This window comes from Paenibacillus sp. GYB004 (assembly GCF_036577605.1).
Classification (GTDB): Bacteria; Bacillota; Bacilli; order Paenibacillales; family NBRC-103111; genus Paenibacillus_AB; species Paenibacillus_AB oceani.
In genome coordinates this window covers 288,358-346,028 of record NZ_JARBDB010000008.1, presented here as the reverse complement: position 1 = coordinate 346,028, position 57,671 = coordinate 288,358, and the positions used below count along the sequence as shown (strand labels likewise).

Annotated in this window: 54 protein-coding genes and 2 pseudogenes (1 of these 56 running past the window's edge); 48 read left to right on the top strand and 8 right to left on the bottom strand. The window is 55.4% G+C overall.

Annotated elements, in window-relative coordinates; translation table 11 throughout:
* From PV433_RS05605 to PV433_RS05575, 7 genes are all read left to right on the top strand, one after another.
* Positions 1-186, top strand: the end of a protein-coding gene (locus PV433_RS05605; protein WP_332071181.1) for a TlyA family RNA methyltransferase. Its footprint begins 639 nt before the window's first position; 186 of the gene's 825 nt are visible here — the last part of the coding sequence; the start codon falls outside the window, past its left edge; the stop codon is at positions 184-186.
* Positions 187-330: 144 nt separating this feature from the next.
* Complete coding sequence (locus tag PV433_RS05600) at positions 331-789, top strand: hypothetical protein (RefSeq protein ID WP_332071180.1); 459 nt, start codon at positions 331-333, stop codon at positions 787-789.
* Positions 790-808: 19 nt separating this feature from the next.
* Entirely contained in the window at positions 809-1,258 is a 450-nt protein-coding gene (ahrC, locus tag PV433_RS05595) for a transcriptional regulator AhrC/ArgR (RefSeq protein WP_190925392.1), read from the top strand.
* A gap of 28 nt (positions 1,259-1,286) precedes the next feature.
* The gene (gene recN, locus PV433_RS05590; protein WP_332071179.1) at positions 1,287-3,005 is read left to right on the top strand and encodes a DNA repair protein RecN; all 1,719 of its coding nucleotides are present in this window, start codon (positions 1,287-1,289) and stop codon (positions 3,003-3,005) included.
* A gap of 144 nt (positions 3,006-3,149) precedes the next feature.
* Positions 3,150-4,451: a SpoIVB peptidase gene (gene spoIVB, locus PV433_RS05585; RefSeq protein WP_332071199.1), complete on the top strand. Its 1,302-nt coding sequence runs from the start codon at positions 3,150-3,152 to the stop codon at positions 4,449-4,451.
* Positions 4,452-4,647: 196 nt separating this feature from the next.
* Positions 4,648-5,442 carry a sporulation transcription factor Spo0A gene (gene spo0A, locus PV433_RS05580; protein WP_190925388.1) on the top strand — a complete coding sequence of 265 codons (795 nt, stop codon included), beginning with the start codon at positions 4,648-4,650 and terminating at the stop codon, positions 5,440-5,442.
* Between the two features lie 1,327 nt (positions 5,443-6,769).
* Positions 6,770-7,534 (top strand): reverse transcriptase domain-containing protein, encoded by a 765-nt coding sequence (locus PV433_RS05575; RefSeq protein ID WP_332071177.1) that lies wholly within the window; start codon positions 6,770-6,772, stop codon positions 7,532-7,534.
* 259 nt (positions 7,535-7,793) lie between these two features.
* Here PV433_RS05575 and PV433_RS05570 read toward each other — a convergent pair whose 3' ends face one another.
* Positions 7,794-8,699, bottom strand: a complete 906-nt coding sequence (locus PV433_RS05570) for a foldase protein PrsA (RefSeq protein ID WP_332071176.1) — start codon at positions 8,697-8,699, stop codon at positions 7,794-7,796.
* A gap of 275 nt (positions 8,700-8,974) precedes the next feature.
* Here PV433_RS05570 and PV433_RS05565 point away from each other — a divergent pair, with 275 nt between their 5' ends.
* From PV433_RS05565 to PV433_RS05550, 4 genes are all read left to right on the top strand, one after another.
* Complete coding sequence (locus tag PV433_RS05565) at positions 8,975-9,169, top strand: aspartyl-phosphate phosphatase Spo0E family protein (protein WP_190925384.1); 195 nt, start codon at positions 8,975-8,977, stop codon at positions 9,167-9,169.
* Between the two features lie 132 nt (positions 9,170-9,301).
* Positions 9,302-10,372: a putative cytokinetic ring protein SteA gene (steA, locus tag PV433_RS05560; RefSeq protein ID WP_332071175.1), complete on the top strand. Its 1,071-nt coding sequence runs from the start codon at positions 9,302-9,304 to the stop codon at positions 10,370-10,372.
* Positions 10,369-11,073, top strand: a complete 705-nt coding sequence (locus tag PV433_RS05555; protein WP_332071174.1) for a glycosyltransferase family 2 protein — start codon at positions 10,369-10,371, stop codon at positions 11,071-11,073. Before steA ends, PV433_RS05555 begins: the two co-directional genes overlap by 4 nt.
* A complete protein-coding gene (locus PV433_RS05550; protein ID WP_332071173.1) occupies positions 11,070-11,903 on the top strand; it encodes a hypothetical protein in 834 nt (277 codons plus the stop codon). The genes PV433_RS05555 and PV433_RS05550 overlap by 4 nt, the downstream gene beginning before the upstream one ends.
* Here the strand turns inward: PV433_RS05550 and PV433_RS05545 are convergent.
* The gene (locus PV433_RS05545) at positions 11,900-12,169 is read right to left on the bottom strand and encodes a DUF2627 domain-containing protein (RefSeq protein WP_190925377.1); all 270 of its coding nucleotides are present in this window, start codon (positions 12,167-12,169) and stop codon (positions 11,900-11,902) included. The genes PV433_RS05550 and PV433_RS05545 overlap by 4 nt on opposite strands.
* Before the next feature lie 308 nt (positions 12,170-12,477).
* Between PV433_RS05545 and lpdA the strand changes: the two genes are divergently transcribed.
* From lpdA to PV433_RS05525, 4 genes are all read left to right on the top strand, one after another.
* The gene (gene lpdA, locus PV433_RS05540) at positions 12,478-13,899 is read left to right on the top strand and encodes a dihydrolipoyl dehydrogenase (protein ID WP_332071172.1); all 1,422 of its coding nucleotides are present in this window, start codon (positions 12,478-12,480) and stop codon (positions 13,897-13,899) included.
* Positions 13,900-14,086: 187 nt separating this feature from the next.
* Positions 14,087-15,097: a thiamine pyrophosphate-dependent dehydrogenase E1 component subunit alpha gene (locus PV433_RS05535; protein WP_332071171.1), complete on the top strand. Its 1,011-nt coding sequence runs from the start codon at positions 14,087-14,089 to the stop codon at positions 15,095-15,097.
* A 3-nt stretch (positions 15,098-15,100) separates the two neighbouring features.
* Positions 15,101-16,084 carry an alpha-ketoacid dehydrogenase subunit beta gene (locus tag PV433_RS05530; RefSeq protein WP_332071170.1) on the top strand — a complete coding sequence of 328 codons (984 nt, stop codon included), beginning with the start codon at positions 15,101-15,103 and terminating at the stop codon, positions 16,082-16,084.
* 151 nt (positions 16,085-16,235) lie between these two features.
* Entirely contained in the window at positions 16,236-17,603 is a 1,368-nt protein-coding gene (locus tag PV433_RS05525; RefSeq protein WP_332071169.1) for a dihydrolipoamide acetyltransferase family protein, read from the top strand.
* A gap of 63 nt (positions 17,604-17,666) precedes the next feature.
* On the opposite strand, the gene prli42 is transcribed toward PV433_RS05525, so the two are convergent.
* Complete coding sequence (gene prli42, locus PV433_RS05520) at positions 17,667-17,765, bottom strand: stressosome-associated protein Prli42 (RefSeq protein WP_190925367.1); 99 nt, start codon at positions 17,763-17,765, stop codon at positions 17,667-17,669.
* Between the two features lie 91 nt (positions 17,766-17,856).
* Here prli42 and PV433_RS05515 point away from each other — a divergent pair, with 91 nt between their 5' ends.
* Entirely contained in the window at positions 17,857-19,005 is a 1,149-nt protein-coding gene (locus PV433_RS05515) for a M20/M25/M40 family metallo-hydrolase (protein WP_332071168.1), read from the top strand.
* Between the two features lie 77 nt (positions 19,006-19,082).
* On the opposite strand, the gene PV433_RS05510 is transcribed toward PV433_RS05515, so the two are convergent.
* Positions 19,083-20,243, bottom strand: coding sequence for a serine hydrolase domain-containing protein (locus PV433_RS05510; RefSeq protein WP_332071167.1), 1,161 nt, complete (start codon positions 20,241-20,243; stop codon positions 19,083-19,085).
* A 110-nt stretch (positions 20,244-20,353) separates the two neighbouring features.
* Here PV433_RS05510 and PV433_RS05505 point away from each other — a divergent pair, with 110 nt between their 5' ends.
* The gene (locus PV433_RS05505) at positions 20,354-21,007 is read left to right on the top strand and encodes an NUDIX hydrolase (protein ID WP_332071166.1); all 654 of its coding nucleotides are present in this window, start codon (positions 20,354-20,356) and stop codon (positions 21,005-21,007) included.
* 154 nt (positions 21,008-21,161) lie between these two features.
* Positions 21,162-22,334 carry a DUF3866 family protein gene (locus tag PV433_RS05500; RefSeq protein ID WP_332071165.1) on the top strand — a complete coding sequence of 391 codons (1,173 nt, stop codon included), beginning with the start codon at positions 21,162-21,164 and terminating at the stop codon, positions 22,332-22,334.
* Positions 22,335-22,371: 37 nt separating this feature from the next.
* Here PV433_RS05500 and mciZ read toward each other — a convergent pair.
* Positions 22,372-22,443: pseudogene (gene mciZ, locus PV433_RS34015) on the bottom strand (Z-ring formation inhibitor MciZ); the annotation flags it as partial.
* 121 nt (positions 22,444-22,564) lie between these two features.
* Here mciZ and PV433_RS05495 point away from each other — a divergent pair.
* From PV433_RS05495 to spoIIM, 3 genes are all read left to right on the top strand, one after another.
* Entirely contained in the window at positions 22,565-23,119 is a 555-nt protein-coding gene (locus tag PV433_RS05495; protein ID WP_332071164.1) for an NUDIX hydrolase, read from the top strand.
* Positions 23,116-24,309: an endonuclease Q family protein gene (locus PV433_RS05490; protein WP_332071163.1), complete on the top strand. Its 1,194-nt coding sequence runs from the start codon at positions 23,116-23,118 to the stop codon at positions 24,307-24,309. Before PV433_RS05495 ends, PV433_RS05490 begins: the two co-directional genes overlap by 4 nt.
* 67 nt (positions 24,310-24,376) lie before the next feature.
* Complete coding sequence (gene spoIIM / locus PV433_RS05485) at positions 24,377-25,018, top strand: stage II sporulation protein M (RefSeq protein WP_332071162.1); 642 nt, start codon at positions 24,377-24,379, stop codon at positions 25,016-25,018.
* Positions 25,019-25,052: 34 nt separating this feature from the next.
* Here spoIIM and PV433_RS05480 read toward each other — a convergent pair whose 3' ends face one another.
* Positions 25,053-26,045, bottom strand: a complete 993-nt coding sequence (locus tag PV433_RS05480; RefSeq protein ID WP_332071161.1) for a LacI family DNA-binding transcriptional regulator — start codon at positions 26,043-26,045, stop codon at positions 25,053-25,055.
* A 660-nt stretch (positions 26,046-26,705) separates the two neighbouring features.
* Here PV433_RS05480 and PV433_RS05475 point away from each other — a divergent pair.
* From PV433_RS05475 to fni, 19 genes are all read left to right on the top strand, one after another.
* On the top strand, positions 26,706-28,043 hold the full coding sequence (locus tag PV433_RS05475) for an extracellular solute-binding protein (RefSeq protein WP_332071160.1): 1,338 nt from the start codon (positions 26,706-26,708) through the stop codon (positions 28,041-28,043).
* 146 nt (positions 28,044-28,189) lie between these two features.
* Positions 28,190-28,657, top strand: a complete 468-nt coding sequence (gene fur / locus PV433_RS05470) for a ferric iron uptake transcriptional regulator (RefSeq protein WP_332071159.1) — start codon at positions 28,190-28,192, stop codon at positions 28,655-28,657.
* Positions 28,658-28,815: 158 nt separating this feature from the next.
* Positions 28,816-29,940: an alanine dehydrogenase gene (ald, locus tag PV433_RS05465; protein ID WP_332071158.1), complete on the top strand. Its 1,125-nt coding sequence runs from the start codon at positions 28,816-28,818 to the stop codon at positions 29,938-29,940.
* Between the two features lie 73 nt (positions 29,941-30,013).
* Positions 30,014-30,247 (top strand): DUF4227 family protein, encoded by a 234-nt coding sequence (locus PV433_RS05460; protein WP_332071157.1) that lies wholly within the window; start codon positions 30,014-30,016, stop codon positions 30,245-30,247.
* Positions 30,248-30,418: 171 nt separating this feature from the next.
* The gene (gene xerD, locus PV433_RS05455; protein WP_332071156.1) at positions 30,419-31,318 is read left to right on the top strand and encodes a site-specific tyrosine recombinase XerD; all 900 of its coding nucleotides are present in this window, start codon (positions 30,419-30,421) and stop codon (positions 31,316-31,318) included.
* 320 nt (positions 31,319-31,638) lie between these two features.
* Positions 31,639-34,158: a right-handed parallel beta-helix repeat-containing protein gene (locus PV433_RS05450; RefSeq protein WP_332071155.1), complete on the top strand. Its 2,520-nt coding sequence runs from the start codon at positions 31,639-31,641 to the stop codon at positions 34,156-34,158.
* A gap of 177 nt (positions 34,159-34,335) precedes the next feature.
* On the top strand, positions 34,336-35,511 hold the full coding sequence (locus PV433_RS05445; protein WP_332071154.1) for a phosphopentomutase: 1,176 nt from the start codon (positions 34,336-34,338) through the stop codon (positions 35,509-35,511).
* A gap of 12 nt (positions 35,512-35,523) precedes the next feature.
* Positions 35,524-36,351: a purine-nucleoside phosphorylase gene (locus PV433_RS05440; protein WP_332071153.1), complete on the top strand. Its 828-nt coding sequence runs from the start codon at positions 35,524-35,526 to the stop codon at positions 36,349-36,351.
* Between the two features lie 60 nt (positions 36,352-36,411).
* Positions 36,412-37,263, top strand: a complete 852-nt coding sequence (locus PV433_RS05435; protein ID WP_332071152.1) for a purine-nucleoside phosphorylase — start codon at positions 36,412-36,414, stop codon at positions 37,261-37,263.
* 26 nt (positions 37,264-37,289) lie between these two features.
* The gene (locus PV433_RS05430) at positions 37,290-38,591 is read left to right on the top strand and encodes a pyrimidine-nucleoside phosphorylase (protein WP_332071151.1); all 1,302 of its coding nucleotides are present in this window, start codon (positions 37,290-37,292) and stop codon (positions 38,589-38,591) included.
* A gap of 253 nt (positions 38,592-38,844) precedes the next feature.
* Complete coding sequence (locus PV433_RS05425; protein WP_332071150.1) at positions 38,845-39,774, top strand: MerR family transcriptional regulator; 930 nt, start codon at positions 38,845-38,847, stop codon at positions 39,772-39,774.
* Positions 39,775-39,962: 188 nt separating this feature from the next.
* Positions 39,963-41,507 (top strand): phytoene desaturase family protein, encoded by a 1,545-nt coding sequence (locus tag PV433_RS05420; RefSeq protein WP_332071149.1) that lies wholly within the window; start codon positions 39,963-39,965, stop codon positions 41,505-41,507.
* A 43-nt stretch (positions 41,508-41,550) separates the two neighbouring features.
* On the top strand, positions 41,551-43,023 hold the full coding sequence (locus tag PV433_RS05415) for a phytoene desaturase family protein (protein WP_332071148.1): 1,473 nt from the start codon (positions 41,551-41,553) through the stop codon (positions 43,021-43,023).
* Positions 43,011-43,877, top strand: a complete 867-nt coding sequence (locus PV433_RS05410) for a phytoene/squalene synthase family protein (protein WP_332071147.1) — start codon at positions 43,011-43,013, stop codon at positions 43,875-43,877. Before PV433_RS05415 ends, PV433_RS05410 begins: the two co-directional genes overlap by 13 nt.
* Positions 43,878-44,669 (top strand): carotenoid biosynthesis protein, encoded by a 792-nt coding sequence (locus PV433_RS05405; RefSeq protein ID WP_332071146.1) that lies wholly within the window; start codon positions 43,878-43,880, stop codon positions 44,667-44,669. It abuts the gene before it with no gap.
* Positions 44,593-45,414, top strand: a complete 822-nt coding sequence (locus tag PV433_RS05400) for a lysophospholipid acyltransferase family protein (protein WP_332071145.1) — start codon at positions 44,593-44,595, stop codon at positions 45,412-45,414. The genes PV433_RS05405 and PV433_RS05400 overlap by 77 nt, the downstream gene beginning before the upstream one ends.
* Entirely contained in the window at positions 45,387-46,565 is a 1,179-nt protein-coding gene (locus PV433_RS05395) for a glycosyltransferase (protein ID WP_332071144.1), read from the top strand. Before PV433_RS05400 ends, PV433_RS05395 begins: the two co-directional genes overlap by 28 nt.
* On the top strand, positions 46,562-48,046 hold the full coding sequence (locus PV433_RS05390; protein WP_332071143.1) for a phytoene desaturase family protein: 1,485 nt from the start codon (positions 46,562-46,564) through the stop codon (positions 48,044-48,046). Before PV433_RS05395 ends, PV433_RS05390 begins: the two co-directional genes overlap by 4 nt.
* Before the next feature lie 5 nt (positions 48,047-48,051).
* The gene (gene fni / locus PV433_RS05385; RefSeq protein WP_442951479.1) at positions 48,052-49,077 is read left to right on the top strand and encodes a type 2 isopentenyl-diphosphate Delta-isomerase; all 1,026 of its coding nucleotides are present in this window, start codon (positions 48,052-48,054) and stop codon (positions 49,075-49,077) included.
* 261 nt (positions 49,078-49,338) lie between these two features.
* On the opposite strand, the pseudogene PV433_RS05380 reads toward fni, so the two are convergent.
* Positions 49,339-49,827: pseudogene (locus tag PV433_RS05380) on the bottom strand (YcdB/YcdC domain-containing protein); the annotation flags it as partial.
* Between the two features lie 2 nt (positions 49,828-49,829).
* The gene (locus PV433_RS05375) at positions 49,830-50,042 is read right to left on the bottom strand and encodes a hypothetical protein (protein ID WP_332071142.1); all 213 of its coding nucleotides are present in this window, start codon (positions 50,040-50,042) and stop codon (positions 49,830-49,832) included.
* A gap of 237 nt (positions 50,043-50,279) precedes the next feature.
* Between PV433_RS05375 and PV433_RS05370 the strand changes: the two genes are divergently transcribed.
* From PV433_RS05370 to lysA, 8 genes are all read left to right on the top strand, one after another.
* Positions 50,280-51,476, top strand: coding sequence for a D-alanyl-D-alanine carboxypeptidase family protein (locus tag PV433_RS05370; protein WP_332071141.1), 1,197 nt, complete (start codon positions 50,280-50,282; stop codon positions 51,474-51,476).
* A 219-nt stretch (positions 51,477-51,695) separates the two neighbouring features.
* Complete coding sequence (spoIIAA, locus tag PV433_RS05365; RefSeq protein ID WP_332071140.1) at positions 51,696-52,049, top strand: anti-sigma F factor antagonist; 354 nt, start codon at positions 51,696-51,698, stop codon at positions 52,047-52,049.
* Positions 52,046-52,492, top strand: coding sequence for an anti-sigma F factor (gene spoIIAB / locus PV433_RS05360; protein ID WP_190925316.1), 447 nt, complete (start codon positions 52,046-52,048; stop codon positions 52,490-52,492). Before spoIIAA ends, spoIIAB begins: the two co-directional genes overlap by 4 nt.
* Positions 52,493-52,504: 12 nt before the next feature.
* A complete protein-coding gene (sigF, locus tag PV433_RS05355) occupies positions 52,505-53,260 on the top strand; it encodes an RNA polymerase sporulation sigma factor SigF (RefSeq protein ID WP_190925314.1) in 756 nt (251 codons plus the stop codon).
* A gap of 135 nt (positions 53,261-53,395) precedes the next feature.
* A complete protein-coding gene (locus PV433_RS05350; RefSeq protein ID WP_332071139.1) occupies positions 53,396-54,085 on the top strand; it encodes a stage V sporulation protein AA in 690 nt (229 codons plus the stop codon).
* On the top strand, positions 54,082-54,507 hold the full coding sequence (locus tag PV433_RS05345; RefSeq protein WP_332071138.1) for a stage V sporulation protein AB: 426 nt from the start codon (positions 54,082-54,084) through the stop codon (positions 54,505-54,507). The genes PV433_RS05350 and PV433_RS05345 overlap by 4 nt, the downstream gene beginning before the upstream one ends.
* 27 nt (positions 54,508-54,534) lie before the next feature.
* A complete protein-coding gene (locus PV433_RS05340; protein WP_332071137.1) occupies positions 54,535-56,112 on the top strand; it encodes a spore germination protein in 1,578 nt (525 codons plus the stop codon).
* A 156-nt stretch (positions 56,113-56,268) separates the two neighbouring features.
* Positions 56,269-57,603, top strand: a complete 1,335-nt coding sequence (gene lysA / locus PV433_RS05335) for a diaminopimelate decarboxylase (RefSeq protein WP_332071136.1) — start codon at positions 56,269-56,271, stop codon at positions 57,601-57,603.
* Positions 57,604-57,671: the final 68 nt, after the last annotated feature.

Sequence of the window (57,671 nt, the reverse complement as noted above, 5' to 3'; positions counted from 1 at the left end):
CAGTTTGCGCAGGAGATCGGGTTTGGTGTCAAAGGATTGACGTATTCCCCGATAACCGGCGGAGAAGGGAACATCGAATTTCTCGTCTTGTTGACGATGAACGCCGGTACGCCCGGCGTCATGTCCAAGGCGGCGCTGGAGTCGTCCATTCAGGAGACGGTGGAGACGGCGAACCGGTCGTTTTAAGCACATGCGAAAAACTCATCCGCGAGATGAGTTTTTTGTATATGAGAGAGGATTTTCCCGGTACGTGCTAGAATGTGTTCTCCATGGCCGGAAATCCGGACGAATGCGGAAGCTGGAGCTGCTCCAGGATGGAGGGGACGCTAGATGCGAACCGGTGACTCTTTCGTAATTCTGTTACTTATCGCCGTTCTTGTCATCTGGTTTTACGCGCGGGGACGCAAATGGTACGATAAGCCGAGAGCGGCGCTTGCGATTCCCCGGCAGGACGAGCTGTATTTGCCTTCCGAAGAAGTGGTGATGCTGCTGAATGCGAGGGGATATGAGATAGTGGCGGGCAAGCATAAACTTCCTGTTACGATGACAATGGACGACCAACTGCTGGAGAGCCGTATATTTGTCGATGCGTACGTAATGGACGATGAAGACCGGTTTTATGTCGTGAAGCTGGCCCGGGAGCGGATGCCTCTGGAGATGACAGGCAGCGCGATCCGGGAGAGGCTGCTGGTGTATAGCTTGCTGTACCCGGAAGCGGCCGGGGTGCTTTATGTCGATCCGGCGATCGGCTCGATCCGGAAAATTACGTTCGAAGTCGAACGGGACTAAATAGGAGGATTACATTTGCATGAAAGCCCAACGGCATTTCAAAATTAGGGAAATTATTACCGGCAAAGAAATTGAAACCCAGGACGACCTGGTGAAGGAAATGGGACTCGCCGGCTACCAAGTGACGCAAGCCACAGTTTCCCGGGATATTAAAGAAATGCAGCTGATCAAAGTACCGCTGGAGGACGGCCGCTACAAATATTCGATGCCTGCAGAGCAAAAAATCAATCCGCTGCCCAGGCTGAAGCGCGCCTTGCACGATCATTTCGTACATATCGACTACGCGGAAAATTTGGTCGTTATGAAATGTATGCCGGGTACGGCGAATACGCTCGGGGCGTTAATCGACAGTTTGGAATGGAGTGAAATCATGGGGACGATATGCGGTGACGATACGATATTGATCATATGCCGCACCAAAAGTCAGAGCGGGAAAGTGGTAAACCAGTTTAAAGGAATGCTCGGATAACCGATTTTTTCCGGCGGGAGGAAAGCGTATGCTTACAGTATTGACCATTCGCAACTTGGCTGTTATCGAACAAGTTACCGTTTCGTTCCGGAACGGTTTTTCGGTGTTAACCGGAGAGACGGGTGCGGGGAAATCGATCATCATCGATGCGCTCGGACTTATAGCGGGAGGGCGCGGCTCCGCAGAACTCGTTCGTTACGGATGCGAGAAGGCGGAGATTGAAGCGGGGTTCGAGTTGGCGCACGGACACCCGGTCTGGGACGTGCTGGCGCGGATCGGCATCGATGCCAACAGGGACGAACCGCTGATTATCCGCAGGGAAATATCGGCGCAAGGGAAAAGTTCGAGCCGGATCAACGGCCAGCTTGTCAATTTAACGATGCTGCGCGAAGCGGGCGAATGTCTCGTCAATATTCACGGCCAGCACGAGCATCAGTCGCTGATGAAGGCGGAGGCGCATATTCACTGGCTCGATATGTTCGATGCCGAAACGATCGTACCGGCTCGCACCCATTATGAGGAAGTGTATGACCGGTATACGGAACTCCGCAAAGAGCTTCGGCAACTGGAGGAATCGACGAAGCAGGCGCTGCAGATGGCCGATCTGTACCGGTTCCAGATCGAGGAAATCTCGGCGGCATCGTTAAAAATCGGCGAGGATGCATCGTTATCGGAAGAAAAGCGCAAACTAGCGAATGCGGAGAAGCTGTTTCAGAACGTGGCGGACTCATACGACGCTTTATACGGCTCCAAAGGGTTATCGGCGATTTCGAAAGCGATTCAACGCATATCCGATGTGTCGGCGGTGGATACGGCCAAGCTGAATCCGCTGCTGGAGCAAATGCAGTCGGCTTTTTATCAACTCGAAGATGCGGCCTTTCAGTTAAGGGATTACCGTGATGGGATTGAATTCAACCCGGCCCGGCTGGAGCATGTCGAGCAGCGGCTTGATATGATCGGAATGCTCCGCCGCAAGTACGGGGACAATGTAGCCGAGATTATCGAGCACGGCAAACGGATCTCACAGCAGCTGGAGCTGATCGAAAACAAGGACGAAGCGGTGAAACGGATAACGAGACAAACCGAGCAAGTCCAAGATCAGCTGCTCACGGCCGGCGACAAATTATCCAAGCTTCGGCAGCATGCGGCCAAGCGGTTAAGCCACAGCATCGAAGCCGAGTTGAAGGCGCTTCATATGGAACGGACCCGGTTCGAAGTACAGTTTCTGCGGAGCGGACATTCGGAGGATCTGGAATCGCCGAGCTTCACGCGTAACGGCCTGGACCAGGTCGAATTTCTAATTTCGGCCAATCCCGGAGAACCGCTGCGCCCTCTCGCGAAGATCGCATCCGGTGGGGAGATGTCGCGGATTATGCTGGCGATGAAATCGATCTTTGCGCGGGTAGACCGTATTCCTGTGCTTGTTTTCGATGAGGTCGATACCGGAGTCAGCGGACGGGCCGCTCAGGCGATCGCCGAGAAAATGTCTGAGCTGTCGCAATATTGCCAGGTGTTCTCGATTACACACTTGCCGCAAGTGGCCTGCATGGCGGATTCGCACTATTTAATACTCAAGACAATTCAGGCGGACCGGACCTTCACCTCGGTGGAGGACGTGCGCGATTCGGAACGGGTAAGGGAGCTGGCCCGTATGCTCGGCGGTGTGGAGGTAACGGAAAAAACGCTTGATCATGCCCGTGAAATGATTTCCCTGGCGAATGAAAAGAAAATGAACGCCAATGTGTGAAAATAGCCACAAAACGTGGCATCATTTGCAGTTATAAAACGATCGGGGCACGGTTACCTTATAGGTACGCAATCGGCGAATCGCCTAGTCAGGCAGCATGGAAAAGGGAGCGTGATCGATTTGGGTACCGGCAGAAAAAGACTGATGGGACTTATTCTCGTCTTCTTCGTTTGTTTGGGTTGCAGTTCCACTCCTTTTCAAAGCTTCGCTTCGTTCCCCGACGAATTAAGGATGTTTACCGGTCAGGGCAGACAGCTACACCTGTCGATGCCGGTCCACGCGCAGGTTACGGTTAATCCGGAAATTGTAAAAGTAAACGGAGTAGCCGAGCATTCGTTTCAAGTGGATTTAAACCGCCCAATCTCGCTTGAATCGGCGGGCAGCGGGCAAACCGATCTGCAGCTTCGCTTATTCGGGAAAATTCCGTTAAAAACCGTGAAAGTGAATGTGATGCCGGATCTGAAAGTCATTCCCGGCGGTCAAACGATTGGTGTGAAGATGAAGTCGGACGGCATCATGGTCGTCGGTCATCACCTTATCCAGGTGGCGGAGAATAAAAAAGTGTCCCCTGGCGAGGAAGCGAAAATTATGGTGGGCGATCTGATTCGGGAAATCGACGGGACGTACATCAACGATGTCTCCAAAGTGGCCGATATCGTCAAAAAGGCGGGTGAGCAAAAAAAGCCGCTCGCGCTGAAAATCCGCCGCAACAATCAAGAAATTATCACGAGCATTACACCGGCTTACGATATGCTTGATAAAACGTACCGCCTCGGGTTGTATATCCGGGATTCGGCGGCCGGCGTCGGCACATTGACCTTTTACGCACCGGATCAAGGCGTGTATGGCGCGCTGGGCCACGTCATTACCGATATGGACACGCAAACTCCGATTCCCGTCGGGGACGGTCATATCGTCCATTCCAACGTAACGTCCATCTCCAAAAGCCAAAACGGCGAACCCGGCGAGAAACGGGCCAATTTCTTCAACGAAAGCAAAGAGCTGGGCAATATCGAAAAAAATACGGCATTTGGCATTTTCGGTAAAATGTATAACGCTCCGGATCATGCTTTAGCGAAAGAAGCGATTCCGGTCGCCTTCGCGGAGGAAGTCAAGGAAGGGCCGGCTCATATCTACACCGTCATCTCCGGTCAGAAAGTGGAGAAGTTCGATATCGAGATCGTTCATGTATCCAAGCAGGAGTTCCCGGCGACGAAAGGCATGGTTATTAAAATAACCGACCCGCGTCTGCTGGAGAAAACCGGCGGGATTGTCCAGGGCATGAGCGGTAGTCCGATTATTCAGAACGGAAAAATGATCGGAGCCGTCACACACGTATTCGTGAACGACCCGACGTCGGGATACGGCTGCTTTATCGAGTGGATGCTGCAGGATGCAGGGGTTGTGATCGGTTCGAACGAACAAAAAAATCTTAAGGCCGGGTAAAAACCGCCTTAAGATTTTTCGCTTTTTGTCGAACGATCGCGTATCGGGAAGAAAAATATTATTATAGATGATTTGTTGAAAAAAAGAAAGAAAAAAATTTTTCGACAGAAGGAAAAACGATCGCCGTGTCGAAAATCTTTAGTAGTGGAGCAATCTACCAACACTTTCTGCGTTACAATCGAAGGAGGATATGAAGTTGCAAAAGATCGAATTGCTATTGGCCGACGACAACCGAGAATTCACAAATTTATTATCGGAATTCATCTCCGAGCAAGACGATATGGTGGTGGCGGGCGTCGCCTATAACGGCAACGAGGTGCTGTCTTACATCGAACAAAACAAGAAAGTGCCCGACGTCCTCATTTTGGATATTATTATGCCGCATCTGGACGGTCTCGGCGTGTTGGAGAAGCTTCGCGAGATGAACCTCAACCCGCAGCCAAAAATTATAATGCTTACTGCGTTCGGTCAAGAGAATATTACTCAAAAAGCGGTTCAATTGGGAGCTTCTTATTATATATTGAAGCCTTTCGATATGGAAATATTGACGAACCGGATTCGTCAGCTCGTCTCCAATTCGAGCCCGATGACGTCTTCCGTCGCATCCAAGCCCAATGTCGTGCCGATTACAAAAGGCAAAAACCTGGATGCCAATATTACGAGCATCATCCATGAGATCGGCGTACCCGCACATATTAAAGGTTATCAATATTTGCGCGAAGCGATCACGATGGTGTACAACAACATCGAAATCCTCGGTGCCATTACGAAAACGCTCTATCCGGCCATTGCCGAAAAATACAAAACGACCCCGAGCCGTGTTGAACGGGCGATCCGCCATGCGATCGAAGTCGCTTGGACGCGCGGCAATATCGACAGCATCAGCCACTTGTTCGGTTACACCATCAACATCAGCAAGTCGAAGCCGACGAATTCCGAGTTCATCGCGATGGTGGCGGACAAGCTGCGGATCGAGCATAAGGTTTCTTAATAAGTTCTGCTGCTGTACGGTTCATGCGCTGCCGGGAAATTAAGCCAGCATGCCAGTATAAATAAAGTCAGGGTCTTACCGGTAAACCAGCGCGAAATTATCGGCTTCCGACGGCCATCGTTCCGATAAGCTTCAGCGCGGCTCTCCACGAAATCAACTAAATACGCGAATTCACCCCCGGTTCTCTTCGATGGAATTGGCAGCTGGTGCATACTTTAAGTGTATACGAAATGGGGGAAAATTACAAACGTTTGTTCGCATATAAAACAATAAACATTCATTTTTGGATTAAACGCTCTTTGTCCTATGGGAAAGGGCGTTTTATTTTTTTATTTTAACTTCAACGAAGGTTTGACGTTGCTAAAGGCTAGAGCGTGGATAGCGAGAAGTCAAAAGCCCAAAAGCGAAAACCCCAACCCCAACCCCAACCCCCAAAAACCAATAGCTCATAGTTAAACACCGAAAACGATACCAAAACCCAAAACCTAAAGGTGAAAGCACATTTCCTTATCGATCAGTTGTTGCCGCAAGTCGTTTTTCGCTGACCTTTCAGCTTCCTCCTCAACCTATAGACAGGGGAAAAATGGAATAAGAGCGGTTTGTACCTTCTATTTTGTCCAAAACCCGCTTGAATGGAAAATTAAGAGCGGTTAGAAGCTGCTATTATCAGCCAGAAGGCTGCGAACCCACTAATTGGCTTAAAATAGGGGCTGCAAAAGAGGCTGTCGATTCATTGTGTAGAAGTGTTAGCAGACCGTTCCAAGTGAAAAGTTACCTTCTTCTGCTCAAACAGGTTGTCCGGAAATCCCTTGATTGAATAAGGATTGTAAGGTAGGGGATTCCAGACAAAACTCGCCAGAAGGTAATCTTTTCCCTTTCCACTTGGTTGTCCACAATGAATCGATAGCCTCACAAACCGCCTCTATTTCTCCCTGACATCGACAGATTCGGAAAATAGAGGGTGCTAGAGACTCTGCGCGCCTAGCCAAGCTAGGCACAACTAGCTGATGAAAGTTCAGTCGGGGTAGGGGCCAAGCCGCCCCGTAGCTAGCAGGCAGACGCAGGAGAGATCCGGCGGCTGAAGCCCTGCGAAAAAACTGCGCAAAGCGCAAGGAAGCGAATTCACAGGCCGTAATGGACCGACCGTGAATCCCACCGCATCGTAATAGCGAACCTTTCGAGGACAAGAGAGCGCCGAGCCCCGGGAGTCCGGGCGAAGGCCAAGGAACGTGTGAAGAACTTGGAGCTGCAGCACGGAAGAACTCTCCGGTGTAAAGGGATCGGCATGTGAAACGGCTATTTTGACAATATCCCCCATGAAAAGCTCATGGAACTGGTGGAACAGCGAATCAACGATCGACGTATGCTCAAAGTGATCCGGAAATGGCTGAAAGCTGGGGTCATGAAGGACGACAAGTTCTTCGAAACGGACATCGGAAGCCCGCAGGGCGGCGTAATCTCGCCATTTATAGGGAATATTTACCTCCACTATTTAGACATGATCTGGGAGAAACAGTTTACCGAGCTGGGGACACTGGTGCGATATGCGGATGATCTGGTGATTTTATGCCACAAGAAGGAACACGCGCTGAAAGCCATTGAGGTGCTGAAGGCGGTGTTTGGAAAACTCGAGCTAAAGATGAACGCCCAGAAAAGCAAGCTGGTCAACCTCTGGATGAAAGAGAAGAACCAAGGGTTTGATTTTCTGGGCTACCATCACAGGCGCCTCCCGGCGTATCGCAAGGGGGGAAAGAAAGCTTGGATTCTCCGAAGTTTTCCGTCGAAGAAAGTGATGAAGAAGATGCGAAGCAAGGTCAAAGAAGTGACGGCGCCGAGGAAGAAACTGACCCGAACGCTGAATGAGCTGGTAGAGGAACTGAACCCGAAAATACAAGGGTGGCGGAACTACTACGCTAAGGCGGATAAAGGCTCGGCAAACGGCTTCTTGCGAAAGATTGACTGGTACATCTGTAAACGTCTCGTGATCTTCTGGAACAACAAACACAAGCGACGGAAAACATGGCACTTCGACTTCTATTCTACACTAAAGCGTATCGGGCTGAAATCCGCAACTTTGCAGGCAAGTACGTAACTGCCCAGGGTGAAGAGCATCGGAAAGCCGTATGCGGGAAAACCGCACGTACGGTTTGACGAGGAGGGGCTGGTAATCCCAGCCCTTTACTCTACTATATTTTGTGTATTCTGTATTATCTCGGCCCGCACGAACTCCACACGTTATAAGTCACGCTCACTCGAATTAGTAATTCTCTAATTAGTAATAGAAAAACAAAGAAAACCGGCTGAGAGAGGCCGGTTTCTTTTTCTTAATATATCCCTTCATGCTGCTGCGATCAGCTAGCTTGAAGTTTATTTTCGATCTTGGCTTTGCCTTTGATTTCTTCCATCCAAGGGCCGGACAGCTCCTGGATTTTTTGGCTGGTCAGTTCTTCCTTGATATCGTCTTTTTTCTGATCGTAAGTCGGAGTCGTTGCCGCCTTTTTGTCCGTTACTTTGATGATGTGGAAGCCGTGCGACGTCTGAACCACATTGCTGAGCTCGCCTACAGGAAGCGAAAATGCGGCATCCTCAAATTCTTTGACCATCATGCCTTTGCCGAAATAGTCAAGATCGCCGCCTTGCTCTTTCGAGCCCGGGTCGGTGGATTTTTCTTTGGCCAGCGTGGCGAAATCCGCTCCGCCTTTCAACTGGGCCAGAATCGCCTCCGACTCTTCCTTCGTAGCGACCAGGATGTGAGAAGCTTTGACTTGCTCCGGCGTCGCCATCATCTCTTTGTTTTCTTCGTAATACTTCTTCATGTCGTCTTCGGTAATTGTAACTTGAGGTCCCAGAATCTTTCTGAGTCTCACTTGCATCGGCATAAATTTGTTTTTGACTTCATCAAGCGTCATACCGCTTTGCATAAGCAGCATATTGAATTCTTCATCGGAGCTGAACCCTTTTTTGAACGAAGTGAGTTCCTGCTCCAGGTCGGCGTCGGTTACTTTAAAACCGGCTTTTTCCGCTTCTTGCTTGATGAGTTCCTCGGTGATCATCGAATCGAGGATTTGCGATCCCCCGTTAAGGATCAATTGGTCAAAAAGCTCGCTTTTACCAATTTTAACGCCGTTGACGGATGCAACCGCCTCATCGCCGCCGCCGCCGTTTTTCGTAAACGCATAAATCGATACGCCCGCGAGCAAAACGAGCAGTACGAGAGAAGTAATCATCCATGTCTTGTTCTGTTTCTGCTGCCTCATCGGCAAATATGCCCCTTTCAACTGTATATTTATCGTGCTGTAGCTGACTTTTCAAACTATACCAGAATGCGATCCATAATACCTTAATTTCAGATTAAAATGAATTCGGTCGATAGAAGCGGAATGCTGAACAATTGTGTCCGAAGTTCACAAAAAATAGTTTGACCGTGACAAGAAGTGACAAACAATGACCCCTGGGTCGTATTATAATAGCAATTATGAAAAGCAAATGAAAAACAACTGAAAAGCTCAGAAAGAAAGAGGAATGAAGCAAAATGAATGCGGTTCTATTGGATGAAGCGGAAACGATTGAGCAGCTTCGAGGCGATTTGGTAGCTCTGGCGATGGAGAAAGGAACGTTCGCCGACGACACGGTGCTGGAGATGAGCCAGCAGCTGGACGAGTTTCTGGTTCAGTTTACAAAAATGCATCTAAGTACCCAGAAGCAGCAGCTACTTACATACAGGTGATAAACAGGAGCTCTCAGCAATACCCTCCGCCCGGCGGAGGGTATTTGTCGTTTTTTCCGCATGGGATGCCGACGAAATGACTAAACTAGTACAAAGTCAGACTATGTCGTACAAGTTCGGGGGAACACGTTTATGATCGCGAAATCCGTGCAGCTCAAGGCCAATCTCGAAGGGGTCGTAAAGGCTGATCCGAATACGAAACGGCTCCTGCGGTCGATCCGCCCCGGAGAAATCGCCCTAATTCGTCATCCGGACCTAGATGAGGCGGCGGCCGAAGGATTGCTCGAAGCGGGGGTGAAAGCCGTCATTAACGCATCCCGAACGATGAGCGGCACGTTTCCGCATGAGGGACCGATCCGTTTGCTGCAAGCAGGCGTACCTTTGTTTGAAATCGAGGAGGAACGGTTCGGCGACATTACGAACGGTGAAATCGTGTCGCTTCGCGCAGATGTATTAACTACTCGCCTTCTGTCGATTCCGGTACGCCCGTTTACTTACGAGTGCATGAGAAGCTCGCTCGAGGCCGCCGAGCGGAATTATGCAGCTGCCCTGCGCGACTTCGCCGCCAATACGCTTCATTACGCCGCACAAGAGCTGCAGCAACTGGCCAAGCCGATACCGATTCCTCCTCTTCGCGTCCCGCTGTGGAGAAGAGACGCGCTGATTGTCGCACGGGGGAAAGGGTACAAGGAAGACCTCGCCGCCTTGTCGGAATATATTGCAGAAGCCAGGCCGGTGCTAATCGGGGTGGACGGCGGGGCGGACGCTTTGATTGCCCAAGGCATCCGGCCGGATCTGATCGTCGGCGATATGGACAGCGTATCGGATGCGGCGCTGCACTGCGGAGCACAGCTGCTGGTACACGCTTATGAGGACGGCCGGGCTCCCGGCATGGAGCGGCTCGGGCAGCTTGGCTTGTGCGCGGAACGGGTAGCTGCCCCGGGGACGAGCGAAGACGCCGCGATGCGGATCGCCTACGAGCAAGGAGCGGATCATATCGTCGTGATCGGTTCCCACAGCCATCCCGTAGATTTTATGGAGAAAGGACGGGGCGGAATGGCCAGCACGCTGCTTGTCCGGATGCTGATCGGCCATAAACTCGTGGATGCCAAAGGAGCGAACCGGTGGATGATGCCGAAAAAGCATCAGCTTCATATCGTGCCCGGTTTCGTTCAAGCTCTGGAAGGAGGGGGCCGGTTATGAGAACGCGTCCTTCCGTATCGATTGTGGTGCCCGCATGGAACGAAGAGAGGTCGGTCGGCCAGACGCTGCAAGCGCTCCATCGGATGACGAGGCATGACGGCAGCCGGTTATGGGACGAGCTGATCGTCGTCGATGACGGAAGCTCCGACCGTACTGCTGAAGAAGCGGCGCCTTGGGCGACGACCGTGATCGAGCATGCCGTCAGACTCGGGAAAGGAGCCGCCATGCGAACGGGCTGGTCGAACGCGGCAGGAGACATCATCCTGTTCGCCGATGCCGATCTGGAAAGCTCGGCCGAGCATTTGGCCGGTCTGCTTTCGCCGATTCTGAACGATGAGGCGGATATGTCGATTGCCGCGTTTTCCGGGACGCCCCGCGGCGGAGGATTCGGGATTGTCAGACGGATCGCCGGAAGAGGGATTTTCAAGCTGACGGGGCAGCAGTTCGCCGCGCCCTTATCCGGTCAGCGGGCGGTGCGCAGCGAGGTGCTGAAACGCCTTGAACGTTCGCCTCAAGGATTCGGCATAGAGGTGGGCCTGACGATCGATGCCGCACGCCTCGGCTACCGCATATGCGAAGTACCGCTGCCGCTTTCCCACCGGGAAACGGGCAGGACGATCCGCGGATTTTGGCACCGCGGCGGTCAACTGGCGGCTATCGCCAAAACGATGTGGCTGCGGCGGGGACGTTTCGTGCCATGACCGGGACGATCGGATGGATTGGTGCGCTTGCGATACTTGGGCTATTTATGCTTCCACCGGCGGTCCGGTTTTTGCGCAGTCACGGCATGACCGTACCGAATTACGAAGGAGAAATAATTCCGGTCGGAACCGGCGCGGTTTTGATCGTTTTATATATAGCGTTGTACGGAATGCTGCAACTAAAGGCGGCTTGGGGCTTATCCGGAAGTACCGTTTCGACTATTTCAGCATATTTTCCCGCTTTTCTGCTCGTATTCGCAGCGGGCTGGACGGACGATATGATCGGCGAACGGAGCGTCAAAGGAATCGGAGGTCATTTCCGAAGCTGGCGGCAAACGCGGACGTTTACTACAGGGGCGGTAAAAGCGGCCGCGATCGGACTTGCCGCATTATGGATCGTGGCGGACGGCAGCCGGACCTGGTGGGAAGCTTGCATCGGCTGGGCGGCTATCGCGATGACGGCGAATACGCTGAATTTGCTCGATGTGAGGCCGGGCAGAGCGTGGAAAGGGTTTTATGCCGGAGCAATGGTAGTGGCGGTCGCGGAACCGGGATGGAGCGGAAACGTCTGGCTGCTGCCGGCGATCGCCGGCGGTCTGGCGCTGATGCCGGGGGATCTGAGGGGCAGGCATATGCTGGGCGACGGCGGTGCGAACCTGCTCGGCTTCGCGCTCGGCTGCGCGATTGCGGATTCGTTCCCGTTATGGCTGCAGACGGTATATCTGCTCTTTCTTGCGGCCATTCACCGGACAGCGGAGAAAGAATCGATTACCGCCTGGATCGACAAACATAAATGGGTCCGCTGGCTGGACCGATTCGGACGGGCTTAAGGCCGTCTTTTTTTTGCCCGGAAACGGGGGGCGACGTAATTGCGCTTGCGGTCGCGGAAAAAAATCCAGCCGCCGATAAACGCGACTCCGGCGACAAATAAAACGATGCCGACCACCATTTTGCCCCATAAAATATGCGGGTCGCTCTCTTCGGGTCCGAACTGCGCGAACCACGCGTCCTTCATCGCAAGAAAACCGTATGTAGCGGCAAAACCGGGAATAATCAGCAGCATAATAGCGATAAAACGCTGCACTTTCTCTCTCATCGAAGCGACCTCACTTTGCAGTCGGTAATAGTGCGAGTTCAAAAAGTCCGGTTTTCAGCACCGAGAAGATGGGATGAAGCTAGGAAATGAGGAGCGGAGCGTAGTGGGAGCTACGTGAGCACCGGAAGTTCCGGCTGAATTCCATATTCGATGTCGAGTACGCTTCCTGATCGGCCTCGTGATCAAAAGCGGACTTTTTGAACAACCTCTAATAGTCTGTCCTTCTATCTTATCCTGAATTGTATTTGATGTCCATTTCGCTTTTGGTACAATAGAGGCATCGATTCCGCAGACGGGAGGAACATACATTGTCCAATACATTTGATATCGTAGTTCTAGGGGGCGGCATCGGCGGTTATACCGCTGCGATCCGCGCAGCGCAGCTCGGGAAGTCGGTCGCTGTCGTCGAGCGGGACAAGCTTGGAGGGACATGCCTGCATCGAGGCTGCATTCCGAGCAAGGCGCTTCTGCGCAGCGCCGAAGTATATGGCACGATGAAGCGGGCCGGCGAGTTCGGAGTGATCACAGATTCCGTTTCCTTTGATTTGGCCCAAGCGCAGTCGCGCAAAGCGGCTATTGTGGAGCAGCTTTATATAGGGCTGCAATTTCTAATGACCAAACATAAGATTCACGTTGTAAAAGGCAACGGCCGTATTATCGGGCCTTCTATTTTTTCGCCGCGAAGCGGCTCCGTGGCCGTCGAGCTGGAAGACGGCGAGATGGAGACGCTCGTGCCGGGCCAACTAATCATCGCTACCGGATCGAGGCCGCGTATGCTGCCCGGACTGACGCCCGACGGAACCCGAATTATGACAAGCGACGATGCGCTTAATATGGAGCGTCTCCCGTCATCTATCGTTATCATCGGCGGCGGGGTGATCGGGGTGGAGTGGGCGACGATGCTTCACGAATTCGGCGCCAGCGTGACGGTTGTCGAAGGAGAACGCCGGATTTTGCCGACCGAGGACGAGGACGTATCGCGGGAGCTCGAGCGGTTGTTCAAAAAACGCGGTATTCGAGTGATGACGGGCGCCAAGCTGCAGGTCGAATCGGTCGAGGCGCTTGCTGACGGAGTCAAAATGAGCGTGGAGACAGCCAAAGGCACCGAAGCTTTGGCGGCGGAAACGATGCTGGTGTGCGTAGGCAGGATCGCCAATGCGGACGGCATCGGGCTGGAAAATACCGATGTCCGCGTCGATCAGGGCGTGATCCGGGTGAACGGTTCGATGCAGACGACAGAACCGCACATTTACGCGGTCGGCGACGTGAGCGGGGGAGTTCAGCTTGCCCATGCGGCCGGACACGAAGGAGTGGTCGCCGCCGAGCATGCCGCAGGCAAAACCACGCATGCTTATGCGGCCCATCTCGTGCCGCGCTGCGTATATTCGAGCCCGGAGATCGCTTCTGTCGGCTGGACGGAAAAGCAGGCGGCCGATCAGGGCTTTGCCGTAAAAACGGCAAAATTCTCGTTCAAAGCGTTGGGCAAGGCGCTCGTATACGGACAAAGCGACGGTTTCGTCAAAGTAGTCGCCGATTCGGCGACGAACGACATACTCGGCGTTCATATCATCGGGCCGCAGGCGACCGAGCTGATCTCTGAAGCAGCCTTGGCGCAGATGCTCGACGCGACGCCTTGGGAGGTCGGCGGTACGATCCATCCGCATCCGACTTTGTCCGAAGCGCTGGGCGAAGCGATGATGTCGATCGATGGGTTATCGATCGGAGGGTGACAGGCTATCCAAATTAGGATGCCGCATCAAATTGTAATTGGGACGAAAAGGGACTATAATAGGGTTATAGAGGTAACTCTTAAGACCAGGTATTAATTCTTAACTTCGTCAATTGTCATCCCATATTCCGGCGGGCGGCAGCGCTTCTCCAGCGTTGGCCGTCTGCTGACCAGGAGGTCGAAGTCCCATGTCCATTGGTCAATTGACTACTCATAAGCAGCTTGGCATTTCCGATCAGCAAGCGCTCGAGATGTACAAATTTATGCTTCTCGCCAGAAAGTACGACGAACGGGCTCTGCTTCTCCAGAGAGCAGGCAAAATCAACTTCCACGTATCCGGTATCGGACAAGAGGCGGCCCAGGTTGGCGCCGCTTTCGCACTTGACCGGGACCGCGATTATTATTTGCCGTATTACCGGGACTACGGCTTCGTCCTGTCCGTCGGTATGACCGTGCGCGATCTGATGCTCTCGCTGTTTGCCAAGGCGGAAGATCCGAACAGCGGCGGCCGCCAGATGCCCGGACACTTCTCGCACAGAAAGCTGCGCATCGTAACCGGGTCTTCGCCGGTGACGACGCAAGTTCCTCATGCCGTGGGCATTGCGCTCGCAGCCCGAATGAAAGGGGAATCGCTTGTCTCTTTCGTTACGTTCGGCGACGGCTCCAGCAACCAGGGCGATTTTCATGAAGGGTGCAATTTCGCCGGTGTGCACAAGCTGCCGGTCATTTTCATGTGCGAAAATAATCAATATGCGATATCCGTTCCGCTGCATAAGCAGATCGCGGCTCCGGTAGCGGACCGTGCGGCAGGTTACGGCTTCCCGGGCGTTCAGGTGGACGGCAACGACGTGCTCGCCGTATACAAGGCTGTCAAAGAAGCCCGCGAGCGGGCGATCCGCGGAGAAGGACCGACTCTGATCGAGGCGATTACGTACCGGATCTCGCCGCATTCCACATCGGACAACGATCTGGCTTACCGCACGAAGGAAGAAGTCGATCTGCATAGGGGCAAGGATGCTATTCCGCGGTTTAAGGCGTACTTGATCGAGTGCGGGATATGGAGCGAAGATGAGGATGCCCAGTTGATCGATCAGTTGGTGAAAGAAATCAAAGAAGCGACCGAGTTCGGGGATAAGGCGCCGTTCCCGGCAACGGATGATTTGTACCGGTATGTGTATGCCGAAGAGGGAGGCGAGTAACCGATGGCGGTCGTGAACTACTTAACCGCAATTCGCGATGCGATGAGCGAGGAGATGGCGCGGGACAGCGACGTGTTCGTGCTGGGGGAAGATGTCGGGTACAAGGGAGGCGTATTTACCGCTACAAAAGGGCTGATCGAGAAGTTCGGAGAAGCCCGGGTGCTCGATACGCCGCTTGCGGAATCGGCGATCGCGGGCGTGGCGATCGGAGCCGCCATGTACGGCATGAAGCCGATCGCGGAGATGCAATACGCCGACTTTATGCTGCCGGCGACGAACCAGATCATCAGCGAGGCGGCCAAAATCCGCTACCGCTCGAATAACGACTGGTCGTGTCCGATCGTCATCCGCGCTCCGATCGGGGGAGGCATATTTGGCGGGTTGTACCATTCGCAATGCACCGAATCGATCTTTTTCGGGACGCCTGGAATTAAAATTGTGTTTCCGTCCACGCCGTACGATGCCAAAGGGCTGCTTAAAGCGGCGATCCGCGATGCGGACCCGGTCTTATACTTCGAACATAAGAAATGTTACCAGCTTGCGGAAGGGGAAGTTCCGGAGGAAGAATATATCGTGCCGATCGGCAAAGCGGATGTCAAACGGGACGGGACGGATATTACCGTCATTACGTACGGATTGACGGTCCATTTTGCGCTGGAAGCGGCGGCGGAGCTGGCGAAGGAAGGCATCAGCGCGCTTGTGCTCGATCTGCGCACGATCCAGCCGCTGGATAACGAAGCGATCCTGGCCGCCGCCTCCAAAACCGGAAAAGTGCTCATCATCCACGAGGACAACAAGACGGGCGGCGTAGGTGCGGAAGTGTCCGCCATCATAGCCGAGGAGCTGCTGTTCGAGCTGGACGCGCCGATTATGCGGCTGTGCAGTCCGGACGTGCCGGCGATGCCGATCAGCCCCGTTCTGGAGAAGCATTACATGCTGAATAAGGATAAAGTAAAAGAAGCGATGAAAAACTTGGCGTTGTACTAAGAAAGCAGACGGTTCGGGCGTACAGGTTGGAGCTGCGAAGTTCAATTCAGCGGACGGCAGTCCGGACGGACGATCTCATAAGCTCCGGCTTCGTACAAGCCGCAAGTAGCATCCTATAAGCAAATGAAAGTCGCGGGAGGTTGAAAAGCATATGAAAGGAACGAAGGCGCAAGGGACGGAGATCGTCATCCCGCAGCTCGCCGAATCGCTTGTATCGGCTACGATCAGCAAATGGCTGAAAAAGCCGGGAGATTATGTGGAGCAATACGAGCCGATCTGCGAGCTGATCACCGAGAAAGTGAATGCAGAGCTGCCATCGACAGTCGAAGGAACACTGCTGGAAATTGTCGCCCAGGAGGGCGAGACGATTCCGGTGGGCGGGGTGGTCGCGCTGATTGCGGAAACGGCGGCAAACGGCGCAGGCGCTGCGAACGCGGAGGAAAGCGGAAGCCAATCGGCTGCCGGCGGCGAGTCGGCAATCGCACAACCGGCGGAAGGACATGCGGCGGCAGACGGTTCGATGCGCAGCCGGTATTCACCCGCCGTACAGACGCTTGCGAGCGAGCATGGCATCGATCTTAGGGCGATCACGGGAACCGGCATGGGCGGGCGGATTACCCGGAAGGACGTGCTCGCCTACTTGGAGAACGGCCGGCCGGCCCGGGTGATCCCGGCGGTGTCGGATGCCAAGGCGGTTATCGCCGCCGTACCGGCGGTGCCTCAGGAAGCGCCCAAACTACCGGTGCGTTCGACCGGGCTTCATTTGTCCGAAGAACCTCCGATTCCGAAGATCGAGGTCGAGAGCTCGAGAGACGGCGGAAGAAATGAATACATTATCGATGTGACGCCGATCCGCAACACGATTGCGACCCGGATGCGTCAAAGCGTGGCGGAAATTCCGCATGCCTGGACGATGATCGAGGTAGACGTGACGAACCTGGTCGTGCTGCGCAACAAAATCAAAGACGAGTTCATGAAAAAGGAAGGGATCAACTTAACGTATCTGGCATTCGTGCTGAAAGCCGTCGTTAACGCGATCAAAGATTATCCGATCATGAACTCGGTATGGGCAGTCGACAAAATCATCGTCAAGCGGGACATTAATATATCGCTGTCTGTCGGCACGGAAGATTCGGTCATAACCCCTGTCATCAAAAAGGCCGATCAGAAAAATATCGCCGGTCTCGCCCGCGAAATCGACGAGTTGTCGCGCAAGGCGCGCTCCGGCAAGCTGAAGCTGGACGACATTCAGGGCGGTACGATAACGGTGAACAACACGGGCTCGTTCGGCTCGATCCTGTCGTATCCGATCATCAACTATCCGCAGGCGGTTAACTTGACGTTCGAATCGATCGTCAAACGTCCGGTCGTGATCAACGATATGATTGCGGTGCGTTCGATGGCGAACATCTGCCTGTCGCTCGATCACCGGATTTTGGACGGGGTGATCTGCGGCCGTTTCCTGCAGCGGGTGAAAGAAAACCTGGAGAGTTTTTCGTTGGACACGAAGCTGTACTAGGCCCCGACGCGCATACGCCACGCGCCCGCCAAAGCGCGGAAGGCTTGAAGCGGGCCGAAACCGTTAACCGAAAAACATTCCGATACCATACAGAACGACCGATGAGGCCATTGCGAAGAGCATCAGATATACGACGACCTTGACGAACGTTTTGCTAAACATAAGCTTTCATCTCCTCAAAAAAGGTTATACTGGGTTCATAGTAGGGCATATTTACATTGTACCTTAATCCATGTCCGGGAGGAAAGTAGTCATGATTCAACAAAATCGGCTGATCGAACAGTTTATGGAGCTGGTCCGGATCGACAGCGAGACGAGACATGAGCAGGAAATCAGCAAAGTTCTCCAGAAATTGTTCACGGAGCTCGGACTAAGCGTGTTCGAAGACGATACGGCGGCTGTAACCGGACACGGCTCGGGCAACCTGATCTTCACGCTGGAAGCGTCCGAAGGTCAGACGCATGTCCCGACTATGCTGTTTACTTGCCATATGGATACCGTAACGCCAGGCAAAGGCATCAAGCCCCGCCTCGACGACGACGGCTACATACGCAGCGACGGCACGACGATTCTCGGCAGCGACGACAAAGCCGGTGTGGCCGCTCTGATCGAAGCGATTCGCGTCTTGAAGGAGCAGGACATTCCGCACGGAAAGCTGCTGTTCGTCATTACGGCCGGCGAGGAATCGGGACTGCTCGGTTCGCGGGCGATGGCGAATAACCGGCCGGCCCAATTGGAAGCGGCATACGGTTATGCGATCGATTCCAATGGAAAGGTTGGCGCGATTGCAGTAGCCGCTCCTACCCAGGCGCGTATCCAAATTACGATTAAGGGACGTTCGGCGCATGCCGGTGTTAATCCGGAGGACGGCATCAGCGCCATCCAGGTGGCAAGCAAGGCGATTTCCCGGATGCCTCTCGGCCGGATCGATTTCGAGACGACCGCGAATATCGGCAGCTTCGCCGGCGGCGGCGCTACGAATATCGTCTGCGAGCGGGTGGATATTGCCGCCGAAGCGAGAAGCCTCGTCCAGGACAAGCTCGACCGCCAGCTGGCCGCCATGAAGGAAGCCTGCGAGTCGGCGGCGAGCGATATGGGCGCCAAAGCAGAGTTTATAAGTGAGATTATTTACCCGGCCTACAAGTATGACGAGAACGCCCCGGTCGTGAAGCTGGCGATGAAGGCGATCGAATCGGTCGGACGGACGCCGTCCACGTTCCATACGGGCGGCGGAAGCGACGCGAACATGTTTAACGGCATGGGGATTCCGACCGTCAATCTGGCCGTCGGCTATGAGAATATTCATACGACCGAAGAGCAGATGCCGGTGTCCGAGCTGGTCAAGATCGCCGAACTCGTCGTCGCGATCGTTAAGGAATCGGCGGCTCAGGCGCAAGCCTAACCGGGCTTGGCGAACCTGCATCCTCCATGAGAAAAAGCTGCCGATCGAAGCGACCGGCAGCTTTTTTTCGTAAGGGACTACGCTTCAATCGCCGCGATTCCGGCATTGTTGAACAAATTCATACAAGGAAACCATACGTTGTGGCCGTCGTTGCTTTTGCTCTCGACCGAGAAGATGACCTGGACGGTGTCATAATGCGGATCGATCGTAATATTCACGCCGCCCGCACCGCCGCACACCAGCGCCTTCGGGGAGAACAAGTCGCCGCTGTCTTTCTTATTATGGTTGATCGGCCAACAGTAGCCGTAGGAAGCTTCCTTGAAAAACTGCGCGCCATAAGTCGAAGAGATGTGGGGAATATGATTGCGCGTCATTTCGGCGACGGCGGGTGCGCCCAAAATCCGCTCGTTTCCGTACATGCCTTTGTTCAGAAACATCTGGCCGAATTTGGCGATATCGAGAGCGGTGGAGTAAGCTCCGCCCGCCGCGGAAGGCGAGCTCATCGCTTCCGGCGTATGATACCACCTCCCGCCCGGCGCGTCTTCCGGTCTCCGGATCACCCGGGAGTATAACGCCTCCGGCACGGTAAAGTAAGTATCGTTCATCTCGAGCGGAGTAAAGATATGGTCCCTGCAAAAGGACTCCAGCGTCTGTCCGCTCACTCTGCGAACGATCTCCCCGAGCAGCTCCACCCCGTAGCCGCAGTAGGACATCTCGGTTCCCGGCGGTTTCCATAACGGGGCGTCATAACCGAGAAACAATCTTTTGTGGATCATCGGATGCTGGTTGACGTCCGCGGGAGGAATGTCGACAAGCGCCTCCTTCTGGCGCGAATGTTCACCGATCTCGTTATTGCGCATGCCCGATGTGTGGGTCATGAGCTGATGAACGAGCACTTGATGCTTGCCTTCTCCGACGAATTCGGGGATGTAATAGGAAACCGGGAAGCTTAACGACAACAAGCCTTGCTCGACGAGAATCATCGCAGCCGTTGCGGTGATCGGCTTCGTGATCGAGGCGAGCGGGAACAGCGTGTCCGGCTTCAGCGGGGACGATTCCGGTCCGGGGGACGCCGTGCCGGCCGCTTGATGGGAGACGATGATTCCTTTGCGCGCGATGACAGTTACAAAAGCTTGCGAGACTTGCGTATCCGCCCAGCGCTGCACGAGTCGCTCGACATGCCGGATACGCCCGGACGACATGCCCGCGTCTTCAGGCGATCCATTTCTCAGCTTCATTTGTTGAATCAACTCCGTTTCCTATGAATAATGGGATTCTTTACCTATCGTATCGGAAAATCGGGAAACTGAAAAGGCAGTACTAGGAATCAGACCGGGGAGTGGAGTTTATGACAGAGCGATTTATGCAACCTTTGGATGTGAGGGCTATGACGGATCATCAGCCGTTTTGCGCAGGAGTCGTCTGGGTCCGCGACGGCAAGGTCGCGATTACGCTGAACACGGACGGCATCCCGGAGGCGCTCGAAGGCCGGGTGATGCGGGTCGGCGGAGTCGGCGGCGGTCAAGAGCCCGGCGAGACGATCGCGGAGTGCGCCCTCAGGGAAGCGCAGGAGGAGCTGGGCAACCTGAATGTGCGTCTGCTTTCATCGCCTGTCACTTTTTTTCACAATATGGATACGGATGAAGTTGTTCAGGTGCCCTGTATAGACGAAACTCCGCCGCTGCTGCTCCAAAGAAAAACTAACGGCAATCCGGACGTGCCTTACAAGCCGGGTTTGCCGACAGGGCCTTATGTCTATTTCGGACTGTATAGCGCAGAGACGGATGAGGCGCGGATCAACCCCGAAGACGATGTGGCCGCCATTTTGTTCGTGCCGGTGGAACGATGGCCGATTCTGGAGCAAGGCGCGACGCTCGGACAAATGGTGGAGCTGGGAAGCGAATTGCTGGAGCGGGCTCCTATCCCCCGAGAGATGCGGCTGTGGGTGCCGGAGAACGAATCGATGCGAACGGTGATGCGCTTGCTGTTCCCGCCTGACTGATGCTTTTCCTATATAATCGGTACCCGTCTTCGGATCAGGAAGGCAGTTTTTTTCTTATGTCCGTTACCAGGCCGGAAGAGGACGTTCATGAAAACGGCGGGAGATCATAGGATAAATCATAACGCTGAGGTTGCGGCCAGCCGGGAGGGAAAGTATGATTCGATGGAAAAAGGGGAGCGTCGTACGGATTATCCGCGAGCGGGACGGCATTCAGGAGGCGGAGGTGTTAACGGACGACGGGCATAGGCAGTCCGCCATTCATTATACGGATACTTTACCGAAGCTGAAGGAAGGAGACCGCGTGAAACTGAACACTACCGCGGTAGAGCTAGGGCTCGGCAGCGGAGGATACCACTTTGTCATCGACGTAACCGGCGGAGCGGACGATCCGGTCGAGGCGGCGGACGATCGGTCAGTCCCCGATCCGGCGTACGGCCGGTTGGGTAAAGGGCACCTGATGAAGCTTCGTTACACGGGGCTGCAGCGAGCGGTATTGTCCGTCGAAGAGCCGGAAAGCCCGCACCATGCCTTATTTGAGGAGCCGCGTTCGCTTGATGGAATGCCGGTATTAATCGGGGAGCTGCACAGCATGCTGCCGATCGCCCTGTCCTGGATTCGTTCGGAGGACGGACCGGATTGCCGCGCCTTGCGCGTATCGTACGTGATGTCCGACGGAGGAGCGCTTCCGCTTGGCTACAGCCGGCATGTTTCACGGCTTAATGGCCTCGGCTGGCTGGCCGGGACGGTCACCTACGGGCATGCGTATGGCGGAGATCTCGAGGCGGTCAACAAATATACGGCGCTGCTCGCGGCGCGTCACGTCCAACAGGCGGATATCGCGATTGCGGTGATGGGGCCGGGCATCGCAGGAACCGGGACGCCGTACGGCCATACGGCGACGGAGATGGCCGAGCTGATCCATGGGGTATGTGCGCTGGGCGGAGAGCCGGTCGTAATACCGCGGATCAGCTTTGCCGACTCGCGGGCACGTCATCGCGGGATCAGTCACCATCTGCTGGAGACGCTCGGCAAGCTGACCTTGGCCCGCGCTACCGTTCCGCTGCCAGAACTGGACGATGCGGAGAAGAGCGAGTTGCTGGGACTGCAGCTGGAGCGCTCGGGCTGCGCCAGCCGCCATGAGATTGTTCGGGTGTCCGGGATTCGGCTGGAGGAGATCGGGAACCGGCTGAGCCTGTATCCGGAGGAAATCAGAACGATGGGAAGACGATTACGCGACGATCCGCCGTTTTTTGCGGCTGTGTGCGCTGCCGCCCGCGTGGCGGCTCGGCTTGTCCGCCCTCGCCGATCAACTGCGGCAGAAGAGTAACGAGCTCCGCCGGCCCGCCGGCCGTTTCTTTCAGCTTGCGCAGCCGCTCGCGGATCTCCCAGCCCTTGCCAACCATGCGAAGTTGTGTCTCGCTTACATAACTTTTCATCGTCATCCCGTCCTCTTCTTCCGAATGAAAGTCTGGTATACTTTCAAATGTATGCACCGATGGGACAGGCTATGCCATGCAGCCGGTGCGAATTCGAACCGAGAATCGGGAGTGAATGTAAATGAATAACAAATACGAAGAAATAACGATAAAAATGGAGCCGATCTTTCAAGGGAAAGTGATCTCTCTCCAAGTCGATCATGTCCGTCTGCCGAACGGGGAGACAGCAACGCGGGAAGTCGTGAAGCATCCTGGAGCGGTGGCGGTGCTGGCGATCAAGGACGACAAGATGATCGTCGTCGAGCAGTATCGGAAGGCGCTGGGACGGAGTCAGGTGGAGATTCCGGCCGGCAAGCTGGAGCCGGGGGAGGATTTGATGGAGGCGGCGAAGCGGGAGCTGGAGGAGGAGACCGGCTACCGGTGCGATGAGGTGAGACCGGTAAGTTCCTTTTATACGTCACCCGGCTTTGCCGACGAGATCCTGCATCTGTTCGTGGCGGACCGGCTGACGGCGGGCGAAGCGAACCCGGACGAGGACGAGTTTCTCGACTGCGAAGCGATTACGCTGGAGACCGCCAAACGGTATATCGCGGAAGGGCGGATCAGCGACGCCAAGACGATCGCCTCCGTATACGCCTGGCAGCTTCACCGGCTGACGGGATCGTACACGCTATGAACTCTTACTTCGTAGATTTGCACGTTCATATCGGCCGGACGGAGAAAGGGGCGCCCGTCAAAATTAGCGGCAGCCGCGACCTGACCTTTTACAATATCGCCAAGGAAGCGTCCGACCGTAAAGGAATCGAGGTTATCGGCATCATCGATTGCCAGTCGCCGGGTGTGCAGGAGGAAATTACGGCTTATTTGGATAAAGGCGACATGGAGGAGCAGAAGGGCGGGGGCATCCGGTATGACCGGACGATCGTAATGCTGGGCAGCGAGATCGAAGTGAAGGACGAGGGGATGGGGCCGGCTCACCTGCTCGCTTATATGCCTACGCTGGATTCGATGCGGGCGTTTACCGAGTGGATGCGGCCTTATATGAAAAACGTGCAGCTCAGCTCCCAGCGCCTGTATGTCCCGGCACGACATCTGCAGGACGAAGTCGTCGGACGCGGAGGCTTCCTGATCCCGGCTCATATATTTACGCCTTACAAAAGCGTATACGGCAGCGCGACGACCCGGCTGGCGAATATGCTCGATCCGGATCGGCTTGCCGCGGTGGAGCTCGGCTTATCTGCCGATACCGAGATGGCGAGCTGCCTGTCGGAGCTCGACCGGTACTCCTTCGTCACGAATTCCGATGCTCATTCGCTCGGCAAAATCGGCCGGGAGTATAACCGGATCGATATGCTTGAGCCGAGCTTCGAGGAGCTCAGACTGGCGCTCGTCCGGGAAGGCGGACGCCAAGTATCCGCCAATTACGGGCTGAACCCGCGGCTCGGCAAATACCACCGGACGTATTGCGGCGTCTGCGAATCGGTACTGGACGAGCGGGAAGTGGCGAGCGAGCGGTGTTTGTATTGCGGCAGCGGCAAAATCGTCAGGGGGGTGATGGACCGCATCCAGTCGATCGCCGACCGGACCGAGCCGAACATCGCGGCGCATCATCCGCCTTACCGGTTCCAGGTGCCTCTCGAGTTTATCCCGGGGCTGGGCAAAAAAAAGCTGGCCCGGCTGCTGGAGCTATTCGGGACGGAGATGAACATCCTGCACCGGGTCGGCGAAGACGAGCTCCGGCAAGCGGCGGGAGACGAGATCGCCGGTTATCTGATGCAGGCGCGCGCCGGAACGCTGGCTTTACAGGTCGGAGGCGGAGGGAAATACGGCAAAGTGTCGCGCGGTAACGATACCTTCTTTTCGTAGAGTTCAGTCATAGTTTCCCTTGCCGGTTCATAGAATGAATCGAGCTGGACAAGGGGAGGGAGCCGTCATGAACTGGAACTACCGGATGAGGTTGTATATGAAGGAACATTTGCCGTTGTATTTGTTCGTCTCCGTATTGTTCGTCATGGGCGTCATTTTCGGTGCGCTGATGGTCGGCGCGCTGTCGACCGGTCAGAAGGAGGAGATGGCGCGGCATGTCAACAGCTTTATTCAGATCGTCCATCAGGGAGACGAGCTCGGAGGCCAGACGACGTTCCGCGATTCGATCTCGCTTCATCTGAAATGGATCGGGCTCATCTGGATATTGGGATTGTCCGTAATCGGACTTCCGTTTATATTTTTGCTCGACTTTTTGAAGGGCGTGCTGGTCGGGTTCTCGGTCGGATATTTGGTCGGCCAGTTGTCGTGGAAAGGGATGCTGTTCGCGTTCGTTTCGATCGCTCCGCAAAATCTGATCGTGATTCCCGCACTCGTCTTGTGCAGCGTCTCGGCCTGCGCCTTCTCTCTATATCTCGTGAAAAACCGGTTCGTTCAAAAACGGGGCACGTTGTACCCGACGTTCGTCCGTTACACGTCTCTGACCTTGTGTATGGGCGCGCTGCTCTTCGGAGTCGCCATGTTCGAAGCGTATATGTCGCCGGTAATGATCAAGTGGGTTGCGCCCATGCTGGTCGCCGGAGCGGGTTAAACTCCGGCTGTCTGAGCGAATCCGCATCCGGCCGCTACGCTTCGGACGGCGGTACCGCGGATTGGCCTACAATCATCTCGCAGGGCAGTGTCCGGTCGAGATATTCCCCTTCGGGTACAGAGGCCGATTCGTCCAGCAGCATCGTAATCACTTGCTCCGCCAACTGATGAATGCCCGGTCCGATCGAGGTCAGAGGAATTTCAAACAGCTTCGCCATCTCGGGAATGCTCTCGTACGAGACCAGCGACAAGTCTTGCGGGATACGCAGACCCAGCTTTCGGATCAGATGAATAAACGAGAACATAATGCCGTGGCTGTCGACGATAAAAGCAGTCGGCCGGGAGCCGGGCTCTTTGCCGAGCACCTTGACGATCTGTTGTTCCGGCAGGACCGCATTCGGCAAGTTTTGAATGATATAATCCGGATCGTACGTCAGCTTGTTTTCCAGCAGTCCCACCGTATAACCCATCAGCTTGTCCGAAACTCCCCCCACGAATGCGATTCGTTTATGGCCGAGCTCGGCCAAATGCCGGACCGCCTGCATGATCGCCTCCTTCCGGTCGATCCCGATCCGATGGGAATTTTCAATGATGGCTCCCCCCATCGCGAGCATCGTTCCCTGAAACCGCTCTTTCTCATGCAGGAAGCCGAGGCTCGGCCTCCAGCCGGTACCGGCCCAAAACACGATATTCTCGACATGGTGATCGTTAAAATGCCGCATCGCTTCTTCCGGCCGTGCAAAGGAAACGAGCGTATAATGCCCGCGCTCCGAAGCCTGGCGCTGAATCTCGTTGCACAGATGGTTGAAAAATAGTCCTACCGGAGGAGACCAAATGATCCCGATACTGCTCGACTGCGCTTCGGACTTCAGCTTGGCGGATAAGCTGGAAACATAATTCATCTCTTTGGCCAGCTCGATGATTTTAGTGCGGGTATGTTCCTTGACGCCGGGCTCGTTGTTCAACGCCCGGGAGACGGTGGCTGCGGTTACGCCGGCCGCTTTGGCAATATCTTTTAAAGTGGTCATGATCGGTTTCCTTCCTTGTGGATTCTAGGAAGCGGATCGAGCGAGGCTTGCTCCCCTTTCCTTTAAAGATCTCACTTCTTATTGTAACACCAAATGGAAAAATATAATAGTTGCGTAAAAATGTAATCGTTACGTAAATATAATAGTTTTGCGATATTACTCTTTACTTTTACATGTAACCGCTTTATTATGGAAATAAGAGGGACATCATCTAGTCGCACGACGTACAATATTCAAATACATCCTACGGAAGACGATTCGTTAAAGCGGGTAGCCATTTCTGCGAGGCCGAATTCCGATGATGTGGAGAGGGGGCGCAGCCGTCGTTGGGTCCGGTCGGGCGACTGTTAGCGGAACCAATTAAATTTGAAAGCGCTTGCTAAATTTGGTGATCGATTCATACAAAAGGGGAACGTTTGCTTTTAAAAAACGATTAAGCTAGGGGCCTGTATGAATTCCAAGCCATCATCTGCCTGGATGAGGCCAGGATAACCGGTGCGTTGGCAAAAGCCGGATATCGCTACTTCGGGTAAAGACCGGAGAAGCTGCATGATTATTCTGTACCGTTCCTCGATCATGTGGAAATCGATTGCTGTCGAGCCGATCGTCAGCCGGAGGAAGAGACCTATTTTATTTTACGATGCATAAGGGGGAATTGGAATGAGGAGCAAAAAATCGTTTACGGCATTAACGGCCGCTGCTATGGCTATGGTGCTGCTGGCTTCGTGCGGGAAAAGCGGCGGGGATGGAGCCGGTCCGGGCGACAATGGGACTCCGGCCGTCGATATTACGAGCCAGCCGGCCGAGGTTGTGTTTTATTCGAACAATGGCGATCCTGTCGAAAGCTTCGACTACCGGTTCGGCAATGCGATACGCAAAAAATTTCCGAACTGGACGATTCAGTATATTCAGCGGACCGGCACCGGAACGCAGCTGCAGGATTTGATCGCAAACGGCACGAAGTTCGATATATTTTTCCAGTCGATCGGCAATTTTGAAGCGAACGCCTTTCCGGCCGGCATCGAGTACGATATGACGGAGTTGATCAAAAATCACAAAGTCGATCTGAACCGGCTCGATCCCACCGTTGTAGATGCGGTCAAGCAGGCGTCGGGCGGCAAGTTTTACGGTCTTCCCGTATTTACAACAAATCTGGTTCTTTACTACAATAAGACGCTGTTCGATAAGTTCGGCGTACCTTACCCGAAAGACGGCATCACATGGAGTGAGATGGTCGACTTATCCAAGCGGTTGACCCGGACCGAGGGCGATATCCAGTACTTCGGGTTTACCCACTCTCCGGTACATACGCTGCGGATGAATCCGCTGTCGATCCCGAATACGGATATACCGAGCGACACGCCTACGATCAACAAGGACGACCGGTGGAAAACCTATTTCCAGACTTATTATTTGGATCCGATGCGCGTACCCGGGTATTTGGATGGAATGAAGAAGATTAATAAAATCCCGGATATTAATATGTTCGTTAAAGATCAAAGCGTCGGCATGTTCGGTTATTTGTCCAGCTTGATATACGTCTGGGAGCAGGAGCTGAAGGCGCTTAACTGGGATATCGTCTCGTTCCCGACCGTAGACAAAGGGATCGGATCGCAGTCGTATCCGTCCTACTTCGGCATTACGAACATGGCCCGAAACAAAGCAGCGGCAATGGAAGTACTGAAATTTATGATATCCGACGAGTTTCAGTCGGAGATGGCCCGCAAAGGAATCATGCCGGTCCTTCAAAACGACGCCATCAAAAAAGAGCTTGGCAAAGAATCGCCGTACAAAGACCGGAACTGGAACGCGCTGTTCTACAACAAATTCGCTCCGATCCCGGCGAAGGCGGCTTACGACGCCGATATGGTAACCCAGTACATCTCATACGGCAATCAGGTCGCCCTGGACAAAATGGACTTGAACACCGCTCTACGTAAAGCCGAAGAGGATTCGCTCAAAAAAATACAGGAATACAAAAGCAAAACCACCAAATAGTGTGAAAAACGTTCTCATTTAAAATGATTCTAAAAAGTTTGACTTGTATGGTTGCTCCACCTATAATGAGGATGGCGGCAATTTCCGCCGGGCGCTGTATCCGACGGTTAGAGCATTTCGCCAATGCGCTCAAGAGGGGGAGGAACATGGAAGCGCGTATCGAAAAAATCAAGCAGCAACTGCAGTCACAAGGCTACAAGCTGACACCCCAGCGTGAAGCGACCGTACGCGTCTTACTGGAGAATGAAGAAGACCATTTGAGCGCGGAGGATGTCTTCTTGCTCGTCAAGGATAAAGCACCCGAAATCGGGCTTGCTACCGTATATCGCACGCTCGAGCTGTTGAGCGAATTGCATGTCGTGGAGAAGATGAACTTTGGCGACGGGGTTGCCCGTTACGATTTGCGCAGTGAAAGCAATCATCACCATCACCATCATCTGATATGCGTGCAGTGCGGTGCGGTCGACGAGATTATGGAAGATTGGTTGACTCCGCTGGAAGAAAGACTGGAGCGGGAATATAATTTTAAAGTTTTGGACCATCGGCTCGATTTCCAAGGCATCTGTCACAGATGCAAGGATAAGGAGAAATCTTCCGGTGCAGAGCAGAAGTAAACGGATCCCCGGGTAGCGGTATGTATCGCTGCTTGGGGATTTTTGCTTATTCGGCCGGCCGTGTCCGATCAAGGGAGGACCGGATACTTTCATCTCTCCCAACGCATGCTAAGCAAGAAGTACATATCCAATAGCAGCAGTTGTGGAGGCGAACGATAATGACGGCCGCGAACCGTTATACGATAGGAGTACCGAAAGAGATTAAAAATAACGAATTTCGCGTTGCGCTGACGCCCGGAGGCGCCCGCGTGCTGAAACATTCGGGGCACGAGGTGCTGATCGAAGCGGGAGCCGGCGCCGGAAGCGGCTTTACGGACGAGGAGTATTCCCGGGAGGGCGTCATCGTCGTGCCGGAGGCGGCAGGCGTATGGGAGCGCGCGGATCTGATCTTGAAAGTGAAGGAGCCGCTTTCTTCGGAATTCGGTTTTTTCCGTGAAAATCAGATTGTGTTCACCTATTTGCATCTGGCGGCCGCAGTTGATCTGGCCCACGCACTCGTCCAGAAACGGGTGACCGGGATTGCGTACGAGACGATTCAGCTGCAGAACGGAGGACTGCCGCTGCTGACTCCGATGAGTGAGGTGGCCGGGCGGATGTCGGTCCAGATCGGCGCCCATTTTCTCGAACGGTTCTACGGGGGAAGAGGGATACTGCTTGGCGGTGTGCCGGGCGTGCCGCCCGCGGAGGTCGTCGTGCTGGGAGGCGGAATCGTCGGGACGAACGCAGCCAAGATGGCGCTCGGTCTCGGCGCCGACGTAGTCATTGTAGAACGCAGCGGGGACCGGATGCGATATATCGACGACATCTTCGGCGGACGGGTGAAGACGCTCATGTCGACCCCGTTTCATATCGCCGAAGCGGTCCGATCCGCCGATCTGCTGATCGGGGCGGTGCTCATTCCCGGCGCGAGGGCGCCGAAGCTCGTGTCCGAGGATATGGTCCGGCAGATGAAAAAAGGGTCAGTGATCGTCGACGTCGCGATCGATCAAGGAGGCTCGATCGCGACGATCGACCGGGTAACCACGCACAGCGATCCGATCTACGAGAAATACGGCGTCATCCACTATTCGGTTGCCAACATGCCTGGAGCCGTCCCGAGGACGTCCACGATCGCGCTGACGAACGCTACGCTGCCTTATGTGGCGGAGCTGGCCGACAAAGGGTTCGAACGGGCGATTCATGAGAACGCTCCGCTGCGGCTCGGAGTGAATACGTATGCCGGCCGGATTACGCATCAGGCGGTGGCGGAAGCGGTGGATTTGCCGTACGTCCCGATGGTGTGAGGACATATTTCGTGCCGGCGGCTCATACGTTAAGGTGGGGACTTCAACAAGGTTGGAACAGGGAGGACAGGCCATGGTCGTTTCGTTAAGAAAATGGTGGGTTCGGACCAAGTTTATTGCCGTTTTCGTCATCTTGACGGTTATGCTGTTCGAGCTGTTCCGGTTTTTCGGAGGCTGGTTCGAGCCGGCAGGGCGGTACAAGGAACCGACGGGCAAAGCGGTCAAGGTGTTCCAGGGCGAAGCCGGCGTGACGGAGCCGGGCACGATGCTGGAGCGGCTGTTGTTTTTTTACAAGTACGGCGAGTAGGAGCGGTCATTTACCAGAAAGTAAATTGCGGAAGCGGCTCTAGATCCCTGTAAACGCCAGTGTTAAAAGACGCCGGTAGACGTTTATCTTGGGTCCGGCAGGAAAATCGATCCCCTGCGTTGAATATGGTTGTACATGAGGAACGACATACTGGGGGATCAACATTTGGCGATGAATAGACATATACAAACATTTATACACTACCTCTCCGTCGAGCGTGGTTTGTCACGCAATACATTGGAGTCTTATTCACGCGACGTTACCCATTACCTCGAACATATTAGCGGACTAGGCGTGGCGTCCATCGAGGAATCGGCCAAGTCCCATATCGTCAACTATTTGCTTTTCCTGAAACAGCTCGGCCGCGCGCCGACTACCGTATCCCGCAATATCGTGTCGATCCGGGCGTTTTACCAATATTTGCTGCGCGAGAGGACGATTACCCAAGATCCGTCGCTCGATATGGAGATGCCCAAGCTGGAGAAACGTCTGCCGAAGGTGATGACCGTCGAAGAGGTTGAACGGCTGCTGGAAGCGCCGGAGACGGCCGTGCCGGGCGGCATGCGGGATAAGGCGATGCTGGAGCTGCTGTATGCGACAGGCATTCGCGTATCGGAGCTGATCTCGCTGGGCGTGGACGACGTCAACCCGGCGATGGGGTTTGTCCGGTGTACCGGCAAAGGCAAGGAGCGGATTATCCCTCTCGGTAAAATCGCGGCTCACTGGCTGGGCAACTATACCGAATCGATGCGTCCCCAACTGCTGCGCCAGTCGAAGGACGAAGAGGCGCTTTTTATCAACCATCTCGGCACCCGGCTGACACGTCAGGGGTTTTGGAAAATTATTAAACGATACGCCCGCGAGGCGGGCATCGATAAGGAAATAACGCCGCATACGCTCCGTCATTCGTTCGCCACCCATCTGCTTGAGAACGGGGCGGATCTGAGGGCGGTGCAGGAAATGCTCGGCCATGCGGACATCTCGACGACGCAGGTGTACACGCAGGTTACGAAAGCCCGGATGAAAGAAATTTATGACCGGACGCATCCGAGGGCTAAAATGAATTCTTGATATTAAACCTTAATAAGACAACACCATTAAGGGAGAGTGCGGGGGGAGTGAAAATACCCATGCCCTCCCATACACGAACGATTGGGTTTGAACGCAAAGATGGCCGTCCGGAAGTCATTCTGGACGGTTTTTTACGCTGCAATTCGCAGTCGGAATGTGTCGACTTTAGGCGAGAGGGGTCGGTAAATCTTTACAGAAATCGATTACACAACATGGTACAATAGGACTGAAACGATAACGACACAGCACCTCTCTTTTAACCTCCACTAAGCTCGTTTCGTATCGAAGAAGTTTCCAATCCAAAGTGGGAGGGATCTATGATGTCAGAACATCAGAACCCCCGGCAATCCGCATCGCTGTCGGCCGGGACCCCGAGGTCGGAACGTTTGATGAGCCGAAGAAAGATGCTCGCTTCGATGGGACTTACTTTGTCTGGAGCCGCCCTCGCTTCAGCCGGACTTGTAAACGCTTCCGGAGATAGTGTGACCGAATCCGTCTATAGTCTCGGAGGCAAACGGAAGCTGCCCGATCTGCGTTACCTCGATCTCGTCGTCGCAACGGACTTAACCGGTTTGAGGGCGGATGCCAATCCTGATCCCGCTTACGTTTATTTCATGCGCGAATCGGGACTTCATTACCGGTACGATCCCGCTGACAGCTTGTCGGCCGATAACGGAGACAGCATCATCGTGGGCTCGACCGGCAAACGATTTAAGCGGATCAGTGCCGTTCAGCCCGCGGGAGCTTTGTCGGCAGGCGACTTCCCCGTCTCGGGGTCTACCCAGTCGACGACAGGCACAGTGGCGGCAGGCAGCAATATATTGACGGTTGCGTCGCCGATCGATTTCGAGATCGGGCAAGGCATTCTGATTGCCGGCGCCGGTGGGGCGAGACGAGAGGTGCTGACGCTTGTCCTGGAGGAGGAGGCTTCGGCTGCCGGGGCGGTCACCGTCCAGCTCCCCGGAGAAGCGGCCCAGTCCGTAACGGTCGCGGCTTCCAAAGAATCGGTCGAAATTACGGTAACGTCAGGGTGTACGCAATCCGGCAACATTGCGCTCGTTCTGGATTCCGTGCAATTCCTCATACCGGTTACCGCAGGAGAGAGCGCCGTGCAGATCGCCGACCGGATCAGAGGCTGGTACTTGGAGAATTGGACGAACGGCGGTTTGCCAGGGGCGGCTTCCGTCCTCCTGCAGGCGGCGCAACCAGGCAAGAAGCGGGATTCGTTTTATTTCAGCCAGGGGACAGGAGCGGCCGCAACGCTGACGATGACCAAAGGAGCAAGAACAAGCGTAAAGGAAGTTGCAGCCGCGTTGAAGCAGAAAACGTATGTAAACTGGCAAACCGGCGGATATTCGAATTCCAACGTTTTATTTTACATAGCCAAAAATAGCGGGGCCCGGAACGGCCAACAAGCGACCGTCGGCTTCAGCTCTACCGGAATAGCCGGCCGAATCGAGCCGGTCCAGTTCGGCAGCTTCCTCCTTACGAAGATTCAGGCGATCTCGGGAAATCAGATCACGCTCATCCATTCGGCGGTTTCGGCGGCATCCGACGTTTACGTCGGGCACGACGACTCTTCGGCTCTGCAGGCCGCTCTTACGGCGGCAGCCGGTAAAACGCTGCATATCCCGGCTGGAACCTACAGAATGGCGGCCGGATTGACGGCGGCGAAGGGGACTTCCCTCTGCGGGGAAGGATCGGTATCGACGATCTTGCAGTATCAGGCGGTTGGCTTGAAAGGTATTAGCGTGGGAGACGGAGCCGACGACGTATACGTAGGTTATTTGCAAATCAAAAATGTATGCAGCCCGGACGCGTATTCAGGCGGGGACTCCGAGGTGGACGGCATCATGATCGCAAACGCGAAGCGCACCATCGTCGAGTATTGCCGGTTCGACAATTGCGATGATGCGGGGATACGTGTCGGCTACAGCTCCGGAGGAAATTCGTCGGGGACAAAAGTGCTGTTTAATGATTTCGCGAATACGGCGGAAGGCTCGGGGATCGAGGTCATCCGCGGAGAAGACTGTCTGATCCAAGGCAATATCGTCAGATACAGCTCGCAGCACGGGGTGCGGTTATGCGGAGCGAGAAAACCTGTCGCGATCGGGAATATTCTCGATAATAATTATGACGGCTTTTCCATCCAAGGTTTCGGCAACGGGGTCAACGTCACCCAGAGAACCCAGGATTTTGTGATCGAGGGGAATGTCGTCAAGAACGATATCGCTTTCTCCATCGATATTTTCAACCAAGCGAACAGCGGGATCATCAAAGGCAACATGCTGGAAGGAACTTCGGCGCAGACCGGCATCAACCTGAAGACGATTTTGATCAGCGGCAGAAAAAGCTCAAACTTCGACATCACGATCGAGGGCAATGTGCTGAAAGGATACAACCGGGCGATTCAGATGCGCGGCGACTATTCCGGTATCGTCATCCGGGGCAATACGATCAAGGATTACTCGGCCAGCGGAACGGGCAGCGCTTACGGGATCTACCTCGATTGCGACGATGTAGGCGACATTCGTCATGTCGTGATCGAAGGCAATTCGTTTATATGCACGGCGTTAAATAAACTGGGCGTCCGCTTTTTCCGGCCTTCCCAAGGCAGCAGCGTCCATGTCCATAACAACTCGTTTTTGCTTCGCCTGAGCAACCACGCCCCGGCCAGCGTCGCGGAATACAGCGTCAAAAACGGAGGAACCGCCGGCTACAATCTGGATGCGATCGTCTCGATCAAGAAAGGATCTTGTACGGCGATGCTGCCGGACGGCACGCCAATAACCGGAATGACGATCGTGGACAGCAATACGTACGAGCCGATTCCCGTCTAGCGAGGACCTAAACGGAACGGCCGGGTCGAAGCGGCGGCAGCATGCGGCAACAGGAGGAAGAAGCGACCGAACATCCCTTGAGCTCCGGGCGATCCGGGGCTCTTTTGCATTCGTCCCGGGGTCGTGAGATAATATGGAAAACATTTGCCCCGTACACCTGCATAACGGAGGATCCTTATGAAATTTAAACGGATAGCACTGATCGTACTGGACAGCGTCGGCATTGGCGAGCTTCCGGATGCCCCGTCTTTCGGAGACGCCGGATCGCATACTCTCGGCCATATTGCCCAGCGGGTGCCCGCTTTCGCGCTACCGAATATGGAGAAGCTGGGGTTGGCGAACATCGCACCGCTTTCGCGCCTGCACCCGGAGGACCGGCCTGCTGCCTATTACGGCAAAATGGCTGAAGCGTCCGTCGGCAAAGATACGATGACCGGTCATTGGGAGCTGATGGGGCTCAAGGTGACGATTCCGTTCCAGACGTACCCGGACGGATTCCCGGAGCCGCTCCTGCGGAAGTTCGAAGAGGCCACGGGCCGGGGCGTACTCGGCAACAAGCCCGCCTCGGGAACCGAAATTATAGAGGAGCTCGGCGAAGAGCAGAAACGCACCGGCTCCTGGATCGTATATACGTCGGCGGACAGCGTCTTCCAGATCGCCGCCCATGAGCAGGTCATACCGCTTGAAGAACTGTACCAAGCGTGCGGAATCGCTCGCAGCCTGACGCTGGACGAATACGCCGTAGGCCGCGTTATCGCCCGGCCGTATACGGGGGAGCCCGGCTCGTTCAAGCGGACGGCGAACCGTCACGATTACGCGGTCAAGCCGCCTGGGCCGACGGTGATGAACCGGCTGAAGGATGCCGGTTACGATTGTATCGCGATCGGCAAAATCAACGATATTTTTTCGGGCGAAGGCGTAACCGCCTCGCTGCCGACCAAGAGCAACGAACACGGCATCGAAGAGACGATCCGGACGCTGGAGCAGCCTTTCGGCGGCATGGTCTTTACGAATCTGGTCGATTTCGACTCGTTATACGGTCATCGGCGGGACCCCGAAGGTTATGCGCAGGCGCTGATGGAATTCGATGCCCGTCTGCCGGATATTATGGCACGGCTCGGCGAGGAAGATCTATTGGTGATCACGGCCGATCACGGCAACGATCCGACTCATCCGGGCACGGATCACACCCGGGAGTATGTGCCGTTGCTTGTCTGGAGTCCGAAGTTGAAGTCGCCCGCTTCGCTCGGCGTACGCGCGACGTTTGCCGATGTGGGAGCGACGGTGGCGGAGAACTTCGGCCTGCCGGAGCCGGAGCACGGCAGCAGCTTTTTATCCGAGCTTCACGAATAGCGGAGGTGCTGTATGAACGCAAGCACGATGGAACAGCGGATCGCGGAAGCCGTCCGCTTTATCGAAGATGAGATTCCGTACGCCCCGGAGGTCGGTCTGATTCTCGGTTCGGGACTCGGGGTGCTGGCGGATTTGATGGAGGACGTAACCGTCATCCATTACGAAGAAATTCCGTTTTTTCCGGTGTCCACAGTAGAAGGCCATGCAGGCGAACTGCTGATCGGCACGATCGAAGACAGAAAAGCCGTCCTGATGAAGGGCCGTTTTCATTTGTACGAAGGCTACGACGTCGCATCGGTTGCTTTCCCCGTTCGGGTCATGAAAGCTCTCGGCGTCAAATCGCTGCTTGTCACCAATGCGGCGGGTGGAGTGAATATAGGATTTCAGCCCGGAGACCTTATGCTGATCCGCGATCATCTGAATCTGATGTTCCGCAATCCGCTGATCGGCCGCAACGAAGAGGCCCTCGGCGTCCGGTTCCCGGATATGTCGCAGGCGTACAGCGTCCGCTTGCTCGAATCGGCGAGAGAAGCCGCAGATCAACTGGGCATCCGGCTGCAGGAAGGCGTCTATGCCGGACTGCTCGGCCCGACCTATGAGACGCCCGCCGAGATCAAAATGCTCCGAACTCTCGGTGCCGACGCCGTCGGCATGTCGACCGTACCCGAAGTGATTGCAGCGCGCCATGCGGGAATCGAGGTGCTCGGCATTTCGTGCATTACGAATATGGCCGCGGGCATATTGAATCAGCCTCTTTCTCATGCGGAAGTGGTCGAAACGGCGGACCGGGTGAAGGAAAGCTTCCTGGATCTTGTATCGGCCGTCATTCCCAAACTGTAACGGTCTGGCACGATTATCGTCTACATTTATAACTTATTGGCTCAGGAGGTTGTTGTCTTCATGGAGTTGACCTACGTAGATCAGATCAATCAGGCTGCGGACTATATTCGCGGCAGGATCGCCGGGCGCGAGCCCGTCATCGGACTTGTGCTCGGTTCAGGACTGGGAGATTTGGCGAACGAGGTGGAGGATGCGCTAACCGTCGATTTCTCCGAAGTTCCGCATTTTCCGGTGTCTACGGTGGAAGGACATGCGGGCCGATTCGTCATCGGAACGCTTGAAGGGAAAACCGTCATCGTCATGCAAGGCCGTTTCCACTACTACGAAGGTTACCCGATGCGCAAGGTCGCGGTACCGATTTATGTAATGCGCAAGCTCGGCGTCCAAACCGTCGTCATCACGAATGCCGCCGGCGGAATGAACCGGGCGTTCCGTCCGGGCGATCTGATGCTGATCTGCGATCATCTGAACATGACGGGGGACAATCCACTGATCGGCACAAACGATGCCGGACTGGGCGTGCGCTTCCCGGACATGTCCGAAGCCTACAACAAATCGTACCGGGAACTGGCTCACCGGCTGTCGAGCCTGATCCGTACTGACGACGGGGACTCGCTGGAGCTGCAGGAAGGCGTGTATTGCGGCATCAGCGGACCGTCTTATATGACGCCGGCGGAGCTCAAGATGCTTGCCAGGCTGGGCGGAGACGCGGTCGGCATGTCCACCGTGGCCGAGGTGATCGCGGCGAGACATTGCGGTCTCGAGGTGCTGGGCATCTCCTGCATAACCGATATGGCGATCGGGGAGGAGCTGGAGCCGCTGTCCCACGAGCAGGTGATGGAAGTGGCGAACCGGACCAAGCCGAGATTTACCCTGCTAGTCAAATCGTTCGTGCGCGCCGTACCCGTCTGAGCGGCTTATCTTAAGGAGGAACGGTCATGAGAATGGTCGATCTGATACAAAACAAACGCGACGGCGTACGGCTGACGCGGGAACAGCTTTATTTTGCCATTCAAGGCTACACCAAGGGGGAGATCCCCGATTACCAGATGTCGGCGATGGCGATGGCGATTTATTTCCAGGGGATGGACGAGGAGGAAATCGCCGATCTGACGATGGCGATGGCGAACTCGGGCGATACCGTCAGCTTGGCCGGCATTCGCGGTGTAAAAGTCGACAAGCATTCGACGGGCGGCGTCGGCGACAAGACAAGTCTGATCGTCGTGCCACTCGTAGCCGCTGCTGGCGTCCCCGTGGCGAAAATGTCCGGCCGCGGCCTCGGCCATACCGGAGGGACCGTCGACAAGCTGGAATCGATCAGCGGCTTCCGCATCGAGCTGCCGAACGAGCAGTTCATCCGCAACGTCAACGACAACAAAATGGCGCTCGTCGGCCAGAGCGGCAATCTGGCGCCTGCGGACAAGAAGCTGTATGCGCTGCGTGACGTGACAGCGACGGTCAACTCGATTCCGCTGATCGCCTCCTCGATCATGAGCAAAAAAATCGCCTCCGGCGCCGATGCCATCGTGCTTGACGTCAAAGTAGGCTCCGGGGCGTTTATGAAATCGCTGGAGGAAGCGGAAAAGCTGGCTGCCACGATGGTGTCGATCGGCAAAAGCTTGAACCGTAAAACGATCGCCGTTTTGTCCGATATGAACGAGCCGCTCGGGACCGAAGTCGGCAACGCTTTGGAAGTGGCCGAGGCGATCGAGGTGCTGCGCGGCGGCGGGGAAGCCAGGCTGAAAGAAATTTGTCTGGCGCTTGCTGCGCATATGACCGTAGCCGGCGGCGCGTATCCTAGCTTCGAGAAAGCCCGTGAAGCGCTTGAAGGAATATTGGAGTCGGGACAGGGCTTGGCGACGTTCCGCAAGTTCGTCGAAGCGCAAGGCGGAGATCCGGCGATCGTGGATGATCCGGGCTTGCTGCCGCAGGCCGCTCTTCAGATAAGCGTCCGGGCTGAAAAGGAAGGATACGTACAAGCCGTCGATGCGGAATCGATCGGCGTCGCCGCCATGCTGCTTGGAGCCGGCCGTGCGAGGAAGGAAGACGCGATCGACTATTCCGTCGGCATTTCGCTTCGGAAAAAGGTCGGCCATCCGGTCCGATTCGGAGACGTTTTGGCGGTTATTCACAGCAACAAAGACCAGAACCAGGACATTTCCGGCAAAATTCTTGACGCTTATACGATCGGCGAGGACCGTCACGATGAAGTTCCGGTCGTCCACCGAGTCGTCCAATAACCGGCCGGTCGCCGGACGCGCGGGTCGTGCACGCAAATTCGGCTTGGACCTCGGGCTCCCTTGTGTCCACACAGAAGCACAGCCTTCCTGATCGGAAGGGCTGTGCTCTTTTCGTTTCCCTAGGGGCAGCAGCAGTTCGGTAAAATTCTGCGAATAACGCAAACGGGAAAATCGTTTTGTAAACAAAACCGAAATACTGTATAGTGTTTGTATAAAATTTGAACGTCATTCTGTACAGGAAGGAGCGCGCCTCATGTATAACATCAAAACCGTCGTTAAGCTGGTAGGCATTCCAGCCGTCACGATCCGTGCATGGGAAAACCGTTACGGTGTCGTAGAGCCGGGCCGGACCGACGGTGGTCATCGGGTGTATTCGGAGCGGGATGTCGAGGATTTGCGCTGGCTGAAGCGACAGGTTGACGAGAGAGGAATGAACATCAGCCAGGCTGCGAAGCTGTTGAAGCAGGCCAAGGCGGAACGTCGCGAGGGAGCGGGGCGTGAGAAGCCGGTCTCGGAAGCGGACAATGAACCGGCACTGGCGCCGGATAGCCGCCAGCTAACATTCGGCAAGCTGCAGGCTTTGTTGTACGATACTCTGATCCAGTACCGGACCGAGGAAGCGAACAGCTTGATCGATATGGGGTTTGCGTTGTATGCCTACGAAGATATGTTTCATCATGTGCTCGTACCGATTTTGTATAGAATTGGAGAAGAATGGGAAAGCGGCAAGGTGAGTGTCGCCCAGGAGCACTTCACAAGCAATATGTTGTATCAACGGTTTCATTATTTCTTCCGTGTATTGCCAGTCCAGTCTAATATGCCGAAGGCGGTCGCTTTTTGCCCGTCGGGTGAGCATCACCAGCTCGGATTGCTGCTCTTCGTGTTGTTTTTGCGAAAAAAGGGGATGGAGGTCGTATACTTGGGGACCGACATGCCGCTGGACGGCGTATTGCATGTGATCGAGAGCAAGCAGATCCGCTTCGTTTGCGTATCGTTGACCGGGGCAGGCAATCTGAATGCCGCGCTAGGGATGCTTCGCCACATCGCGGACAAGTTTCCGGATATCCGTTTCGTGCTGGGGGGCGGTGCGTTTAGCGGTGGCGGGCATCCGTACTCTGGATGCGTGTTAAGCGGCGATCCCGCCAAATGGGAAAGCTGGTTTAAGGATCAGGTAGGGAAATAAAGCTGCAAATCGTGGAGAAAACGGGTCTTTTCGCTTATGCGAAAAGGCCTTTTCTGGTTGTGAAAAATGAGGTGATCAAAAGAAATATTCCGGACGGTACATTTTTATCGTGACAGTTTTGTATATATATTGTATAGTATTTGTATAAATAAAGCTGAATAGAATTGTATTTCGGAGGTGAGCGTCTTTTGCCGGAAAAGAAGAAATCCACCGTTGCCGTTGTAGGTGCGGGACCGGGAGGGCTGGCGGTCGCCATGCTGCTCGCAAGCAGGGGGTACCATGTATCGGTGTTCGAAAAAAATGACTCGGTGGGAGGGCGTACGTCCAGACTTGAACTGGGCGAATACACATTCGATCGCGGTCCGACTTTTTTAATGATGCCCCATCTGCTCGAGGAACTGTTCGCTTACGCCGGCGCCGATATGCATCAGCAGCTGCGCCTTGTCGAGCTGGACCCGATGTACCGGTTAGTGTTCGGGGAACAGGAGCTGTTGGCGACGCGGAGCCCCGCACGGATGAAGGAGCGGATCGACTCGTTCTCCCCCGGGGACGGCGACGGTTACCTGCGGTTTATGCTGGAGGAAGAGAACAAGTTCAAGATGCTCGAGCCGCTGCTTAGGAGGCCGTTTAACGGGGTGTTTGACTATGCCCGTCGCGATGTCCTTCGCGCGCTGCCTAAGCTGAGTCTCGGCGACACGGTGTACAGCCGGCTGGCCCGTTATTTCAAGGATGAACGTTTGCGGTTCGCCTTTTCGTTCCAGGCGAAATATTTGGGAATGTCGCCGTGGGAATGTCCGGGCGCTTTTACGATCCTGTCCTTTATGGAGCACCAGTACGGCTTATATCATCCAATGGGCGGCGTTTTTCGGACCTGCGAGGCGATGGCCGACGTATTTCGCGGACTGGGCGGTCAACTGCATACGTCTTGCGGCGTCAAGCAGGTGCGGGTGCTGGAGAAGAAAGCGGTTGGGCTGCTGCTTGAGAACGGGGAGGAGCTTGCTTTCGACGATATTGTCATCAACGCCGATTTCGGTACGGCGGCAAGCCGGTTGTTCGCACCGGGCGATCTGCGAAAATATTCGCCCGACAAAGTTTCTCGTCTCCGTTATTCATGCTCGGCGTTCATGCTGTATATGGGGGTGAACCGTCCCGTCCGTCTGCCCCATCATAACGTTTATTTCGCCCGGGACTATCGGCGCAATACGGAGGAGGTATGCAGGTACGGCGTCGTATCCGACGATTTTTCCTTTTATGTCCATAACCCGTCTGTATTGGACCCTACGCTGGCGCCGCCGGGCAAGTCTTCGCTGTATGTGCTCGTCCCCGTACCCAACACCGGCTGCGCTATGGAGTGGAACGAGGAGACGACAGGCAGCTTCCGTGAGTCCGTGCTTCGCAAGCTCGAACAGGAACCGGAGCTCGCAGGTATCACCCGGGATATCGAAACCGAGCTGATCGCCACTCCCCGCGATTGGGAACAGCAGCTTAACGTATACAGGGGAGCCACCTTTAATCTGTCGCACCGGCTAAGCCAGATGATGGCGTTCCGGCCCCACAACCGGTTCGAGGATGCCGATCGCTGCTGGCTTGTAGGCGGAGGGACGCACCCGGGAAGCGGGCTGCCCACCATATGGGAATCGGCGCGTATTACGGCATCGATGATGGCGGCTAGAGACGGCAAGGAACCGTTCGGCGTGTCAGCCAGCGTAGCGGCTCAAGGACTCCGCCCGTGATCCTGTTCCGGGCAAACATACTTCACGCAAAGGCGGTGTTCCCATGAACGTAGGTATAGTCGGCGGAGGAATCGGCGGATTGACCGTGGCGCTACTCTTGTCACAGCGGGGGATCGCGGTCACGATTTATGAGAAAGCCGGCAAGCTCGGCGGCAGACTCGCTTTTCGCAGGCTGGAGGACGGATGTCGAATAGACGAAGGGCCGACGATCGTGCTGCTTCCCGAAATGCTGTTGTCGGTACTTGAAGAAGGGGGCCTCGACCGTTCTGAAGTTCCGCTGCTGGAATGCAGCCCGATGTACCGGATTTATTACGGAGACGGTACCGTGCTGAACAAATGGCGGAATACCGGCAGGCAGCTGGAGGAGCTGCAAAGCTTCGCACCCGGCTCGGAGCGGGGGTTTCTCAAGTACATGTCCGATATGAATCGAGCGTTCTCCATCGGGGAGAGGCAAATACTGAACCGAAGGCTGCTTCGCAAACGGCATCTGCTTCATTCCGATACGCTGCGGATGCTGGCCGCCGTCAAGGCGTACAAGAGTGCGCGTTCCTTGGCCGCAGACTACTTTACCAACGATAAGCTCGTCGATGCGTTTTCCCTGCAAACGCTGTACATCGGCGGATCTCCCTCCGCCACGCCCTCCCTTTATTCCTTTGTGTCCTATGCGGAGCATGCGTTCGGCGTATGGTATATGCCCGGAGGCTACGCGACGCTCGTAGAGAAACTCGAGCGCGTCCTCCGCTCCAGAGGCGTTCGGATCAAGCTGAACTGCGAGGTGAACCGACTGGAAATCGGCGAGGGGCGATGCAGCGGCGTCAAGCTGTCGGACGGCAGCGTCGTTCCGCACGACCAAGTCATCTTCAACGGAGATTTCCCTCATCTGTCTCCGTTGCTTCCCGGGGGAGCGAAGCCGTCCAAACGCGCAGCGTTCGTCCCTTCATCCGGCTGTCTGCTGCTGTACGCGACTGCAGCCAAAAGGTGGACCCGGCTGGCCGGTCATCAGTTTTTTTTGCCGGAAACTCCGTTATCCGACCATTGGCGTCTACTATTCGAGCAGCGGAAAGTCCCCGCTAACCCGTCTTTTTATGTATTTTCCCCTACGGCCTTGGAGCCGGAGGCTGCCCCTGAGGGCCACTCGGTCCTTTATTTTCTCGTGCCGGTTCCTACAGGCTCGACCATGGATTGGCAGAAGGAGAAGCAGGCGATTGTCGATTATGTCCTGTCGGAGACCGAACGAAGAGCGGCGCCCGGTCTGACGGCCTCGATCCGGCATCTGGTTGTGAAAACACCTGAGGATGCGGAGGCGGAAGGGTTATTTGGGGGAGGCAGCTTCGGAATCGCTCCGACATGGCTGCAATCCGGGCCGTTCCGTCCGCAGCAGAAGCCGTATCCGATCGAAGGCCTGCACGCGCTCGGGGCCTCCGTCCATCCGGGGGGAGGCGTTCCGATCGTTATGCACGGCGCTAAACTGTTATGCGACCAATTGATGAAGGAGCGATCTAGATGGAATGCTTAAAGCAGTGTGAAGCGATGATTGCGAAAGGGTCGCTGACGTTTTACAGCGCGTTCCGGTCTCTGCCTAGCCCCCGCCGCCAGGCGGTGTACGTGATCTACGCGTTCTGCCGGATGATCGACGATGCCGTCGACGAGCCGGAGCAGTCTCCCTATACGCTTGGTGAGCTGAAGGAGCAGTTCGACCGGTACGAGCAGGCAGGCGGGCATTTCATCTGGCCGGCGCTGCGGTGGCTGTTTCAAACGTTTCCGGCGCTCGGCAAAGAGCCGTTTTACCGGCAGATGGAGGGTCAGCAAACCGACCTGGATGTTGTTCAATACGAAACGATGGAACAATTGGACCGGTACTGTTATCTGGTTGCCGGTACTGTAGGAGAGATGCTGCTCCCCGTACTCCATGACAATCCGGACGAGAAAGTAACGGAAGCCGGCATCATGCTCGGCAAAGCGATGCAAATCGTCAATATCGTCCGGGATGTTGGCGAGGACCGGCGACGGGGAAGGCGGTACATTCCGAAGGAATGGATGGACAGAGCGGGTTACTGCGAAGGGCGGCTGGATAGCGGCATAATCGACGAATCGTTCGTCAGGCTGATCGGCGCTTTCGATCGGCTGGCCCGGGACTGGTTTGCCCGAGGTCTGAATGGGTTGGAAACGTATCCGCGGGAAAGCGCCTGCTGTATCGAAATCGCGGCCCGTTATTACGAGGCGATATTGGATGAGGTAAAAGAAAACGGCTACGATGTGTTTACCAAACGAGCCGTTGTCGGAGGCGCCCGCAAGCTGACGCTGGCATCCGCCATACGGGTGAAATATACCGGACTTGCCCCAGCTCCGGAAGAAACGGCTGTATCGTAAATGGGATACTTGTTCTGGTTCTGGTATGCCGTCGGTTTTGGGCTGCTCGTGTTTTATCGGGTGCCGGATTTTCTTGGATTTTCCAACGGCCTTTTCCTGCTGTTTTTTGCCATGTACGCTATATCGATGGAGATCAGGGAAAGCCGGCTGGGCGGGTCGGGCTCCGCTTTATATCTATACGCCAGGGCGTCCGTCGTTTTCATTTCGACCATGCTGATCGAAGCGTACGGAGTTGCGACAGCTATTCCGTTCGGCCGTTACGACTATACGCCGGTGCTCGGTATAACGGCATGGGGAGTGCCGCTGGCAATTGGCGCCGCATGGGTTGGGGTCGTTTCGGTATGCTCGGCAATGTCTGCGTCGGCGAGCCGTCTGTGGAGCGCGGTGCAAACGGGATTGTGGGCGATGTGCTTTGACATCGTGCTCGACCCTGCGTCGGAAGCCAGCGGATTTTGGAAGTGGAGCGACTCTGGGTATTATTACGGGATACCTTGGCAAAACTTTGCCTCCTGGTTCGTGATTGCGTTCGTCCTGGCCTGGCTGCTGTATCCGCCACGACGGAGCGACAAGGCATGCGGTCCGAGCATTTCCGCATCTCCTTTCAGGTTGTACCAGGCGCTTGTTGTATTGTTCGGGATATTGGCATGGAAGGCGGGGCTTTCGGCAGCGGGCTTTGCGGCTGTCCTGATTACGGCGGCGGCGGAAGGGAGACTGTATGATGCCCGGAGAAAGGCGGTTAAGGGCGGCGGGCGAAGGGACGCTAATCCTCGCGGACAAACAAAAGTGGTTTAATAAGCTGTTTTATTTGTACAACAAGCATTGGCTGCTCCCGCGCTTTTTTCATTCGATTGAAGCTGTTGGCGCGGTCGACGCGGAGCCGGGTGCGTCCGTTCTGTACATCATGAATCATTGCAGCTGGTGGGACGGCCTGCTTGTCTATCATGCGACCCAAAACTGCTCGCTCGCCGACCATTATATGATGATGGACCGGGAACAGCTCGCGCAATATCCGTTTTTTCGCAAGCTCGGCGCTTTCTCCATCGATAAATCGTCTCTTGGCGGCATAACCGCTTCGCTGGACTACGCTTCTTCGCTAATGCGTCAGGGGCGAGCCGTCTGGTTGTTCCCTCAAGGCGACATCGAGCATCAGGAGAAACGGCCGATTGCGTTTCAAAGCGGTGTAGGCGCTCTGTTAAGCCGTTGTCCGCAAACGGCCGTCATACCGGTCACCGTGTACTACTCGGTGTCAAACCGCCAAAAGCTGCTGGCTGAGCTCGAATTCGGCAAGCTGATGAAGATGGACTGGCCGGAGCTGGGGAGAAGGCGAATTGCCGCGATGCTGCACCGCAGCCTCGAAGGTCAGCTGGATTTGCAGCGGGCGAGGATTATCCGGGGCGAACGGCTGCTTGATGAAACGGAACGGGAAGCGGGGCAAATGAGGCGCATTTTATTTAGCTCCGAAGGTTTCGCAGGCATTGGGCGGGGTTCACAGTCGAAAGGAGTTGGGCTATGGCGATCGCCATTTGGACCGTCGTAATGCTGCTGGTTGTGCAAATTGTTTTCGCGAGGTGGAATTTGAATCAGCTTCCGGCACTGGGGAGCAGAGATTTACGGAAAAGCTATAGTTCGCCTGGGGCAAAAACAGTGCCGTGCCAGAAAACCGAAAAAAGCGGAATATGGTTGTCCGTCCTGATTCCGGCGAGAAACGAGGCGGGGCGTATCGGTGACTGTCTGGCCTCGGTCTCGGCAGCGGCGGCGGACGATTGCGGCGTGGAAATCTGGGTGCTAGACGATGAATCGGATGACGGAACAGTTTCTGTAATCGAGCGTATGGGGCAAAGGGATTCACGTATCGGTTTGTTGGCCGGTACCCCGCTTCCCGACGGCTGGATCGGCAAATCTCACGCTTGCCGACAGCTGGCGTCCCGTGCCTCCGGTGATTGGTTTCTGTTCTTGGACGCCGACACCAGACTGGAAAAGGGGTGTCTCCGCGCGCTGCGCGACACGCTGTCGTCACAGGGGGAGTGGGGTCTGGTTACGGGCTTTCCCCGACAGGAAACAGAAACCTGGATGGAACGGCTCGTCGTGCCGCTGATGATGTTTACCGTGGCCTGCCATCTGCCCTGCCGACTTGTTGCCGGGTCGGCCGATCCCCGATTTGTTGCGGCTCACGGAGCGTTTATGTGCATACACCGGATGACGTACGAAACGATCGGCGGACATGCGGCGTTCAGCTCCCACCTTGTCGACGATATGGAGCTCGCTAGAAGAGTTAAGCGTGCGGGACATCCCGTTCGGCTCGCCAGAATACACCGGTTTGTGTATATGCGGATGTACGAAAACGCGGCACAAGTTTGGAAAGGGTACGCCAAGAACGTATTTCCGGGACTGGGACGCAACGGATTTCTTTTATTCGGTGTGCTTTTTTCGTATGCATTTCTATATCTGTTTCCGCTGTTGACGCTATGTTCCTCGATAGGACATCCCGATCTGTTTCTGCCCTCGGTGCTGGCCTTGGCGCTGGGTTTCGGATTGAAGGCGATTGTGGACCGCTCCAGTGGAGTATCGCCAAAATACGCCTGGACGCTTCCGGCTGCCATATGTCTGCTAATAGCGATCGGAGTCGCTTCCTGGACAATAGCGGCAACAGGCAACACTTATGAGTGGAAGGGGAGACGGTATACATGAAACGGGTGATCGTAATCGGAGGGGGGCTGGGCGGAATTTCGTGCGCCATCCGGCTGGCAGCTGCGGGTTTCCAGGTCAGGCTGATCGAGCGTCAGCGGGCGCTGGGGGGCAAGCTGCAGCGGGTGGAAGCCGGACCGTATTCATTCGACAGGGGACCGAGCACGATTACGATGACCTCCATGTTCGAACGAGTGTTTACCTCCGCAGGGAGAAGAATAGAAGATTACGTGTCTTTTTACAAGCTGCCGGTTTATACCCGCAACCGGTTTGCCGACGGCCATCAGGTCGATTTGACCCGAGACCCGGCAGCTACAGCTGATCAGATTGCGCGTTACAGCGCCAAAGACGCGTCCCGATACGAAACGTTCCTTGCGGAAGCGGAACGTTTATACTCCATATCCCGCAGCCGATTTTTAAATCGGCTTTTGGCCGACCCGCTTGACCTGGCCGATCCCCGCCTTTTGGCCGGACTGCTGTCCGTTCGGCCGTTTACGACGCTGGACCGCTTGCTGGCACGATACTTCGAGCATCCCAACACCCGTATGATGCTGGGGCGTTATGCCACCTATATCGGTTCCTCTCCGTACCGCACTCCGGCCGTATTTGCCATGCTCGCTCATGTGGAGGCGGGCGAGGGAATTGTCGGGATCCGGGGAGGAACGTATGAGCTTGTTCGCGCGTTCGGTCGACTGGCGGAGGAGCTGGGTGTATCGATCCATTTAGGGGAAGAGGTTGTCAAGATTCGAACGTCGTCCGGGAAAGTATCGGGGGTTTCCACAGCTTGCGGAGATTATGCGGCGGATGTGGTCGTAGCCGGAGGCGACTTGCTGACGATGACACGTGCGCTGCTGGACGAAGAGGAGCGGCCGTCGCTGCCCGACCGGAAAATAGCCGGTTACGAGCCTTCCCATTCCGGTCTTGTGCTGATGCTCGGGGTAAAGCGAAAATATGAGCAGCTAAGCCATCATACCGTTTTTTTTCCTGAGCGTTACGAAGATGAATTTATAGACTTGTTCGAGCGGAAAGTTCCGCCTCGCGACCCGGCTCTGTATATTTGCTGGAACGGGGCGGATGGGGAACTTACGGCCCCGGATAGCTGCAGTGCTTTATTCGTGCTTGTTAACGCGCCTTATTTATGCGAATCGGCGTGGGATTGGCAGGAAAAACGGGAGGCATATGTCGAACAAGTGACAGAGAAACTGGAGAGAGTCGGTTTGTGCGGTATACGGGCCGATATGGAAGTTCGTCTCGTGTATACTCCCGAACAGCTGCGTGAAGACACGGGAGCATACCGGGGGGCGATCTATGGAATATCGTCCAATTCGTTCCGCCAAGCCTTTTTCCGGCCTGGCAATCGCAGCCGGGACATAGACGGGTTGTGGTTTGTCGGAGGGACTACGCATCCGGGAGGCGGTACTCCGGTCGTGACCGCTTGCGGACAACTGGTGGCGGAAAGACTCATTCGGGAATACAGGGGGTAATTGGATTGAGTACGGAACGGCGCAAGGCGGAGCATATCCGAATATGCCTAGAGGAAGACGTGGGCAGCACAGCTGAGGGAAGCGGCTTTGCCGACTACCGGTTCAGGCATCGGGCGCTTCCGGAGATTGATTTTGCGGAAATCGACACGACCTGCGAATTTCTCGGCAAACCGGTAAGCGTACCTCTGCTGATCAGTTCGATGACCGGCGGCACGGAAGAAGCGCTGCGCATTAACCGGAACTTGGCCGAAGCGGCGCAGAGGCAAGGATGGGCGATGGGGGTCGGATCGGTACGCGCCGCGGTGGAGCGCCCTTCTGTTGCCCATACGTTCCGGGTCAGGGACGCAGCTCCGACGATTCCGGTTATCGCCAACATCGGCGCCGTTCAGCTGAATTACGGCTATGGCGCGGACGAATGCAAACGGGCGGTCGATGTGGCGGAAGCGGACGGACTTGTGCTGCATCTGAATTCGATGCAGGAGCTGTTTCAGCCGGAAGGGAATACGAATTTTAAAGATTTGCTGCGGCAAATCGAGGTCGTATGCCGATCGTTGCAGGTACCGGTAGGCGTCAAGGAAGTCGGCTGGGGGATCGGCGGAGATACGGCGAGGCTGCTCGCCGATGCCGGCGTCCGGTTTGTCGATGTCGCGGGAGCGGGGGGCACTTCGTGGAGCCAAGTGGAGAAGTACCGGCTTCAGGACCCGGTACGCCGCGCCGCTGCGGAAGCGTTCGCCGGCTGGGGCATTCCGACGGCGCAATGCGTCGTCGAGGCGCATGAGGCCGCGCCGGGCTGTAGCCTGATAGCGAGCGGCGGTTTGACCAGCGGTGTTGACGCTGCTAAAGCAATCGCGCTGGGCGCAGATCTCGCAGGCTTCGGCCGTTCGCTGCTAGGCCCGGCGGTCGGTTCGCCCGAGGAGACCGACCTGGCGTTGCAGCGTATATCGTTTGAGCTGCGTGCCGCCATGTTCGGCATCGGTGCGGCAAACTTGTCCGAGCTGCGCGGCACTCCCAATCTGGTTAGGACGTTTTAACGCGATCGGTTTCCAGCAAATGACCTCACCGCTAACCGCATCCACCAGTCTGACCCGACGCCCGGTCGGACGATGGACGACCCGGTACGTCAACCGGTAGCGGCGCTCCGAAGCGGAGGAGGAATAGTCGGTTGCCCATTCCAGCTCGAGATCAACCGAATCTATATAAATCTTCCGGGCGTCCGCGGCGGATAAGCGTGGAATAGGATCGAAGCCGGCCAACTGGTCGGATCTCACAGACAACCCTATAAACTGATCGGGTTGACCTGTCGTTTTGTTTATACAGATCCGGACGATCTCCGTCTCCAGCGGGACGCCGCCGATCCACAGGCGAAACTCAAACAGTTCGGCGGTGTCGCTGTTTTCCCGGCTGTCATCCGACTTTATCCGCATATACGGGAGCAGGCCGGGAGCGGCGCGGTTGATTAATCCTTCGGCGATAGTCCGGCATTCCTCCCGCAACAGGGACAACGGACCCGGCGTTTTGTCGAATCGCATAAAGGAAACGAGTCTTCCGCTCTCAGGATCGAGCATCGCTTTAATCGTCTGCTCGTTGCGGTTATGGAAAAACGAGTTTATGGACAGATCGTCCTGCACGCGGGGAGCGGGAGTATAATCGGTTCTTCGCCAGACGAAGCCTGTTTTGCCGTCGATCTCCGCCTGACGCAGCAGCTCGTATTGCCCGGGATCGTGACCGGCCCAGCGAAGAACATCCGGTTCTGAGGCGGCCGCCGGCTCGTCAGCCGGCACGGCTACTTCCTCCCATGCTGCTTCAGATATCGTCCTCCTGTTCGGACTCTCCCGGTAGAAGGCTCGTACTCTTCGATCGTGAGCGAGTAACCTTCGGGAACGGCTCCGATAGTTTCCGCCCGCTTCCTTAGCGCCGCGCGGTGTGCAAGCAGTGCTTCATCTTGTCCTTCTTTACCCGGCTCTCCAGCCGGATTGCTACTAGTTGTCGTATGCATAACTTCTCAGTCCTCCCGGGTAATACGTCCCTATCCTCTATCTATCGATTCTCTTTCTCTAATTGTAAGACAACCCGCGAATGAAGTCTAAAAAACAGAAGCCTTATACACATGATTCGGTTGTCCCGGCCGTTTAATTTTCCCCTTTTCTGTCAATAATGGTTAGAAGCGATTCCATCCTTTGAAGCGTATTTGGAAATGGAACAGTTCACCATGGACCAGGAGGGGTTAAATCTTATGTTCAAGCGAGGGTTGACGCGCTTCATTTGCGCCATGCTGGCACTGGCTCTTGTTATGCCGGCTGCCGCATACGCTGAAGAGAAAACGGAAAAGGCGCAGGAGCAGGCTCCGCAAGTCGATCTGGCTCCTAACGCCGTATCGGCCGTGCTGATGGATGCCGACACCGGTACCGTCATGTACGAAAAAAACAAAAATCAAAAGCTGCCTCCGGCCAGCATCACGAAGATTATGACGATGGTGCTGATCATGGAGGCGATGGCTCAAGGCAAACTCAAATCCGACGAGAAAGTGCGCACGAGCGAATACGCGGCATCGATGGGCGGTTCGCAAATCTTTCTCGAGCCGGGCGAAGAAATGACCGTGGACGAGATGTTGAAAGGGATCGCGATGGCGTCCGGAAACGACGCGTCTGTGGCGATGGCGGAGAAAATCGCCGGAACCGAAGAGGCGTTCGTCAGTATGATGAATGCGCGGGCCAAGGAGCTTGGCATGAAAGATACGCATTTCGTCAACGTGAACGGTCTCCCGGCGGGCAATCATTACACCTCCGCCCACGATATCGCGATTATGTCGCGTGAACTGCTGAAGCACCAGGAAATTACGAAATATACAGGGCAATACCAGGATTATTTGCGCAAAGATACGGAAAAGCCGTTCTGGCTCGTCAATACGAACAAGCTGGTCCGGTTTTATACAGGGGCGGACGGGCTGAAGACCGGATATACGAGCGAGGCGAAATTTTGTTTGTCAGCCACGGCCAAACGCGACAACCTGCGGGTCATTGCGGTCGTGCTGGGCGAACCGAATACGAAAACCCGCAACGCCGAAGTGACGAAAATGTTCGACTACGCATTTTCCCAATATACAAGCTTGCCTATCTTCAAAACCGGAGACGTGATCGGTACGATTCGCGTCGAGAAGGGCGAATTGCCCCAACTGGAAATTACGGCGACTCACCCGTACAGCGTACTGATGAGAAGAGGCGATGCCGGCGACGATATCCGTCACGAGCTGCAGCTGGAGCCGAACTTGAAGGCGCCGATCGCCGTAGGCCAGCCGCTTGGTAAGCTGGTTGTGTACAAAGGCGACCGGATCGTCTCCGAATTCCCGATCGAATCTCCGGTCGAAGTGAAGAAGGCGGGCTGGTGGAAGCTGTTCAAGCGGACCACGATGCATCTGTTCATGGCGGACTAATATCCGCCGCACCACGTCCCCGGTCGTACCGACAACGGTGCCGGGGACCTTCATTACACATTGGCAAACGGCAAATTCCCGCGAATCCGGGGATATTATGTTGAAATATATCATCTACGTTCTTATTATGGCAGTTTTCTTCTAGTTTTGTCGGCTTGCAGGAATTCCCATTCATTTCGTAGAAATGGTAGACACAACGCGAAAGGGAGTGAGCCAGACTTGAGTTTGCATATCGAATTGGAGCATCAACGGAGAACGCTGATTGTCCGATTAAAGGGAGAGCTTGACCATCATACCGCCGATACGGTGAAAGTAAAGATGGAAGAAGCGATTTTAAGAGGGGACGTTAATCATGTCGTGCTCAGTATGAAAGATTTGAGCTTCATGGACAGCTCGGGTCTAGGAGTCATTTTGGGGCGGTACAAGCTGATTACGTCCAGAGGCGGCAAAATGGTCGTTTGCGACGTCAATCCGGCGGTGTACCGGCTTTTCGAAATGTCGGGCCTGTTCAAGATCCTATCGATTCAAGACAATGAAAGACTCGCCCTTTCCAGTCTGGAGGTGGTTTCATGAGCCGCAACAATCATATGGAGCTCCGCTTTGCCAGCATTTCCGAGAACGAGTCGTTTGCCCGTGTAACCGTAGCGGCCTTCGTCTCCCAACTCGATCCGACGATGGACGAGCTGACCGATATCAAAACCGTCGTGTCGGAAGCCGTAACCAATGCGATCATTCACGGGTATGACAATTCGCCGGACGGCGTTATTACGATAACGGCCAAAATCGAGCAGAGCATCTTTTATTTAACGGTAGAGGACCAAGGCAAAGGCATTGAGGACGTTGAGCTGGCCCGCCAGCCGCTGTATACCTCGAAGCCGGAACTTGAAAGATCCGGCATGGGCTTTACGATTATCGAGAACTTTATGGACGAGGTCGAGATCGTGACCCGGCGGGGCGAAGGAACGAAGGTCGTCATGGTGAAACGAATAGAATCCAAAAAAGCGCTGTTTAACTAGGGGTTTTGCGATATGGATAGCGAGTTGAAACATGCCTCTCATACGTATCTGGACGATACCGAAGTCAAGCGGCTTATTGCCCTCAGCCAATCCGGGGATACGATCGCCCGGGAAACGCTCGTAAGCTGCAACATTCGTCTCGTCTGGTCCGTCGTTCAGCGCTTTTTAAACCGCGGCTACGAGCCGGAGGATTTATTTCAGATCGGGTGCATCGGCCTGCTGAAGTCTGTAGATAAGTTCGATTTATCTTATGACGTGAAGTTTTCCACGTACGCGGTGCCGATGATAATCGGGGAAATCCAGCGCTTTTTACGGGACGACGGTACGGTCAAAGTGAGCCGCTCGTTGAAAGAGCTGGCGAACAAAGTGCGCAAGAAAAAAGACGAGCTGTCGAAAAGGCTCGGCCGGATGCCGACGATTAAAGAAGTGGCCGAAGACCTCGGCATTACCCCGGAAGACGTCGTATTCGCGCAAGAAGCGAACAAGCCCCCGTCGTCGATTCACGAGACGGTGTTCGAGAATGACGGGGATCCGATTACGCTGATGGACCAGATCGCCGACGAAGGACAGGAGAAATGGTTCGACAAGCTGGCGCTGAACGAAGCGATCGGCACGTTGACGGAGCGCGAACGGCTGATTGTGTACTTGCGGTATTTCCGGGATCAGACCCAGTCGGAGGTGGCCAGCCGGCTTGGCATATCGCAGGTGCAGGTTTCCCGGCTGGAGAAAAAAATATTGCAGTCGATCCGCGAGCAAATCGCTCAATAAAGGAAAGACTCCAGGCAAAGACCGTTTCCGCCTTGACGAGGTGGGGGCGGTTTTCTTTTTGCCAAAAAATAGAGCGGTTACCGCGATTTTTCGTATCGCATACTACAGGAAAGATGATGAAGGAGAGGGATCAAGGTGAACCGCTCGTTCGTGCCGATCTTATATATTCGGCTCCGCAAGCGGGTGACCGCCGCCCCGGGGGAAACGCTGACGCTGGGCAAGGTCGCCCATCTGATGACGGAGCCGGACATGGAGAAAAAGCTGCTGGAGCTGCCGATCTGCAAGCTTTCCGAACGCGACGGTCATGTTGTTCTGATCGACATGATGCAGATCGTAGCGGCGGTCCGTTCCCTGTATCCGCGGCTTCAGGTGGAGCACTTCGGAGAACCTCATGTGCTGATCGATATTCAGACCCGATCCAAGCCGCCGAACCGCGCGGCGCTTGCCGTCGTCTGGGTGCTGCTGTTCATCGGCTCGGGAATGGCGATCATGAACTTTCATGAAGACGTCAGCATGATGGAAGTCCATCAGCGCATCTACGAGATGATTACCGGACGCCGCGCCGAACATCCGTATTGGCTTCAGATCCCGTATTCGTTCGGATTGGGTGCGGGGATGGTCGTCTTTTTCAACCAGCTGTTCAAGAAACGGTTAAGCGAGGAGCCCAGCCCGCTCGAGGTGGAGATGTTCTCGTATCAGGAAAGCCTGAATCATTACGTTATTACTGAGGAGTACAAGAAGATGCTGCCGGCCGCGCAGGCGGAAGCAGGCGGCGGAGACGGGCAGACTCCGCCCGGGAAACGAAACGACGGCGATTTGCCATGAGCGTGTTCCTTGGCATCGTTGCGGTCGTCATCGTCGGATTGTCCGGAGGGATTGCGGTTGGCGGCGGGATGGTGGCGTTTCTGGTCGTCCTGGACATTTTGCCGAGGCTGGCGCAGATGACGCGGGCGTTCGACCGCGTGCATACGTTCGAAGGGGCTATCGTGACCGGAGTTATGGTCTGGACGGTGGCCGACTTTATGGATTGGCAAATGACGCTGGCTCCCGTCGTTACCGCCGTGGTCGGTTTTATCGCAGGCTGCTTCGTCGGGATGCTGGCCGGAGCTTTGACGGAAGTGCTGAACGTGCTGCCGATCATGGCCAAACGGCTCGGTCTGGGCCCCTATATTATTTGGCTGCTGATGGCGATGGTGCTCGGGAAAGTAGCCGGTTCGCTTTTTGAATGGATCATCTTCCGCACATGAACGATATACGGCAGGAGGGACGCATAGATGGGTACCGGTTTAAGAGATCGAAGAAACGGACGGAAAGACGGAGGAGCGGTCGGCCGAAACGATGGCAGCATCGATGCCAGAGATCTGCTGACCGACGAAGAGCTGGGCCTGATCCGGATGGAGGAAATTCCGGGCAAGCTGGAAGAGATCGAACGGGCGCTGGAGGAAAAGGTCGGGCTTGGCGTCAGCTTCGATCTGGTCTTCCGGGTGATGGAATTCGGCACGAAACGGACGGCGTTTTTTTACGCGAACGGTTTCGCCAAAGATACGGTGCTGACCGACATTATCGTCCGCCTCACCCATCTGGACCGGGAACAGCTTGTACCGGACACGTTAAGCAGCTTGCTGAACAAGTATGTGTCGCATATCCAGGTTGAAACCGAGGACGATTTCGACAAAGCCGTCCAATTTGCGCTGATGGGCTCTACCGTCTTATTCGTCGAAAACAGCGGGGCCGCGCTTGTCATAGACTCCAAAAGCTTCCCGGTCCGCTCGATTGAGGAGCCGGACCTCGAACGCGTCGTGCGGGGCTCCCGCGACGGCTTCGTCGAGACGCTGATGACCAACGTGACGCTGGTGAGGCGGCGCATCCGCGATCCAAGACTGAAGCTGGAGATTATGAGAGTAGGGAAACGGACGAAGACGGATGTATGCATCGGCTACATAAGCGATATCGCCGATCCGCGGCTCGTCGAATCGTTGCGCGATAAGATCAGCAAGGTCAATATCGACGGGATTCCGCTCGGCGACAAGCAGCTCGAGGAGGCGATCATCAGCAAAGGCTGGAATCCGTACCCGTCCGTCCGTTATTCGGAACGGCCCGACGTCGTCAGCTCGCATATGCTGGAAGGCCATGTGATCGTTTTTGCCGATACGTCGCCGAGCGTCATGATTTTGCCGACTACGTTTTTCCATCTGGTGCAGCATGTGGAGGAGTACAGGCAAGCGCCGTTTGTCGGCAGTTATTTGCGGTGGGTCCGGTTTCTGGGAATTATGACTTCGTTGTTCCTGCTGCCTTTGTGGTTCCTGCTCGTGCAAAATCCGGAGCTGAAGCCGGCCGGTCTCGAATTTCTCGGGCCCCAGAAGCAGGGCGAGCTTCCGCTGCTCATCCAGTTTCTGCTCGTTGAAGTCGGGGTCGACCTGATGCGGATGGCCGCCGTCCATACCCCTTCTCCCTTATCGATCGCGATGGGCTTGGTAGCTGCCATTCTGGTCGGGGATATTGCGGTGAAGACGGGATTGTTTATCAACGAGGTCATTATGTATATGGCGATCGCCGCAGTAGGGATGTTCGCGACGCCGAGCTACGAGCTTGGTCTGGCCAACCGGCTCGTCCGGATGGCGCTGCTCATTCTGGTGGCCGCCTTCAAAATCCCCGGATTGGTGCTGGGCGTGACGGTTTGGCTGGTCGCTTTGTCGGTGACTAGATCGTACAATACGCCATACATGTGGCCGTTCATCCCGTTTCATGCAAAGGCGTTATTTTCGATTCTCGTCCGTCGTCCGATTTTGGCTAACAAGTTTCGTCCGAGCATCACCAATCCGATCGATGAGACGCGCCAACCGGTCGAATGACGATAAAGAGGCAGCCCGTGAGCGGTACTCATGGGCTTTTGCTGTGCATGAGGGGCTTTTCATGCGTATTGTCATCGGCTCGGAGCTGTGGTAATTTAGAAGAAAGCCAGCGAGCCTGAGACATCCACAATCGATAGAAGGAAAGAGGAACCAGATATGTATTTGCACGGAACTAGCCAAATCAATTCGGACGGACGACTTGAAATCGGGGGATGCGACACCGCGGAGCTCGCCGCAAAATTCGGAACGCCGCTATATGTGTTCGACGAGGCGCTCATCCGGCGCCGCTGCAAGGAGTTTGTTGAGGCGTTCCGGGCTACCGGAATGCGGTACCAGGTGGCCTATGCCAGCAAAGCGTTTTGCGTCATGGCGATGTGCCGGATCGCCGAGGAGGAAGGAATGTCGCTGGACGTCGTATCGGACGGCGAGCTGTACACGGCGCTGAGAGCCGGGTTTCCGCCCGAGCGCATTCACTTTCACGGCAATAACAAAACGCTCGAGGAGCTGGAGATGGCGATCGACGCCAAGATCGGCTGCGTCGTCGTCGACAATTTCACCGAGCTGTACATGCTTAACGAGACTGCCAAGGAGAAGGGCGTCAAAGTTAAAATTTTGTTCCGCGTAACGCCGGGCGTCGAGGCGCATACGCACGAGTTTATTTCGACCGGACAGACGGACACGAAGTTCGGCTTCGACATCGGCAACGGCTCGGCCTTCCGCGCGATCCGCGAAGCGAAGGAGCTGGAGCATGTCGAGATTTTGGGCGTTCATTCGCATATCGGCTCGCAAATATTCGAGGTTGACGGATTCCGCCTCGCCGCCGACCGGGTAGCCGAATTCGCCCAGAACGTCCGCCTGGAGCTTGACGTTACGTTCTCGGTCATCAATCTGGGCGGCGGCTTCGGCATCCGGTATACGGAGGAAGATTCTCCGCTGCCGCTTGCCAAGTACGTGCAGGCGATCACCGACTCCATCAAATCGAACTTCGCCAAGCACGACTATCCGCTTCCGGAAATATGGATCGAGCCGGGCCGCAGCATCGTCGGCGACGCGGGTACGACGCTGTATACCATCGGATCGTCGAAGGACATCCCGGGCGTACGCAAATATGTAGCCGTCGACGGCGGGATGACCGATAATCCGCGTCCTGCGCTGTACGATGCGAAGTACGAGGCGTTTCTCGCCAACCGTGCCAACGACCCGAACGAAGAAACCGTATCGATCGCCGGCAAATGCTGCGAAACCGGAGATATGCTGATCCGCGACTTGGAGCTGCCTAAGACCGCTCCGGGCGATATTTTGGCCGTCGCCTGTACCGGCGCATACAACTACTCGATGGCCAGCAACTACAACCGTCTGCGCCGCCCTGCAGTCGTATTCGTACATGACGGCGAAGCCGATCTAGTCGTGCGCCGCGAGACGTTCGAGGACGTGGCCGGTAAAGACGTCATTCCCGAAAGAATGCAAAAACAGCCGGTCGCCAAAAGCTGAGCCGGTTTGGACGGATAAGAAGAAATGAGAGTTCACAAAGCCTCCTGTCCCGCTTGTTAGCGGGGTAC

Bases quoted from the DNA above. Each gene is read 5' to 3' on its own strand.
- PV433_RS05495 (WP_332071164.1), top strand. From the start codon at position 22,565: ATGAATAACAAATACGAAGAAATAACGATAAAAATGGAGCCGATCTTT.
- sigF (WP_190925314.1), top strand. From the start codon at position 52,505: ATGGATAGCGAGTTGAAACATGCCTCTCATACGTATCTGGACGATACC.
- PV433_RS05425 (WP_332071150.1), top strand. From the start codon at position 38,845: ATGTATAACATCAAAACCGTCGTTAAGCTGGTAGGCATTCCAGCCGTC.
- PV433_RS05340 (WP_332071137.1), top strand. From the start codon at position 54,535: ATGGGTACCGGTTTAAGAGATCGAAGAAACGGACGGAAAGACGGAGGA.
- PV433_RS05395 (WP_332071144.1), top strand. From the start codon at position 45,387: ATGGCGATCGCCATTTGGACCGTCGTAATGCTGCTGGTTGTGCAAATT.
- lysA (WP_332071136.1), top strand. From the start codon at position 56,269: ATGTATTTGCACGGAACTAGCCAAATCAATTCGGACGGACGACTTGAA.
- PV433_RS05370 (WP_332071141.1), top strand. From the start codon at position 50,280: ATGTTCAAGCGAGGGTTGACGCGCTTCATTTGCGCCATGCTGGCACTG.
- ahrC (WP_190925392.1), top strand. From the start codon at position 809: ATGAAAGCCCAACGGCATTTCAAAATTAGGGAAATTATTACCGGCAAA.
- recN (WP_332071179.1), top strand. From the start codon at position 1,287: ATGCTTACAGTATTGACCATTCGCAACTTGGCTGTTATCGAACAAGTT.
- PV433_RS05445 (WP_332071154.1), top strand. From the start codon at position 34,336: ATGAAATTTAAACGGATAGCACTGATCGTACTGGACAGCGTCGGCATT.
- PV433_RS05410 (WP_332071147.1), top strand. From the start codon at position 43,011: ATGGAATGCTTAAAGCAGTGTGAAGCGATGATTGCGAAAGGGTCGCTG.
- PV433_RS05440 (WP_332071153.1), top strand. From the start codon at position 35,524: ATGAACGCAAGCACGATGGAACAGCGGATCGCGGAAGCCGTCCGCTTT.
- PV433_RS05505 (WP_332071166.1), top strand. From the start codon at position 20,354: ATGACAGAGCGATTTATGCAACCTTTGGATGTGAGGGCTATGACGGAT.
- PV433_RS05530 (WP_332071170.1), top strand. From the start codon at position 15,101: ATGGCGGTCGTGAACTACTTAACCGCAATTCGCGATGCGATGAGCGAG.
- PV433_RS05575 (WP_332071177.1), top strand. From the start codon at position 6,770: ATGGAACTGGTGGAACAGCGAATCAACGATCGACGTATGCTCAAAGTG.
- PV433_RS05500 (WP_332071165.1), top strand. From the start codon at position 21,162: ATGATTCGATGGAAAAAGGGGAGCGTCGTACGGATTATCCGCGAGCGG.
- PV433_RS05525 (WP_332071169.1), top strand. From the start codon at position 16,236: ATGAAAGGAACGAAGGCGCAAGGGACGGAGATCGTCATCCCGCAGCTC.
- PV433_RS05405 (WP_332071146.1), top strand. From the start codon at position 43,878: ATGGGATACTTGTTCTGGTTCTGGTATGCCGTCGGTTTTGGGCTGCTC.
- PV433_RS05490 (WP_332071163.1), top strand. From the start codon at position 23,116: ATGAACTCTTACTTCGTAGATTTGCACGTTCATATCGGCCGGACGGAG.
- prli42 (WP_190925367.1), bottom strand. From the start codon at position 17,765: ATGTTTAGCAAAACGTTCGTCAAGGTCGTCGTATATCTGATGCTCTTC.
- spoIIM (WP_332071162.1), top strand. From the start codon at position 24,377: ATGAACTGGAACTACCGGATGAGGTTGTATATGAAGGAACATTTGCCG.
- PV433_RS05480 (WP_332071161.1), bottom strand. From the start codon at position 26,045: ATGACCACTTTAAAAGATATTGCCAAAGCGGCCGGCGTAACCGCAGCC.
- PV433_RS05510 (WP_332071167.1), bottom strand. From the start codon at position 20,243: ATGAAGCTGAGAAATGGATCGCCTGAAGACGCGGGCATGTCGTCCGGG.
- PV433_RS05415 (WP_332071148.1), top strand. From the start codon at position 41,551: ATGAACGTAGGTATAGTCGGCGGAGGAATCGGCGGATTGACCGTGGCG.
- PV433_RS05450 (WP_332071155.1), top strand. From the start codon at position 31,639: ATGTCAGAACATCAGAACCCCCGGCAATCCGCATCGCTGTCGGCCGGG.
- PV433_RS05390 (WP_332071143.1), top strand. From the start codon at position 46,562: ATGAAACGGGTGATCGTAATCGGAGGGGGGCTGGGCGGAATTTCGTGC.
- PV433_RS05345 (WP_332071138.1), top strand. From the start codon at position 54,082: ATGAGCGTGTTCCTTGGCATCGTTGCGGTCGTCATCGTCGGATTGTCC.
- PV433_RS05460 (WP_332071157.1), top strand. From the start codon at position 30,014: ATGGTCGTTTCGTTAAGAAAATGGTGGGTTCGGACCAAGTTTATTGCC.
- steA (WP_332071175.1), top strand. From the start codon at position 9,302: ATGATCGCGAAATCCGTGCAGCTCAAGGCCAATCTCGAAGGGGTCGTA.
- PV433_RS05475 (WP_332071160.1), top strand. From the start codon at position 26,706: ATGAGGAGCAAAAAATCGTTTACGGCATTAACGGCCGCTGCTATGGCT.
- spoIIAB (WP_190925316.1), top strand. From the start codon at position 52,046: ATGAGCCGCAACAATCATATGGAGCTCCGCTTTGCCAGCATTTCCGAG.
- PV433_RS05565 (WP_190925384.1), top strand. From the start codon at position 8,975: ATGAATGCGGTTCTATTGGATGAAGCGGAAACGATTGAGCAGCTTCGA.
- PV433_RS05375 (WP_332071142.1), bottom strand. From the start codon at position 50,042: ATGCATACGACAACTAGTAGCAATCCGGCTGGAGAGCCGGGTAAAGAA.
- PV433_RS05550 (WP_332071173.1), top strand. From the start codon at position 11,070: ATGACCGGGACGATCGGATGGATTGGTGCGCTTGCGATACTTGGGCTA.
- PV433_RS05555 (WP_332071174.1), top strand. From the start codon at position 10,369: ATGAGAACGCGTCCTTCCGTATCGATTGTGGTGCCCGCATGGAACGAA.
- PV433_RS05545 (WP_190925377.1), bottom strand. From the start codon at position 12,169: ATGAGAGAGAAAGTGCAGCGTTTTATCGCTATTATGCTGCTGATTATT.
- PV433_RS05400 (WP_332071145.1), top strand. From the start codon at position 44,593: ATGATGCCCGGAGAAAGGCGGTTAAGGGCGGCGGGCGAAGGGACGCTA.
- spoIVB (WP_332071199.1), top strand. From the start codon at position 3,150: ATGGGACTTATTCTCGTCTTCTTCGTTTGTTTGGGTTGCAGTTCCACT.
- fur (WP_332071159.1), top strand. From the start codon at position 28,190: ATGGAAGCGCGTATCGAAAAAATCAAGCAGCAACTGCAGTCACAAGGC.
- xerD (WP_332071156.1), top strand. From the start codon at position 30,419: ATGAATAGACATATACAAACATTTATACACTACCTCTCCGTCGAGCGT.
- PV433_RS05600 (WP_332071180.1), top strand. From the start codon at position 331: ATGCGAACCGGTGACTCTTTCGTAATTCTGTTACTTATCGCCGTTCTT.
- PV433_RS05430 (WP_332071151.1), top strand. From the start codon at position 37,290: ATGAGAATGGTCGATCTGATACAAAACAAACGCGACGGCGTACGGCTG.
- ald (WP_332071158.1), top strand. From the start codon at position 28,816: ATGACGGCCGCGAACCGTTATACGATAGGAGTACCGAAAGAGATTAAA.
- PV433_RS05515 (WP_332071168.1), top strand. From the start codon at position 17,857: ATGATTCAACAAAATCGGCTGATCGAACAGTTTATGGAGCTGGTCCGG.
- PV433_RS05535 (WP_332071171.1), top strand. From the start codon at position 14,087: ATGTCCATTGGTCAATTGACTACTCATAAGCAGCTTGGCATTTCCGAT.
- PV433_RS05570 (WP_332071176.1), bottom strand. From the start codon at position 8,699: ATGAGGCAGCAGAAACAGAACAAGACATGGATGATTACTTCTCTCGTA.
- PV433_RS05435 (WP_332071152.1), top strand. From the start codon at position 36,412: ATGGAGTTGACCTACGTAGATCAGATCAATCAGGCTGCGGACTATATT.